The sequence below is a fragment of the Microvirga yunnanensis genome (genome assembly GCF_025460875.1).
Window position 1 is genome coordinate 1 of sequence record NZ_JAMXFI010000016.1, and the last position, 57,671, is coordinate 57,671.

51 protein-coding genes and 4 pseudogenes (1 of these 55 running past the window's edge) are annotated in these 57,671 nt (G+C 60.1%); 30 read left to right on the top strand and 25 right to left on the bottom strand.

All coding sequences use genetic code 11. The features are described from left to right. The 4 genes from NF876_RS10485 to NF876_RS10500 form a co-directional block, all read right to left on the bottom strand. Positions 1-196, bottom strand: a 196-nt coding sequence (locus tag NF876_RS10485) for a hypothetical protein (protein ID WP_262268747.1), incomplete at its 3' end; no start/stop codon positions are given. A 373-nt stretch (positions 197-569) separates the two neighbouring features. After that, positions 570-707: a hypothetical protein gene (locus NF876_RS10490; protein ID WP_262268748.1), complete on the bottom strand. Its 138-nt coding sequence runs from the start codon at positions 705-707 to the stop codon at positions 570-572. Between the two features lie 210 nt (positions 708-917). Further along, positions 918-1,163, bottom strand: coding sequence for a cyclic nucleotide-binding domain-containing protein (locus NF876_RS10495; RefSeq protein WP_262268749.1), 246 nt, complete (start codon positions 1,161-1,163; stop codon positions 918-920). A 119-nt stretch (positions 1,164-1,282) separates the two neighbouring features. Beyond that, positions 1,283-1,597 (bottom strand): sigma factor, encoded by a 315-nt coding sequence (locus NF876_RS10500; protein WP_262268750.1) that lies wholly within the window; start codon positions 1,595-1,597, stop codon positions 1,283-1,285. A gap of 47 nt (positions 1,598-1,644) precedes the next feature. Between NF876_RS10500 and NF876_RS10505 the strand changes: the two are divergent. Then, a pseudogene (locus NF876_RS10505) lies at positions 1,645-2,342 on the top strand (IS6 family transposase). Positions 2,343-2,449: 107 nt separating this feature from the next. Here NF876_RS10505 and NF876_RS10510 read toward each other — a convergent pair. The 7 genes and pseudogenes from NF876_RS10510 to NF876_RS10540 form a co-directional block, all read right to left on the bottom strand. Next, positions 2,450-3,607: a mandelate racemase/muconate lactonizing enzyme family protein gene (locus tag NF876_RS10510; protein ID WP_262268751.1), complete on the bottom strand. Its 1,158-nt coding sequence runs from the start codon at positions 3,605-3,607 to the stop codon at positions 2,450-2,452. Between the two features lie 206 nt (positions 3,608-3,813). Continuing rightward, positions 3,814-4,551, bottom strand: coding sequence for a ribonuclease activity regulator RraA (locus tag NF876_RS10515; protein ID WP_262268752.1), 738 nt, complete (start codon positions 4,549-4,551; stop codon positions 3,814-3,816). Positions 4,552-4,571: 20 nt separating this feature from the next. Next, a pseudogene (locus NF876_RS10520) lies at positions 4,572-5,117 on the bottom strand (enolase C-terminal domain-like protein); the annotation flags it as partial. Positions 5,118-5,254: 137 nt separating this feature from the next. After that, complete coding sequence (locus NF876_RS10525; protein ID WP_262268753.1) at positions 5,255-6,352, bottom strand: ABC transporter ATP-binding protein; 1,098 nt, start codon at positions 6,350-6,352, stop codon at positions 5,255-5,257. A 12-nt stretch (positions 6,353-6,364) separates the two neighbouring features. Beyond that, positions 6,365-7,243, bottom strand: a complete 879-nt coding sequence (locus NF876_RS10530; protein WP_262268754.1) for a carbohydrate ABC transporter permease — start codon at positions 7,241-7,243, stop codon at positions 6,365-6,367. Further along, positions 7,243-8,202 (bottom strand): carbohydrate ABC transporter permease, encoded by a 960-nt coding sequence (locus tag NF876_RS10535; RefSeq protein WP_262268755.1) that lies wholly within the window; start codon positions 8,200-8,202, stop codon positions 7,243-7,245. The genes NF876_RS10530 and NF876_RS10535 overlap by 1 nt, the downstream gene beginning before the upstream one ends. 60 nt (positions 8,203-8,262) lie before the next feature. Continuing rightward, entirely contained in the window at positions 8,263-9,747 is a 1,485-nt protein-coding gene (locus NF876_RS10540) for an ABC transporter substrate-binding protein (RefSeq protein ID WP_262268756.1), read from the bottom strand. 183 nt (positions 9,748-9,930) lie between these two features. Between NF876_RS10540 and NF876_RS10545 the strand changes: the two genes are divergently transcribed. The 4 genes from NF876_RS10545 (at position 9,931) to NF876_RS10560 (ending at position 14,706) form a co-directional block, all read left to right on the top strand. Then, a complete protein-coding gene (locus NF876_RS10545) occupies positions 9,931-10,644 on the top strand; it encodes a GntR family transcriptional regulator (RefSeq protein ID WP_262268757.1) in 714 nt (237 codons plus the stop codon). A 52-nt stretch (positions 10,645-10,696) separates the two neighbouring features. Continuing rightward, positions 10,697-11,857, top strand: a complete 1,161-nt coding sequence (locus tag NF876_RS10550) for a mandelate racemase/muconate lactonizing enzyme family protein (protein ID WP_262268758.1) — start codon at positions 10,697-10,699, stop codon at positions 11,855-11,857. A 169-nt stretch (positions 11,858-12,026) separates the two neighbouring features. After that, positions 12,027-13,385, top strand: coding sequence for a mandelate racemase/muconate lactonizing enzyme family protein (locus NF876_RS10555; RefSeq protein WP_262268759.1), 1,359 nt, complete (start codon positions 12,027-12,029; stop codon positions 13,383-13,385). 118 nt (positions 13,386-13,503) lie between these two features. After that, positions 13,504-14,706 (top strand): mandelate racemase/muconate lactonizing enzyme family protein, encoded by a 1,203-nt coding sequence (locus NF876_RS10560; RefSeq protein ID WP_262268760.1) that lies wholly within the window; start codon positions 13,504-13,506, stop codon positions 14,704-14,706. A gap of 425 nt (positions 14,707-15,131) precedes the next feature. On the opposite strand, the gene NF876_RS10565 is transcribed toward NF876_RS10560, so the two are convergent. After that, a complete protein-coding gene (locus NF876_RS10565) occupies positions 15,132-16,013 on the bottom strand; it encodes a hypothetical protein (RefSeq protein WP_262268761.1) in 882 nt (293 codons plus the stop codon). Positions 16,014-16,327: 314 nt separating this feature from the next. Next, positions 16,328-16,465, bottom strand: coding sequence for a hypothetical protein (locus NF876_RS10570; protein ID WP_262268762.1), 138 nt, complete (start codon positions 16,463-16,465; stop codon positions 16,328-16,330). Positions 16,466-17,787: 1,322 nt separating this feature from the next. On the opposite strand from NF876_RS10570, the gene NF876_RS10575 reads away from it, so the two are divergent. Continuing rightward, positions 17,788-18,060, top strand: coding sequence for a hypothetical protein (locus NF876_RS10575; protein ID WP_262268763.1), 273 nt, complete (start codon positions 17,788-17,790; stop codon positions 18,058-18,060). 193 nt (positions 18,061-18,253) lie between these two features. Here NF876_RS10575 and recA read toward each other — a convergent pair whose 3' ends face one another. After that, the gene (recA, locus tag NF876_RS10580) at positions 18,254-19,297 is read right to left on the bottom strand and encodes a recombinase RecA (protein WP_262268764.1); all 1,044 of its coding nucleotides are present in this window, start codon (positions 19,295-19,297) and stop codon (positions 18,254-18,256) included. A gap of 475 nt (positions 19,298-19,772) precedes the next feature. On the opposite strand from recA, the gene NF876_RS10585 reads away from it, so the two are divergent. Next, the gene (locus NF876_RS10585) at positions 19,773-20,282 is read left to right on the top strand and encodes a 3'-5' exonuclease (protein ID WP_262268765.1); all 510 of its coding nucleotides are present in this window, start codon (positions 19,773-19,775) and stop codon (positions 20,280-20,282) included. Here the strand turns inward: NF876_RS10585 and NF876_RS10590 are convergent. Next, on the bottom strand, positions 20,279-20,647 hold the full coding sequence (locus tag NF876_RS10590) for a hypothetical protein (protein WP_262268766.1): 369 nt from the start codon (positions 20,645-20,647) through the stop codon (positions 20,279-20,281). The two genes, NF876_RS10585 and NF876_RS10590, sit on opposite strands and share 4 nt — an antisense overlap. An 810-nt stretch (positions 20,648-21,457) precedes the next feature. On the opposite strand from NF876_RS10590, the gene NF876_RS10595 reads away from it, so the two are divergent. From NF876_RS10595 to NF876_RS10610, 4 genes are all read left to right on the top strand, one after another. Then, the gene (locus NF876_RS10595) at positions 21,458-22,549 is read left to right on the top strand and encodes an IS5 family transposase (RefSeq protein WP_262268767.1); all 1,092 of its coding nucleotides are present in this window, start codon (positions 21,458-21,460) and stop codon (positions 22,547-22,549) included. Beyond that, the gene (locus tag NF876_RS10600; RefSeq protein WP_262268768.1) at positions 22,549-22,893 is read left to right on the top strand and encodes a hypothetical protein; all 345 of its coding nucleotides are present in this window, start codon (positions 22,549-22,551) and stop codon (positions 22,891-22,893) included. Before NF876_RS10595 ends, NF876_RS10600 begins: the two co-directional genes overlap by 1 nt. A gap of 1,196 nt (positions 22,894-24,089) precedes the next feature. Beyond that, a complete protein-coding gene (locus NF876_RS10605; RefSeq protein WP_262268769.1) occupies positions 24,090-24,359 on the top strand; it encodes a hypothetical protein in 270 nt (89 codons plus the stop codon). A 143-nt stretch (positions 24,360-24,502) separates the two neighbouring features. Then, entirely contained in the window at positions 24,503-24,775 is a 273-nt protein-coding gene (locus NF876_RS10610; RefSeq protein ID WP_262268770.1) for an SWIB/MDM2 domain-containing protein, read from the top strand. Positions 24,776-24,973: 198 nt separating this feature from the next. Here the strand turns inward: NF876_RS10610 and NF876_RS10615 are convergent. Continuing rightward, a pseudogene (locus NF876_RS10615) lies at positions 24,974-25,156 on the bottom strand (IS6 family transposase); the annotation flags it as partial. 517 nt (positions 25,157-25,673) lie between these two features. Beyond that, a complete protein-coding gene (locus NF876_RS10620) occupies positions 25,674-26,000 on the bottom strand; it encodes a hypothetical protein (protein WP_262268771.1) in 327 nt (108 codons plus the stop codon). Here NF876_RS10620 and NF876_RS10625 point away from each other — a divergent pair. From NF876_RS10625 to NF876_RS10635, 3 genes are all read left to right on the top strand, one after another. Then, entirely contained in the window at positions 25,999-26,193 is a 195-nt protein-coding gene (locus NF876_RS10625; protein WP_262268772.1) for a hypothetical protein, read from the top strand. The two genes, NF876_RS10620 and NF876_RS10625, sit on opposite strands and share 2 nt — an antisense overlap. A 2,413-nt stretch (positions 26,194-28,606) precedes the next feature. Continuing rightward, on the top strand, positions 28,607-30,121 hold the full coding sequence (locus NF876_RS10630) for a coiled-coil domain-containing protein (RefSeq protein WP_262268773.1): 1,515 nt from the start codon (positions 28,607-28,609) through the stop codon (positions 30,119-30,121). An 825-nt stretch (positions 30,122-30,946) separates the two neighbouring features. Then, the gene (locus tag NF876_RS10635) at positions 30,947-31,261 is read left to right on the top strand and encodes a hypothetical protein (RefSeq protein WP_262268774.1); all 315 of its coding nucleotides are present in this window, start codon (positions 30,947-30,949) and stop codon (positions 31,259-31,261) included. A gap of 601 nt (positions 31,262-31,862) precedes the next feature. Here the strand turns inward: NF876_RS10635 and NF876_RS10640 are convergent. Further along, positions 31,863-32,501 carry an SGNH/GDSL hydrolase family protein gene (locus NF876_RS10640; protein ID WP_262268775.1) on the bottom strand — a complete coding sequence of 213 codons (639 nt, stop codon included), beginning with the start codon at positions 32,499-32,501 and terminating at the stop codon, positions 31,863-31,865. Between the two features lie 1,793 nt (positions 32,502-34,294). Here NF876_RS10640 and NF876_RS10645 point away from each other — a divergent pair. From NF876_RS10645 to NF876_RS10670, 6 genes and pseudogenes are all read left to right on the top strand, one after another. After that, on the top strand, positions 34,295-35,839 hold the full coding sequence (locus NF876_RS10645; RefSeq protein ID WP_262268776.1) for a sugar ABC transporter ATP-binding protein: 1,545 nt from the start codon (positions 34,295-34,297) through the stop codon (positions 35,837-35,839). A gap of 5 nt (positions 35,840-35,844) precedes the next feature. Continuing rightward, positions 35,845-36,840: an ABC transporter permease gene (locus NF876_RS10650; protein WP_262268829.1), complete on the top strand. Its 996-nt coding sequence runs from the start codon at positions 35,845-35,847 to the stop codon at positions 36,838-36,840. A gap of 104 nt (positions 36,841-36,944) precedes the next feature. After that, positions 36,945-37,886 carry an ABC transporter substrate-binding protein gene (locus NF876_RS10655; protein ID WP_262268777.1) on the top strand — a complete coding sequence of 314 codons (942 nt, stop codon included), beginning with the start codon at positions 36,945-36,947 and terminating at the stop codon, positions 37,884-37,886. A 296-nt stretch (positions 37,887-38,182) separates the two neighbouring features. Then, a pseudogene (locus tag NF876_RS10660) lies at positions 38,183-38,452 on the top strand (transposase family protein); the annotation flags it as partial. A gap of 256 nt (positions 38,453-38,708) precedes the next feature. Further along, on the top strand, positions 38,709-39,014 hold the full coding sequence (locus tag NF876_RS10665; protein ID WP_262268778.1) for a hypothetical protein: 306 nt from the start codon (positions 38,709-38,711) through the stop codon (positions 39,012-39,014). Between the two features lie 148 nt (positions 39,015-39,162). Further along, positions 39,163-39,411 (top strand): cupin domain-containing protein, encoded by a 249-nt coding sequence (locus NF876_RS10670; RefSeq protein WP_262268779.1) that lies wholly within the window; start codon positions 39,163-39,165, stop codon positions 39,409-39,411. Between the two features lie 100 nt (positions 39,412-39,511). On the opposite strand, the gene NF876_RS10675 is transcribed toward NF876_RS10670, so the two are convergent. Continuing rightward, entirely contained in the window at positions 39,512-39,772 is a 261-nt protein-coding gene (locus tag NF876_RS10675) for an SDR family NAD(P)-dependent oxidoreductase (protein WP_262268780.1), read from the bottom strand. Positions 39,773-39,821: 49 nt separating this feature from the next. Here NF876_RS10675 and NF876_RS10680 point away from each other — a divergent pair, with 49 nt between their 5' ends. Further along, entirely contained in the window at positions 39,822-40,412 is a 591-nt protein-coding gene (locus tag NF876_RS10680; protein WP_262268781.1) for a TetR/AcrR family transcriptional regulator, read from the top strand. Positions 40,413-40,435: 23 nt separating this feature from the next. On the opposite strand, the gene NF876_RS10685 is transcribed toward NF876_RS10680, so the two are convergent. After that, positions 40,436-43,642: an efflux RND transporter permease subunit gene (locus NF876_RS10685; protein WP_262268782.1), complete on the bottom strand. Its 3,207-nt coding sequence runs from the start codon at positions 43,640-43,642 to the stop codon at positions 40,436-40,438. Positions 43,643-43,671: 29 nt separating this feature from the next. Beyond that, complete coding sequence (locus NF876_RS10690) at positions 43,672-44,880, bottom strand: efflux RND transporter periplasmic adaptor subunit (RefSeq protein ID WP_262268783.1); 1,209 nt, start codon at positions 44,878-44,880, stop codon at positions 43,672-43,674. A gap of 632 nt (positions 44,881-45,512) precedes the next feature. Here NF876_RS10690 and NF876_RS10695 point away from each other — a divergent pair. The 3 genes from NF876_RS10695 to NF876_RS10705 are packed head-to-tail and all read left to right on the top strand — an operon-like array spanning position 45,513 to position 49,293. Further along, on the top strand, positions 45,513-46,043 hold the full coding sequence (locus tag NF876_RS10695; RefSeq protein ID WP_262268784.1) for a (2Fe-2S)-binding protein: 531 nt from the start codon (positions 45,513-45,515) through the stop codon (positions 46,041-46,043). Beyond that, positions 46,040-47,056, top strand: coding sequence for an FAD binding domain-containing protein (locus NF876_RS10700; RefSeq protein ID WP_262268785.1), 1,017 nt, complete (start codon positions 46,040-46,042; stop codon positions 47,054-47,056). The genes NF876_RS10695 and NF876_RS10700 overlap by 4 nt, the downstream gene beginning before the upstream one ends. 5 nt (positions 47,057-47,061) lie before the next feature. Beyond that, on the top strand, positions 47,062-49,293 hold the full coding sequence (locus NF876_RS10705) for a xanthine dehydrogenase family protein molybdopterin-binding subunit (RefSeq protein WP_262268786.1): 2,232 nt from the start codon (positions 47,062-47,064) through the stop codon (positions 49,291-49,293). A gap of 48 nt (positions 49,294-49,341) precedes the next feature. Here NF876_RS10705 and NF876_RS10710 read toward each other — a convergent pair whose 3' ends face one another. The 4 genes from NF876_RS10710 to NF876_RS10725 are packed head-to-tail and all read right to left on the bottom strand — an operon-like array spanning position 49,342 to position 51,963. Further along, a complete protein-coding gene (locus NF876_RS10710) occupies positions 49,342-49,929 on the bottom strand; it encodes a nucleotidyltransferase family protein (RefSeq protein ID WP_262268787.1) in 588 nt (195 codons plus the stop codon). Further along, positions 49,926-50,945 (bottom strand): molybdopterin-binding protein, encoded by a 1,020-nt coding sequence (locus tag NF876_RS10715; RefSeq protein ID WP_262268788.1) that lies wholly within the window; start codon positions 50,943-50,945, stop codon positions 49,926-49,928. The genes NF876_RS10710 and NF876_RS10715 overlap by 4 nt, the downstream gene beginning before the upstream one ends. Next, a complete protein-coding gene (locus NF876_RS10720) occupies positions 50,942-51,634 on the bottom strand; it encodes an XdhC family protein (RefSeq protein ID WP_262268789.1) in 693 nt (230 codons plus the stop codon). Before NF876_RS10720 ends, NF876_RS10715 begins: the two co-directional genes overlap by 4 nt. Positions 51,635-51,639: 5 nt before the next feature. Beyond that, positions 51,640-51,963: an XdhC family protein gene (locus tag NF876_RS10725; RefSeq protein WP_262268790.1), complete on the bottom strand. Its 324-nt coding sequence runs from the start codon at positions 51,961-51,963 to the stop codon at positions 51,640-51,642. A 540-nt stretch (positions 51,964-52,503) separates the two neighbouring features. On the opposite strand from NF876_RS10725, the gene NF876_RS10730 reads away from it, so the two are divergent. The 6 genes from NF876_RS10730 to NF876_RS10755 all read left to right on the top strand — a co-directional run. Beyond that, positions 52,504-52,974 (top strand): iron-sulfur cluster assembly scaffold protein, encoded by a 471-nt coding sequence (locus tag NF876_RS10730; protein ID WP_262268791.1) that lies wholly within the window; start codon positions 52,504-52,506, stop codon positions 52,972-52,974. A gap of 151 nt (positions 52,975-53,125) precedes the next feature. Next, entirely contained in the window at positions 53,126-53,587 is a 462-nt protein-coding gene (locus NF876_RS10735) for an SRPBCC family protein (RefSeq protein ID WP_262268792.1), read from the top strand. A gap of 176 nt (positions 53,588-53,763) precedes the next feature. Beyond that, positions 53,764-54,258 (top strand): (2Fe-2S)-binding protein, encoded by a 495-nt coding sequence (locus NF876_RS10740; RefSeq protein ID WP_262268793.1) that lies wholly within the window; start codon positions 53,764-53,766, stop codon positions 54,256-54,258. A 139-nt stretch (positions 54,259-54,397) separates the two neighbouring features. Then, complete coding sequence (locus tag NF876_RS10745) at positions 54,398-56,761, top strand: xanthine dehydrogenase family protein molybdopterin-binding subunit (protein WP_262268794.1); 2,364 nt, start codon at positions 54,398-54,400, stop codon at positions 56,759-56,761. A gap of 11 nt (positions 56,762-56,772) precedes the next feature. After that, complete coding sequence (locus NF876_RS10750) at positions 56,773-57,579, top strand: FAD binding domain-containing protein (RefSeq protein WP_262268795.1); 807 nt, start codon at positions 56,773-56,775, stop codon at positions 57,577-57,579. Between the two features lie 23 nt (positions 57,580-57,602). Further along, positions 57,603-57,671 carry the beginning of an AAA family ATPase gene (locus NF876_RS10755; RefSeq protein ID WP_373696643.1) on the top strand. Its footprint extends 900 nt past the window's final position, so only the first 69 of its 969 coding nucleotides appear in the window; its start codon is at positions 57,603-57,605; its stop codon lies beyond the right edge, outside the window.

Consider the following 57,671-nt stretch of genomic DNA (forward strand, 5'->3'; position numbering starts at 1 on the left):
GGCGGGTCAGATGCTCCACCTCGTTGCGGTCGCGGCCATTGACGTCCACCCACAGGAGCGTCCGCTCGTCGAGGCCGACAAGGCATTGCTGGTCGAGTTCGACCTCCTTGTCGTGTCCGTCGGCGTTGTAGAGAAACGCCTGGATCACGGCCAGATCCCGCGAAGGACGAGTCTCGGCAGGAGTATTCGCGGTCAAGCTCGGCTGCTCCAGCACACCATCATCCCGGCCCACAATCCCACGGACGCCTTACGCCGCATCGGGGATACGCCACCGTCATCTGCATGTGTCGGCATCATGCCGAGGCTCCGATCACTTGCCCGATGCTGGCCGGCAAGAGACGTGTTCCAATCGAAGAGCCCAGGGACGCGACGAACGGAATCGAGGCACGCTTGAATGACGGTTTTGCCTCCACGCCTGATGTGCATGAATGAACACCTTGGGAATCCTCTACGCCTTGAAAACGAACCATGAGACGTTCCTGCCTGAGATGCACGCGCTCATGAGGGCTGAACGGAAGTGGCAGGCGGGTTATTCCAGGGGAAGCGATAAAATATCTCGGGACCTGCGCTCAAAGAATGGCCGAGTAGGTGATTATGGCGATGGGCACCGTCACGCAGATAGCAGTCGTCACCAGTCTCTCAATACGGTCTATTTCCGCCTCAGCATCTCTGATTTTTGCATGAATTTCCAGATCTTGCATACTCATCAATCTATCCAAAAACATCATTCAACTATGAGATACTAACGTTTGGCGAGCGTGCTTGATCCAGCAAGCGCGGCCTTGAAGAGGTGCTGAGCGGGCCGGGATGGCAGTCTCAGGCCCTTAGAGCATTTTTCGGCGAAGTGGATCCGGTTCGCTGTTAAAAAATGCGGCACAGCCAAGAAGAGAGGTGATTCCACACCAGTGGAAACAGCTCTAGGCGGCAGCTCCGTCACCTCCCGCACGGATGGAGCGGTCAAGGTTGTGCTCATCATCCGGCCCCATGTGACCGTGAAGCGGGTCGACGTCTCCTGCCGCCCGCAACATCTGATCGCTTGAGATGTGCACCGGCACGTTTGCGGTTTGGATCAGGCCGTCCGCCTGCAGGTCTTGCAGGATCCGGTCGAATTGGACCGTGCTGGTGCCAGCCGCATCGGCCAACTCAACCCGGGCGAGCGCCAAGGTTAATTAATAACTTTGCGTCATAAGGCTAAGGTCAGCCCAGTGCCACTACCGGACCCCTCTCTTTCGACGATTCATCTCGGGGAATCCCGTCGCGATCTGGCGGGTTCTTGATGCGTTCAAACAAGCGGTCCTCGCCGCACTCGGTTGCCTGCGGGATGGCTCCGCGGGCATAAGAAGCTCACGCGACTTGTCCCGGTGCCTGGAGCGCGGTATTTAATCCCACTATCTTCGATGCAGAACATTGCTGCCGCCCTGTTGGGAGCTCGTAGCATATCGATGCAGCGCCGGGTGCAGGCGGTTGTCAGCCAGGATGCCGGGTTCTCGACCGGGCTCCGGTCGGTCCCCTGCCACTTCAGGAAAGGGTCCTGAACGGCATCCTCGGCATCGGCCCAGGAGCCGAGGATGTGATAGGCCAGCCGGCACTGTTGCATCAACCTCGGCCGTATAGCGAGGAGCGGTTCATCAGGGACCCGCTCCCGTGTCTCTGTTCAAGCGCCGTCGCTTGCCGGTTGAGATCATCTTGCTGTGCGTACGCTCGTACTGCAAATACGGGATCAGCTGTCGCGATCCGGCTGAAATGCTGTCTGAGCGCGGTGTCAGCGTCAGTCCAAGCACCATCTTTCGTCGGGTCCGGCGCTATGCCCCGGAGATCGAGAAGCGGGTGCGACCATACCAGGGACATCGTTCAGGCTCATGGCGGGTGGATGAGACCTATATACGAGTGGGCGGACGCTGGCGGTACTTGTTCCGAGCGGTCGACAAGCATGCTCGGCTGATTGCCTCCATGCTGTCCGGCCGGCGTGATAATGGTCCAGCGTATCGCTTCCTGCGCAAAACCATGCGGGCGGTGAGCGACTGTCCTCCCTCATCCATCACGAACGACAAACTGGCATCGTATCCCAAGGCCATCCTGCGCCTGCACAACGAAGGGCTGATGCCGGACGATGTGGGACACCGCGCCACGAAATTCTCGAAAACATCCTTGAAGCGGATCATGGCGCGCTCAAGCGCGTGATCCGTCCGACGCGCGGCTTCCAGAGCATGGAAACCGCCGCCGCAACTGTGATGGGTTTCGAAGGCATGCGCATGATCAGCTGCGGCCACTGCATCCAGCGGGAACGTGGAGCGACAAGCGAAATTCGTCTCGTCAATCAGCTCTTCGGTGTTGCCGCCTGAGCGGCCGGTTAAATCGGGTCCATTATGCCATTGTCAAGTTACGGCAACGGTGTCTCCCATAGGCGACCTCTGGGACTTTGGAGCTGCGGGCGGCGACGCATGAAGCCTTAATCAAAAACGCCATAGCCTGCGACGGCGTTGTTGCGGACGCCTTCGAGGTTCAATTCGACGCCGATACCCGGCGCATCGGGCAAGGCGATGTGCCCGTCATGGACAATCGACTTTCCACCGTGTGGGACATGGACATAGCTGTCCCACACCTCGCGCTCCTCAAGGGCGTGCCACTCGAGAACGAGGAAGTTCGGCACCGAACCGCAGACATGGCAGGTGGCCATAGTGCCAAGCGGAGTGGATACGAGATGCGGAGCGAAAGGAAGGTAGTAGATCTCCGCGAGATGCGCGATTTTCCGGCTCTCCGAGAGCCCTCCACACTTGGGAACGTCCGGCATCACCACGTCGGCGCACTGCCCCTGAAGGAGTTCGCGAAACCCCCAGCGCAGATAGAGGTTCTCACCGACGCAGATCGGTGTCTTGCTGCGCATACGTATCTGCTTCAGCGCTTCGACATTCTCTGCCGGGATCGGTTCTTCCAGCCAAAGCAAACTGAAGCGCTCCATCTCGCTGGCAATGCGGCAGGCGCTCGGCACATCGTACCGTGCGTGAAGGTCGATGCATAAATCGATATCCGGCCCGATTGCGTCGCGAACTGCAGTCACCCGCTCGATCATCGAGCGCAGTTCTGCGCCGTTAATCGTGTGATTGGCCGTGTCGAACTTCGCCTGGTGCTCCAGATTGTCGATATCGAACTTGAGGGCCGTGAAACCCTCCGAAACCATACGCCTCGCCCTCACGGCGCAACCCTCCGGGGATCCTGAAGGGTCGTCTCCGTCTCCGCAATCGGCGTAGAGGCGGATGCGGTCACGGAACTTGCCGCCGAACATGCGGTACAACGGTTGATCCGCCGCCCTGGCTGCGAGATCCCAAAGTGCCATCTCGATGCCGCTGAGCGCGATCAGAAAGATGCCCGATTGTGCTCCGGAGAAAACGTGCTTGCGCCGGATCTTCTCCCAGCACGATTCGACGTTGCGAGGATCCTCTCCGACCAGTTCCGGCGTCAACTCGGAGATCAGACCCACGATCGCCGCAGCGCCGGCATCGGGGTTGGCCTCGCCATATCCCGAAATGCCCATGTCAGTATCGATCCGAATCAGCGTCGCCTGACCGTGATAGGCAACAACTGCCGTCTTGACGTCGGTGATCTTCATCGGTTTCCCCGTTACGCCGGAGGGTGGGCCCGCCGAACTTCCGCCCTGGCCGAGCCCGCTTGACGCCCCCCATTCGAGCGGCGCTGTCGTCGAGGCCCACCCTGTCCTTCCAAGCGGAGCGCCCCGAAGCGGTTGCAGCTTTCCAATCTGTTACTAGCCTGGCCTCTTCTGCAGGCATCACTGATCGCCAGCGAGGTTCGCGTAAGTTACTTGGGATGAGAGGCTCGCCAAGCTTGGTACTCTTCGTCAGCATCCGGGTGCAACGGGTAGTACCGCTGCAACGGCGCCCCCTCCAACAGCTTCATTCGTGAGAATACTTCCCACTCATGATGCTTCTGTGCCTCTTCTATCACCGCCTTTGCCATGGTAACGGGCACCACTACAGCCCCGTCATCATCGGCCACGATAATATCGCCGGGCATCACTGTCACGCCGCCACATGCAATGGGAACATTCACGGCGTTGGGATAGATGCTTGTCTGGACATGGTAGTTGGGTGTCCAACCGCGCAACCAGAGCGGAAGGTCCAGTTGCGCGACATTGGGCCGGTCGCGCATGCACCCATCAATGATAATCCCTGCCCCGCCTCTGCCCTTGAAATAGGTGCTCATCATGTCGCCGAAAACCCCCGAACTCATGTCGGCGCGCGCGTCCACTACGACAACATCACCTTCCTGTACGTGGTACAGCACGTGCCGGTGCAGCTGCGTCTCTGGATCGGCATACTCACCCTCGGAAAAGAGGTCGGGGCGCTGGGGCAAGAACTGAAGAGTCAAAGCCGGACCGACGATCGACTTGCCAGGGTTCTGCGCAACCGGACCCACCATGTGGGGATTGCGAAACCCCATGTGTCCAAGCGTGCCGGCGACGGTCGCGGCACCGATTTCCTTGAGCCCCTCGATCAGTTCTTTGGCAGGCCTTGAGATGTCCGATGTTTGTGTCATTGTCCCCTCGGTCGAATGGGTTACAAGTGAGTGACAGATCCGTCGCGGCGTCTGAGATGCGGCGCTTCCCAAAAACGCAGGCTCTGCGCCCGAACCACAGTTTCGTTGACGTCCACGCCAAATCCGATAAGGGCGCTGACTGGATACTCGGCACCATCAAGGCGCGACTGGACCGGGAAGAAGTCTGAATTGTCAAATCCCAGCTTCGTCTCAGGGGCTCTCGTTTCGAGCCAGGCGAAGTTAGGCACCGCTGCGGCGATATGCACCAAGGCGGCTGTGCAGACAGGACCAAGCGGATTGTGCGGCATCGAAGCGACATTGGGCGCTTCGCTCCAGCCTGCCACCTTCGTCGCCCTGGTGAGCCCACCAACGTTGCAAACGTCGTTCCGGTCAAACTGGTGGATGCCGCGCTCGATATCGGGCAGAAACTGCCACTTCCTGGAAAACGCTTCGCCGATGGAAAAAGGAACGTCCGTAATGGTCCCCAGTGTTTCACAGGCCTCGGGCGTCTCGTCCCGGATCGGCTTCTCCAGGACATCGAGCACGCCTCGGGGGCTTTCACCGCAGCCGAAGACACCCTGATCAGTTTCGACCTTCACGAGCATCTGGTTCCGGATCCCGACCCGGAATGGGTAGGGAATGATTGCCACGATCTTGAGCTTTGAAGTCATCTGTGCCCCAGGTCACATCGGACTGACTTGCCTCAATCGGCCTTCAAGGCCAGTTCGGTCGCGCCATCGAAAAGGTGGATGCGCTCCTGGTCGAACTCGAGCCAGATCTGTTCGTCCGGTGCGATGGCGACGTTGGGTGGCACGCTTATGTTGACGACGGCCCCCGACAGTAACGCCTGCACGAAAGTCACATCCCCGGTTGGTTCCACCGTGTAGGCCTTAGCGGGGATCGCGTTCGGGGACGCGCTCTTGGCCAGCTTGATCGTGGAGTGGCGTGCTCCCAGCACGATCTTCCGGGTGGTCGAGCGCTGCACCTTCCGGGCGTTGAGCGGCGAGAGCGCCATGGTCCAGCCTTCCGCGCCGGTCAACACCGTTTGTCCATCGACCGTCGATGCCTCAAGCGGGATAAGGCTCATCGCCGGGCTGCCGATGAAGCTGGCCACGAACATGTTGACCGGATGGGCGAAGACCTGGGCCGGCGAATCGTACTGCTGCAGGAAACCACCATTCATCACGGCCATCTTATCGGCCATGGTGACGGCTTCGAGTTGATCGTGCGTCACGTAAATGATCGTTGCCTTGAGATCCTGGTGAAAGCGCTTGATCTCGGAGCGCATCTGAACGCGCAGCTTGGCGTCGAGATTGGAGAGCGGCTCATCCATAAGGAAGACCGCCGGATCGCGCACCAGTGCCCGGCCAAGGGCCACCCGCTGCTGTTGTCCACCGGATAGCTCACGCGGCTTCCGCTCAAGCAAGTGCGTCATGTCGAGCACGCGTGCGGCTTCCCTGACCTTCCGATCAATCTCGTCGCGAGGGAGCTTGCGCATTTGCAGCGGAAACGCCAAGTTCTTGTAGACCGATTTTTGCGGATAGAGCGCGTAGTTCTGGAACACCATCGCAATGTTGCGATCTTTCGGGTCCATATCGTTGACCACGTGGTCCCCGATCGCGATCTCGCCAGACGTGACCGGAATCAACCCGGCGACCAAGTTGAGCGTGGTTGTCTTGCCGCATCCTGACGGACCGACCAGCGCAACGAACTCACCGTCTTCGACCTTGAGTGAGACGTTGTTGACGGCCGTGAAGGCGCCATAGGTCTTAACCAGATTCTCCAAGACCACATGGGCCATGAAAGCGTTCCCCTAATGTTTGACGGCACCTTCAGTGAGAGCCCGGACAAAGTAGCGTTGCAGCAGGAGGAAGAGCACGACGACCGGCAGGCTCATGATAAAACTGGCCGCCATGAGGCCTGGGAAGTCTGTCGTGTTCTCGGAGAAGAAGCGTTGAATGCCGACCGGCAGCGTCAACTGCTCGTTCTTGTTGAGGAACGTGTAGGCGAAGATGTACTCGTTCCAAGCGCCAATGAAGGAATAGATGGCCGTGGCGATAATTCCCGGCGCTGAGAGAGGCATGACGATCAGAAAGAACGCTTGGAATCGAGTGGCGCCGTCGATACGCGCAGCCTGCTCAAGCTGATAGGGAATATTGTCGTAGAAGCCTTTAAGCAGCCAGATCGCGAGCGGTAGGCCGAACGTGAGATAGGTTAGAATCAGGGAGCCGTGCGTGTTCACAAGGCCGAGCAGCCGCATCAGGATGAAGAGCGGCACGAGAAAGATCACCGCGGGGAACATGTTGCGCAGCAGCACCGCGAAGAAGAGGAACTTACGCCCTGGGAAGTCGAACCTTGAGAAAGCGTAGGCCGCAGGCACGGCAACGGCGACCGCGAGCATCGTCGTCGTGGTCGAAACAAAAAGACTGTTCCAGAAGAAGCGCAGAAAGTCCTGTCCGACGCTGTTGGTTGGATCGAGCAGCTTCTCGTAGCTGGCGAGCGTGGGTTCGTTGGGAAACCACTGGGGCGGGAGCTGCATGGCCGCGAAACCGGACTTGATCGACGTCAACAACATCCATGCCATCGGCACCGCTGTGTAGAGCAGCATCATCACAAGGAAGATCCGTCCACCCCAGCGCCAGGCGTCGATCCGCTTGCCTGCCCTGGTCTTGACAATGCTGGCCGTCGACATCAAACAACGCGCTCCTTTTTCTCGCTGCCACTCAGAGCGCGCACATAGAAATAGCCCAGTGTCATCAGAATGAGGAACAAGAGCACCGAATAGGCTGACGCGATGCCCCACCGCTGGCGTCCGAAGGCAAGCTCGTAGATATGGGTGATCCAGATATGAGAAGCATTCGACGGGCCACCCCCGGTCATGATCCAGGGAATGATAAAGGAGTTGAAGTTCGACACTGCGAGCAGCAGGATCGTTACGGTGGATACGCCCTGAAGGTGCGGGAACGTGACATGCCAGAAACGCTGCCACGCATTGGCGCCATCAACTTTCGCGGCCCGAAGCAGTTGGTCGGGAACGGTCTGCAGGCCGGCCGTCAGCATGATCATCGCGAACGGAAACTCACGCCATACGTTCACGACGATCAGCGACGGTAGAACGGTGCCCACGCTGTCGATGAGATTAGGCGGTCGTTCGGCAAGCCCAAGGCCGACCAGTACGGCGCCGACCAGGCCGAAATCCGAATGATAAATCCACTTCCAGATATAGGATGCGGCCACCGCGCTGATGACCCATGGGATGATGAGGATAGCGCGCAAGATACCACGGCCGAAAAACTCATGATTCAAAGCGAGCGCGCTTCCCAGCCCCAGAATGAAAGCAAACACAGTCGAGAAGAGAGTCCAGATGAATGTGTTGGCAGTAACGCGCCAGAACACGTCGCTACGCAGGATCAGCGCATAGTTGTCGATGCCGACAAACTCCTTGTCGCGCAGCTGGAGACTCGGTGGTGTGTTGAAAAACGATAGCTCCACGGTGTAGTAGATCGGATAGGCGATCACGATCAGCATCACCACAATCGCGGGCAGAACGTAGAGATAGTCGGAGCGATGGGTCCATGCCTGTCGAAGGAAGCCGAAACGCCTCGCTTTTACCTCCAGTGGAGCGTCAGCTAGGCCCGTCGCCATGGTCATTGGGGCGCCCTTCCCCTGTGAGGAAAAAAGACCGGCGGCGATCGCCGCCGGTCAAGCTGGCTAGAGCTTTCCGCCGTCCATGATGTTCTTGATCTTCTTGGCCGCATCGTCGGCGGCTTGATCGACCGTCAGCGCGCCCGTGAGCGCATTCTGCAGCATATCGGGCACAACGATGTTCATGATTTCGGGCGTCTCGGGAATCGTTGGGAACGGGACCCCGTAAGGCAGCATTGAGGTGGTGACGTCAAGGAACTTGATATTGTCCAGGCGCTCTTTCATCCACTTCGTCTTGAAGCCATTCAGATTGCCGGGATTTGATCCGGCATAGGCCATTTTCAGCGACCATTCCGGGCTCGTCCAGAAACAAGCGAGCGCCTTGGCGGCCGGCAGGTCCACTTTGCCCCCATCGACATATTCCGGCTTCAGAATGTGCATATTCGAGCCACCGAACACGACCGCGCGCTTGCCGTCCGGCCCGGTCGGGATCAGCCCGTAGCGCATGTTGTCGATAACGGTCTGAGCTTTCTGGACATCGGTCCCGGAAGCTTTTTTCTTAAGATCCAGCATCACGTCGTAGTCCGACGGGTGCGAAATCATCATGCCGAGCTGACCCGCCAGGAAAAGCGGCTGGTTGTCGGCTTGCTGGTTTGTCAATGCGGAAACCGGTACTGACTTGTCGCGCACATACATGTCGTACGACGCTTGCAGGGCGTGCTTGCTCGCCGGGGAGTTGATCTGGACCTTCGCGTAGGTCGGGCTCTGCGCAGTCTCGTCGAACACGCCGCCGCCGTAGCCCCAGAGCTGTGGCAAGAAGCGGTAGGGCGTGTTGCCGGCGTTCTTGCGGGCGACGAGTCCGTAGCCCGCGATCCCGAGCTTGTCATGGATCTGCTTGGAATATTTGACGACGTCGTCCCAGGTGGCCGGCGGCCGCTCGGGATCCAGACCGGCCCGCTTGAAGATGTCCGCGTTCCAGATGAAAGCCATCGTCTCGTTGTTGGTCGGGATGCCGTACGTCTTGCCCTTCCACATGTTCGACTTCATGGCCCCGGGCCAGAAATCCTCTGTTGCGTAGCCGACGTCTTCGGGTTTCAGTTCCTGGAGATATCCTTTGGAGGCAAATTCGACGCCGCCCAGGATCTGCAGCCGCACCATCATCGGCCCGGCGTTGCCGAGCAGGGCCGTGCGGAACTTGTCGAGCAAGTCATTGTAGGTGAGCGCCTGGTCCTGCAGGTCTATGTTGGGATAGGTCTTTCGGAAAGCCACAAAGAAGTCTTTGTAGTACTGCCGCAAGAGGTCAGGGTCGCCTTCGAACACACCTTGGTACCAGAAAGTTAGACGACCTTTGTAGTCGAGGGGCGTGACCTTGTTGCAGTCGGCGGCGGTGTCAAATTCCTTTGTGCCTGCAATCGAACGCACATATTCCGGCGACCACTTGCTCAGGTCGACGGGGGGCGCGGCCAACACGGGCGACGACATCAGGAACGATGTGAGGGCAGCCGTAGAAATGCCGCCGCGAATGGCGCGGCCGAAGTTAAAGGTCGACATCAAGTCCCTCCAATTCTTCCAGGCCAGCGCACACTGGCACTGTGGCTTCCATCCCAAGCGGAGCTTTTTCTTATTCGATGCTCCGATTGATCAACGATTACAGAACTGTACTTGTATGTCAATCGGTTCAGATCGTATATTGTCGCGGCCAGCTGACATATGATCTGGACATTGGAGGTAGAATTGAAGGAGGCGAGCGACTATCAGGCGGCGCCACCTCTGGGGATCGATCCGATCGGTGCCTCCACCGCTTCCACGGCGCTGCTCTACAAGGTGATCCGGGAGGACATCGTGTCGGGGCGGCTCAAGGCCAATCAGCGTCTCGTCGTTGCCGACCTCGCCAAGCGTCACGGCAGTTCGACGACGCCGGTTCGGGAGGTGCTGCAACTCCTGCGCGGCGAAGGTTTCGTCATCTTCACGCGAAATCGCGGCGCGCGCGTCCGGCCGATCGACCGGGATTTCATTCGCAACATCTACGAGATCGGCGTGCTTATCGAGCCGTCCCTGACGCGTTGGTTCGTCGGGATGGCCACGGAGGCCGACATCGCGGAACTCGAAGCGGTGCAAAGCCAGATCGAAGCCAATAATTTCGCCGACCAGATCCTGCACAGCGATCTCGACACGAAATTCCATACCCTGATCTACCAGCGGCACTACAATCGACATGCTACCGAACTGTGGTGGAAACACCGAGAGGTGCTCCGAGCGGTCAGCCGCCGGTTCGGCTTCACCCTTGCGCGAAGAGCGCAGATTATCAGCGACCATCGTGAGTTGATCAGTCACATCAAGGCAGGCAACGCCGATCAGGCTGCCGAACTCGTGGCGCGGCACGTCGAAGGGTCAGGACTTCATATCCTCGAGCATATGCGGGCTATGACGGCAGCCCAGGCAGGGTAGGTTTGCGTCCCCGTTCGCAATCTTTTCTCAACCTCACAGGAAAGCGGAGCACATGAAGATCACCAGCGTCACACCGTGGCTTATCAAGTCGGCCGCCTCCTACTGGGGCGAGTTCCTGTTCGTTGAAGTCAGTACGGATGAGGGCATTACCGGCTGGGGCGAGATCACCACGACAACAAAGATTGCAAACCGCGCACTGGCGGCGATACTACGGCAGATCAGCTCGACACTGGCTGGTCAAGATCCCGCGAATATTGAACACCTTTGGCACAAGCTCTTTCGCAGCTTCACCTACATGGGGAGTCGCGGCGCTGCGGTGGAGTGCCTCAGCGCCATCGACATCGCCCTCTGGGACATCCGGGGAAAGGCACTCGGAAAGCCTATATACGAGCTTCTCGGCGGACCTGTGCGCGACGAGATTGCGCTCTACACCCATCCTGATCAGCGCAAGTTCACGAGCAAGGAAGCCGTCGTCGCCGAGATCCAGGCAATTGTGAAGTCGGGACATACCGCGCTCAAGTTCGATCCGTTCCCTCTGCAGGGCCCACATGTGGACGGCATCGCGCGTGAGCAGCGCGACGGCTACCTCGACGGCAGCATGACGCGCCACGACGAGCGCGAGGCCGCCGAGCTGACAGCACTCATTCGCGAAGCGGCCGGACCTCAGATCGAAATTCTGATCGACGCCCACGGCCGCTTCGATGTGCCAACGGCAATCCGCCTCTGCCGATCCCTCGAGGACGCCGGCAACATCGACTGGTTCGAGGAACCCTGCCCGCCGGAAAGCATCAACGCCCTCAAGCAGGTGCGCGAGAAGGTGAATGTGCCAATCTCCTGGGGCGAGCGTGGACATACGAAGTGGGACTTCGTCCCTATTCTCGAGGGTAAGCTGGCCGACTACATCATGCCCGACGTGACTTGGACTGGTGGTATTACCGAGCTGAAGAAAATCTCGGCGCTATGCGAGGCTTATTACATCCCGGTCTCGCCTCACGACGCCGCCGGGCCGATCAATGTCGTGGCCGGCGCTCAGGTGATGATGACAGTGCCGAATTTCTACAAGCTCGAAACGTCGGAATGGAACCTCTCCAAATATGATCCCCTGATCAACGTGCCGCTTGATAATTCCAACGGCAGCCTCAAGCTCAACCCCGCACCGGGTCTCGGCATCGAGATGAACCGCGAGTACCTCGAGGCCAACATCGTCGACTGAGGCATCCTGCGCAAAGAGCGTCGAGCCGGCGCCGGAGTTGTCAAACTCCCGGCGCGCAGGCGACGGAGCGGTCGAGAGTGCGTAACGCCTGCAATCCAGCAACACACGCCGGTGAACCGGCCGCGGGCAACCGCGCGGACCGAAAATCCGGAACAGGGAGAATGCCGTCATGCCAAACCTGGATGGTGCCGACGAGGCGCTGAATCGAGTCAATCCGTTCTCCAAGCCGTCGGAACTTCGTATCACCGATATGCGCGTCGCGGAGATCGTCGGCGCACCCTTCACATCCGTCCTGGTCAAGATATACACCAATCAAGGTCTCATCGGTCTTGGCGAGGTGCGCGACGGCGCCAGCGCGACCTATGCGCTGATGCTGAAGAGCCGACTGCTCGGCGAGAACCCGTGCGACATTGACCGTCTGTTCCGGCGCATCAAGCAGTTTGGTGGACACGGGAGGCAGGGCGGCGGCGTCTCGGCTGTCGAGATCGCCTTGTGGGACCTAGCCGGGAAGGCCTATGGCGTGCCGATCTATCAGATGCTGGGCGGAAAGTTCCGTGATAAGGTACGCATGTATTGCGACACTGATGCGGAGCAACCCAGTGGCACGGCGACCGGCATCCGTCTCAAAGAGCGTATGGATCTCGGCTTCACGTTCCTCAAGATGGATCTTGGATTGATGCAGATTGCCGACTTGCCGGGCGCCGTAGTGGCGCCCGCCGGCACTCTCGAAGGCTTCCGCTCGCATGCGGCCCAAGGCAGGGCGCACACCCCGGAGGAGCGCCGACGGCGTAATGCCGCCTATGATGCGCAGAATGTGCGTCATCCGTTCACCGGTCTCCACTTTACGGACAAAGGCCTCGATTATCTCGAGCAGTACATTTGCGAGGTCCGAGAGGTCATCGGCCCGGATATCCCGCTCGCCATTGATCACGTTGGACATATCTCGCTGCAAAACGGCATCAGGCTCGCCAAACGCATCGAAAAATACGTTCCGGCCTGGCTGGAGGACGTGATTCCATGGCAATACACGGAACAGTATCGGCAGTTGCAGGCGGCGACATCGGTTCCGATTTGCACGGGCGAAGATATCTATCTGAAAGAGAGCTTCGAGCCGCTGCTCAGGGCGGGAATTTCGATTATCCACCCTGACCTGCTCACGTCGGGCGGCATTCTGGAAACCAAGAAGATCGGCGACATGGCGCAGGAGTATGGCGTCGCCATGGCGATCCACATGGCAGAAAGTCCTATCGCCGCGATGGCTGCAGCCCATGTCGCCGTGGCCACCGAAAACTTCATGGCGCTTGAGTATCACTCGGTCGATGTGCCTTGGTGGGATGACATCGTGACGGGTCTCCCCAAGCCGCTGGTGAAGAATGGCTTCATCAATGTCCCCGATAGTCCGGGCCTCGGCATCGATGATGTCGTTGATGAAGTCGTCACCCAGCATCTGCAGCCGGGTGTCGCCGGCATCTGGCAACCGACGGACCACTGGGACCACGAGTATTCCTGGGACCGCACTTGGAGTTGACACTGCCATTCGAGAGGCCAGCGCGCCTGCTGGCATCGCAACGGCGCCTGTCGCCGGTCATCAGGATCGCACCCGGCCGTCGCACTCCGATCATCCGTCCTACGAAGAGGCACCAGCTATGAAGATCACCGATTTGCGCTGCGCCGTTATTGGCAAGCATCCGATCGTTCGCATTACCACCGACGAAGGAATCCACGGACTTGGCGAAGTGGAACACACCAAGGGCTACATCAAGCCGTGGGTGATGCATTTTCGCGAAGCATTGATCGGCGAGGATCCGACCGACGTCGAGCGAGTGATGCTGAAGATTCGCCAGCGTGGCTCTTTCAAGCCCTACGGTGCGGCCGTCAGCGCCATCGAGCATGCACTCTGGGACGTTGCTGGCAAGGCGGCAAACGTCCCGACGTACAAGTTGCTCGGCGGCAAAGTGCGCGACAAGGTTCGTTGCTACAACGGAAATATGCGCAGGAAGCGGACGGGTGATCGCCCGGAGGACTACGCTGCCGATGTGAGGTGGATGGCAGAGCTCCCCGAAAAGTTCTTTATGGTGAAGCAGGGCATCAGCTTCCACTCCAACATGAAGGATACGGTTGACGAGTTCCATTATGGCGTGCGCCAGACGCGCTCGGGCTACCACGGTGCAATGGACCAGGGCGCGATCAGTGAGCATGGTTTCAATCACATGCTCGATTGCGTTATCGCGATGAAGGAGGTGCTGGGCGACAAAGTCAGCTTGGCGCTCGATTGCGGCCCAGGCTGGATGTTGCCCGATGCGATCAAGTTCGCGCGAGCGGTCGAGAAATACAACATCGCCTGGCTCGAAGATATGCTCACGGGCGATTACGTGCCGTGGGTCAATCCGCAAGCCTATCGCGAACTGACCCTGTCAACGTCAACGCCGATCCATACCGGCGAGCAGATCTATCTGCGGCACAACTTCAAGGAACTCATTGAGACACAAGCGGTGCGCATTATCGGGCCCGATCCGGCTGACGTCGGCGGCATCGCAGAACTCAAATGGGTCTCCGAGCACGCCTACATGCACTCGATCCTCATGGCGCCCCATGGCACCGCCAACGGCCTCCTGGGGTTAGGCGCGTTGATCAACGTGTGCGCCACCCTGCCGGCCAACTACATCGCCTTCGAGTATCCTACAGCATCGGACCCGTTGTGGCACGAGATCATCCTGGGGCTCCCGACAGGCCGCATAGTCAATGATTCGATGGTCGATCTGCTACCCGGTCCAGGTCTTGGTCTCGATATCGACGCTAAAGCCGCCAAGCGCTTTCTTGAAGACGAAGATGCCGGCTTCTTTGACTAGTTCTGAGTCATATTCAACGGTGTTGCCGTTGCTCGGCCCTGAACGATCGGGAGGCTAGCGCATCGTGCGGAAAAGTGGACTCGGTTTTCCGGCCGAACGATGCGCCGCTTAAGTAATTGAGCATCGGACGCGGCCCGCCGGGTCCGCACGATGCGCCAGAGCCTCGGACGTGAAAAGTGGACACCACTTTTGGGATTCATCCGAGGCTCCCTCTCTTGACCGGCGCATCGGATGAGGCGGACCCAGCGGGCCGCGCCAGCGAAAACCGGGTCCACTTTTCACTGCCGTGGCCCTTCGGGTCGCTGACGCGGCCCTCTGGGTACGTCCGATGCTCGAGAGCCGTTTCCACCGGCATGGAATCATCTCTCGTCTTGGCTGTGCCGCATTGTTGACGGCGAACCGGATCCACTTCGCCGAAAAACGCTCTAGTGGTGATCAGCGTCGGAGGATTGATCAACGAGCCTCTTGATTTCAAACACCACTGCCGTCACGAAGGCGGACAGCAGGACAAAGCCCAGAACAGTGGTGAAAGTGCCTTCCTGGACTCCAGGATTCAATCCGATCAAGGGAACCGTCAGAAGAGCCGGGATGCCGAGAGTGATGGCAGCAAGGATGTAGATGGGGTTTGCCCGCTCATCAGTCTGATGGTTCATCTGAATCCCACCCGCCATTCTCTCTTGGTTCCAGACCTTCACCCGTCCCGGGGCATTCCTCACTCGATTCGGTGTCGGCTCAGCAGCCATGCGGGATGAGCCTTCATCATCTCCACCACTGTCCGATTCGGGATGAGAGGCAATGAGGTGATGCTGAGTTGATTCCTGCCTCACGTCAGCTGGAATCTCTGCGCCTTCGCTCGTCTGTTGAGGTAGACCACCCGCGATGCCCTGATTGAGGCCTGTTGGACCATCATCATCCGCCAATGCGACCGTCTGTACCGGCTGCTCGTCCTCGACCTCGCTGTGTGGGCTTTGCTGATCCGACACGTTCTGGTCGCCTTCGGCGACAATGCTCCCGTCTCTGGCGAGAGGATCGCCCCGTTTGGATCCTCCGCTTGGGACAGAACTGCCCTCTGGGCCTTGCATCGCGCCTCTGCCCAGTTCTGCGCTCACGGGGTCCGATACCGTGTCTACATTGCGCTTCGGAGCCACGCGCGGCTTGCGGGTGGAGGATTTGGGGGGGTGCGAACCAGCCACATCACCCTGCTGTCTGAGGCTGTCACGTTGGTGCGGGCGCTTTGGAGCTTTGCTCATATCGAAATCAAGGCCAGATACCTTGGCTTTTTGATGACAGTGATCCTGACGTCCCATGGATCCTGACGCCCCGTGGCGAAATGGCATTCGGCGTGAAGCTCGGATGCTCAACTTCAAAGTGCGTCCGCCCCTGCGTTCACCAGCAGTGCCTGTTCCTATAGAACCGGAAAATGACTAACCGGAACCCTGATCGTGCATCTTTGTTGGCCTGACGGACTCATCAACGAGGAGGTCACGTCGATGATTTGCCCGTTCTGCAAGGAAGAGGTCGATGCACCCTGCCGCAACACTGTTGAGGTACAACGGCGAGCCGCCGAACATGTCGAGCGATGCGATCAGGCTCTCCGGAACCTGAAAGGCGTCATACTTGGCTAACCGTGGCGGTTGGCGTATCGCCTCTTCTTGGTGAGATTCTTCATCCCTTCGAGTGTCTTGGCTGGGGCGATCACCTCCTTGTAGCGTTTGGTATGCTTCTTGAACGAAGGTCGCGCGCGAGATTTACCAGCCATGAGTCTGTTCCTTTCTGTCGCAAGCAGGCGCCTGCAAGCGTGATGAGGGAATGGTTTAACATTAAGCTTCGCGCTGCTCAAGGCGCGCGAGCCGCTCCACGAGTTCTGACAAGCGAGGCGGGAGGGAAACGTCGACTGGCCCATAGGCGATCCGCAGCCGTTCTCCCAACCAGTTGAGTTCACCGGAATCGAGAGACTGGTTCAGCACGGCATGAGTTGGGAAAGGAGACGTAGCCGTCGGGGCTTCAATCGGGTGCAGAGCCTGCATCGAAACACTTTCATTAGCGGCACGCAGTGCCGGTCAATGCCCCTATGTTCCCGCCCTTATCGGGTCTCTGTCGTGAAAAACAGCGGTCATTTGTGGCAATTGTGCGGACAGGGCGTCGCGTGACAGCTGTGGCAGAGCCGCCGTCCCCAGGATCAAACCAGGTTGCCGACCGCACGCTGATCCGAAAATGATGAAGCTTGACTGACGTTTGGGGTAGGGCTCGACGGATTGAGCCGGAATAGTCAGAGGACCCCTGTTGAGGCCAGAGCAGGCCACGAGCATGATCCGCAAAGGCAACGCTCGCGTTCTTTGTCGCAGCGGCGGCAGTTGAGGCAGGTCATGAGATCCGCGCTTTCTGAGCAGGGCATGCAGTTCAACTGATGCGTAAGCAGGTTCGGAGCGCCCTGACTGGACTAGAGCATCGGACGTAAAAAGCGGGGACCGGTTTTGCTTGAAACGATTCTTTGAAACAAATGCTTAAAGCATCGGGCGTGAATTCGATGACACGTCCGATGCTTTAGGCGCCGGCGCGCTGAGCGAACACGACCTGAAGGTCATAGCGGGAGGCGGTCGCCCCTTATCGCTCAGGTGGATCCTACGCCGCACGCGGTGTGACAGATGAAGACCTCGAAAGCGTCCCCTGTGAGGAGGGAGCCCCGCCAACTGTGGTTCGGCTTGTGATGGAGGGCGACCGCAACATCGTCGACTGACCAGGTCGGCGACAGGGGCCTGATCGAGAGGCGTCGATGACGTCACTCGTCACCGTTGGCTCGGCTGAGGTGCATGCCCATGGTAGACAACGTAAAGGGCAGCCAGTCCGCCATCCCAGACGGTGTCGAGAACGACCGGAGCGAACAGCCGTAGAACGGGATGAGACGAATGTTGAGCGGTTGCATCTGCTGCTCTGCCCATAGCATTTCCTGTCGCGTCGCCGTCTACTGACGCAAAGGGATCGACGCGCTTCGGCTCTCCAGGGCTGACATCGGGACGAGCATTCGGCATGGAACCCCGTCTCCCAGTCGGGTTTGAAGTCTTTGCGAAGAGGAGCAACTCTATGAAAAGCTATGTTTTGCTTTCCACGCTTGGTTTGGCTGTTCTCGCTCTGCCTGCCGCTGTTCAGGCGCAGGGCATCGTACGCGGCGCTGAGCAAGGAGCCGCCGTGGGCAATCGGGCTGCTGGTTCCGTTGGCGGAGCAGTCGGCGGTGCCGTTGGCGGCGTGACGGGCGGCGTCGTCGGCGGGGTCAAGGGTGTCCTTGGAATTCCGCAGAACACCGGTAGCGTCCAGCGGCATCGCACGTCTCATAAGAAACGGGCGGCTCACCACTGAGGCAGGCTGGCCCTAACCGGATCCACTTTTCCGCTCGAACGATGCGCTCTCCAAAGAAGCAGGAGCATCGGAGCGTCGTAGCTTAGGAGATTGCTGCTGTTCGTCGGGCTCGGCGTCCACGCTCAATGCCGGTGAACACATCGCCAAAACTGGTTGAGCAGAAGGCCGGCTCTTCAACCGGCCTTTCTCTTGACTATGCCACGTCGTCGGCATCGGCCTCGCCGGTATCGTTTGCCTGCAAATCGTGCATCAGGAGACCAGCGTTTTGGCGGATCTTGCTCTCGATGTCGGTCGCAATCTCGGGATTGTCCTTCAGGAAGGTCTTGGCGTTCTCGCGGCCCTGACCCAGGCGCTGGCTGTCATAAGAGAACCAGGCGCCGGACTTTTCCACCACGTTCGCCTTCACGCCGAGATCGATGAGCTCACCCATCTTGGAGATGCCTTCGCCGAACATGATGTCGAACTCGACTTGCTTGAACGGTGGCGCGACCTTGTTCTTGACCACTTTCACGCGCACTTGGTTGCCGATTGGCTCGTCGCGGTCCTTGAGAGTCGAGGTCCGGCGAATATCAAGTCGAACCGAGGCATAGAACTTCAGGGCGTTGCCGCCCGTGGTCGTCTCCGGCGAACCGTACATGACGCCAATCTTCATGCGGATTTGGTTGATGAAGATCACCAGTGTGTTGGTGCGGTGGATCGAGCCAGTGAGCTTGCGCAGGGCCTGGCTCATCAGGCGGGCCTGGAGACCGGGACGGCTCTCGCCCATCTCACCTTCGATCTCCGCCTTCGGTGTGAGCGCAGCGACGGAGTCGATGATCACAACGTCGATCGCGCCAGAGCGGACCATGGTGTCCGCAATCTCAAGCGCCTGTTCGCCATTGTCCGGCTGGGAGACGATGAGATCGTCGAGATCGACCCCCAGCTTGCGGGCATAGCTCGGATCCAGGGCATGCTCGGCATCGATGAAGGCGCACACTCCACCCTTCTTCTGCGCCTCCGCAATCGCATGCAGGGTCAGAGTGGTCTTGCCGGAAGATTCTGGGCCGTAGATCTCGATGATCCGTCCCTTCGGCAGACCGCCCACACCAAGGGCAATATCCAAGCCAAGCGAGCCGGTGGAGATTGTCTCGACCTCAACCACCTGATCGCCGCCGAGACGCATGATCGCGCCCTTACCAAAGGCACGCTCGATCTGGGCGACCGCTGTCTCGATCGCCTTATTCTTGTCCAAGCTCATAATGGCTCCGCACGTCAAAATATCTGGATCGAACTGACCCTATCCCGCACAGGGCGGAAAATCCAGAACAAAACAGGAACTGCGGTAACTTGTCAGCCTCTAAAGCTAAGCAGGAGCCTGTTACAGAGACAGTGGCGGATCCTCAGGCTGCTCGTTAGGGTTGAACGAAGTCGGTTAGTTCTGATCTGACGCCATTGCTGGCAAAAGCGTCTGGAAGCTGGCGCGCGCCAAGGCCGTTAGTCGGGTCTTCTGCCGGATCATGGGTTTGTTTTCCCACACCCGCTGGCGCATCGGACGGACCCGGAGGGCCGCGTCAGCGAAAAGCGGACCCGGTATTCACTGGCGTGGCCCTTCGGATTGCCGGTTATATCAAGATCGGCCTCGCATCCGGATTCGTCGTCTGGTAATTGGGAGGTCTCTCTTCCGGAAAGATCCTCGTGAGCCGATTTCCCTGCCTCTTGCCTTGCAGTCCATCATGACCAGACATGTGGTTATCGACGTCGAAACAGCACAATCTTACGATCATGTCATCGAAATCGCCGCTGTTGAGGTCATCGGCGGGGCGATCTCCCCGCGCTCGTTCGTCCGACGGGTCAAGCCCCGTTCATCCATGAGCCCCTTCTGCTACGCAGTGCATCGCATTTCATTGGCTGACTTGGAGGATGAGCCCTACTTTGAGCATGTGATTCACGACCTGATCGACTTCGTCGGCGCTGATACAATCATCGCCCACAACTATGCCTACGAGTACAACACGCTCAAACGGGAGTTCGAGCGCACGGGACAGCCGATCTATCCACGAGAGCGCTTCTATTGCACCATGGCTCTGGCCAAGCGATCCGGGCTTCCTGGCAAGCTCCGTCAGGCTTGCTCGCAGGCCGGCATCACCATTGCTCACCTGCGTGCCGAGCACGATGCCTTGAACGATGCGCTGTTGGCAGCCCATCTGTTTCTGAAGCTCGGTCTCCCCGAGAACAAGACTTAGCTTCGCCTCAAGAACTCCAAGCCTGGCGGTAGGTCGTGCTCCTGTCGTGCTGGCCTCATGGCTTTGATGGAGGAGCTTGGTCTGGCTGGCACTTCATCAGTGATCCAGGCTGACCTCCCATCAGGCGTCTCCAACGGACACCCGGATTCAATATGGATCATGGCGTCCTGCAGCCATTCGGCTTGCTGTGCGGCAGAGAACTGCGACAGGTAGCGCCGATCCCGCTCGTGGAAAGCAACCTCCAAGTTGCCGTTCTTCCTGTCGCTGACCTGGATCATGATCTGATCCAACAGCCTTTCCTCGAGGAGGTACCCATGCAGCTGGGCGGTTGTGATAGGACCGGTGACCGTGACCAACCGCTTCATGCCATCGCCTCTCTGCAAGGTTCAGGCGAGTGTAGGCAGAACCTGCGATCGAATGATATGAGACTTTGCGAACATCCTTAACTGCCCGGGCGATAAAACGGGATACAGGGCCGACGAAGAGAAATGCCTGCTCGAGGACCTGTCGACCCGACCCACAGAGGTGCTCATGCCCGCCTTCTCACCAGGTCACAGTGGTGCGATGAGCTCGGTGCCATGGTGAGATAGAACACGGCTTTCAGAGGCCTTTACAGGGTGCCGGCACGGACAAGTGCCAACTTGGCAGTCGATTAGCTTCTATGCCTGTAAAGCGTCATCTCCTCGAGCGGATGCGATGGCTTGGTGACCTTCAGCCGTATTCATCCAGGTGAGAGCATCTGCTCGGCAGGTGAATTTCTCGCGACAGATCCTGGGCGTCAGTTTCCCCCGGACAGGGACAACCACGCGCCAAGACCGCTTCAGCTCCATTGCATAAGCGGCAGGATGTTCTTTGCTCATTGGACGCACCCAACGTGACACCCGAACGGATACAACCATCAGACCCGAGGCTTTGACCAAAGGCGAGTTGCACGGGACACTGTCCCTTGATCCCGATTAGGAAAAGGTTAAAACGGGGTGTCGAGACTACTCCGATCACGCTCCTCGAGAGCTGTTTCCACTGGCGTGGAATCACCTCTCTTCTTTGCCGTGCCGCATTCTTGACGGCGAACCGGATCCACTTCGCCGAAAAATGCTCTAACAGGCTGTTGAAAAAGTCCGTGGCGGCGCAGGCTCCGGTATGATTCACTCGGCGCGGGCAGCAGGAGGGAATGAATGCGCGGGCGAGACGAACAGACGGGGCAACTGTTCTCCTATGTCGATCTGGAGGCCCGGGTGCGCGCGGATCATCCATTGCGGGCGATCCGCCAGATCGCCAACATGGCCCTCGCACTGCTGCAGTGTGAGTTCGCAGTTCTGTATGCCCCTCGCATGGGTCGACCCTCCATCGCACCCGAGAAGCTGCTGCGAGCCATGCTGCTGCAGGCCTTCTACTCCATCCGTTCCGAGCGCCAGCTGATGGAGCGCCTCGAGTACGATTTGCTGTTTCGCTGGTTTGTTGGCCTCGGGATCGATGATGCCGTATGGGATCATTCCACCTTCTCCAAAAACCGCGACCGCCTCCTCGACGGCGACATCGCGGCCCAGTTCCTGGCCGCCATACTGGCCCAGCCCAGGGTGAAGAGGCTGCTCTCGACGGAGCACTTCTCGGTCGACGGCACCCTGATCGAGGCCTGGGCTTCCATAAAGAGTTTCAAGCCGAAGGACGGCGCGGGCGATCCGCCGGCCGATGGTGGGCGCAATGCAGAGGCCAACTTCCGGGGTGAGAAACGGTCGAACGACACCCATGCCTCGACCACGGATCCGGACGCGCGGCTCTACCGCAAGGGGGCCGGCAAGGAGGCGAAGCTGTGCTTCCTCGGACATGCACTCATGGAGAACCGCTCCGGCCTGGTGGTCGACGCCTGTCTGACGCGCGCTGATGGCCATGCCGAGCGCGGGGCCGCCCTGGCTTTGATCGAACCCCATGCCGAGCGGTCGCGGGCGATCACACTCGGGGCCGACAAAGCCTATGACACCCAGGACTTCGTCCATGATCTGCGGGCGATGAAGGTCACACCGCATGTGGCGCAGAACACGAACGGGCGGCGCTCGGCCATTGATGGACGCACCACCCGGCATGCGGGCTACGCCGTGAGCCAGCGCATCCGCAAGCGCATTGAGGAGGCGTTCGGCTGGATCAAAACGGTTGCCGGCCAGGCCAAGACCCGCTTCCGCGGTGTGGAGCGGGTGGAGTTGGCCTTCACGTTCGCAGCCGCCGCCTACAATCTGGTGCGCCTGCCCAAGTTGCTGGTGGAGAGCCGCTGATGGCCAAGGTACCAGCCATTGCCAAGGCGTTTGCCGGCCGCTGGCGCATCGTCGAGATGGATGTTTGGGACAGCGACTTTCTCGATCTCGTCGAAGAGGCGCATCTCACCCTGACGGGCGAAGCGGCCGGGGAGATTGCTTTCGGCGCGCTCCAGGGCGCCTTGGACGTCCGCTATGGCTCGCGCGATGGCGCGGCATGTGCCGAGTTCTCGTGGGAAGGTTCCGACGACAACGACCCAGCATGCGGGCGTGGATGGGTCGCGCTCGGCAGTGCAGGCCGTCTCGTTGGCCACTTCTACATCCACAATGGCGATGATTCAGGCTTCGTCTGCGAACGCAGCTGACTTTTTCAACAGCCTGCTAAAGCCGGTGAGGGCGGCAGAGGCACAAGAAAAGTCTCGATTCTCGCAGGAGCTGACACGTTGCCTCGAACAACGTGCGGAGATGCGAAGACGGCTTGGACGAGATGCTGCCTTGAAGCCTCGGTCAAGGCGGTGTTGGTCCAAGGGAGAGAAACAGCACGATGAAGATATGCTTCCCACCGATGACAGCAAGGCGCTCACAAACGACAACGCCCTGACAGAGTTAGCCGTGCGGAGCACACTGTCAGGGCGCTTTTGTGATGCCGGTTGCAACACCACGCCACCACAATGCGCCATGAACGCTGGAAGTGCAACTGAACCCTGTGCACAAGTACGAAGCGCCCCGGCGAGGGGCTGAGCACCAGACCTCTCACCAGAGCGCGTGCGATGTATTCCGGCATCGCATGATCCATATAGATTCGCGCACGACGAGCCGCCGTGTGACGACGCACACCATCGGTTCGGAACACGATGACGCGGCGCCGTCCTGACGAACCTCGAGGGGATGCGCCCCCACGAGACGAAGGCGTCCGATGATCGGCAGGTCGAGGCTGACGATCCGGCAGAGCGCTTCAGGCGTCTGACGCAGGCCGAGTGCCACCTTGAAGCTGCGCTTTCGAGGCGGGCGCCCTTGATCGAGGGGCGACTTGCCGCTTGGTTGCAGGGGCCCCGCATAAAGGCTGCATTTTCCTGCTTTGCTTTCGGGCTGCCACCGGAGACGCACTCAGATGTCGGTTCGGATGGCCAATTGATCATCCTTCGGACTTTCCGGGCGTCCCGAGAGAATGAGCCTGGTAAGAACCTCGTAAACGGACTGCGGGTCACACTCATGCGTCCGAGCCGCGCATTGCTCGAAGAAGCTGACGTACTCGTCACACTGGCGTGACCGTTGTGTCTTTTGGGTCACGGCACACTGTGTGTATGCCTGCCGCACAGTGGGTGGAGGATCGAACGCCTCGAACACCTGCTGGGCCGGTGAGCGGGTGATTGTCTCGTGGGCAACGATCAATGTGGCAGGGCCCAGGAGGACAGCGAGAGCGATGAAGCCGGGATGTATCTTCCGCATCGGCTTACCTCGGACCTTTATGGTTAAGACGAAGTTAACCCATATCGCCCGAGATGGAAGCCCATAACAGCTGATCGTACGTCACGACGCTGATCCTAAGGAAGCTGAAGAGATGGCAAAGCGCCCCGAGCAAGAGGACGAAAAACCCGGAATGAACGAGACAGCCAGTACCCCCCAGTTGGATCGCTTGGAGAAGCTGGCCAACGCGGCGGCCAATGCTGCCCAGGCGAAGCAGTGGCGCGCCCGCAAGAATGGCATCAGTCAACAAGAGGAGCCGTCGGAAGTCCGCAACCTCAGCCATGACGCGGAAGCCAAAGCCCGGGCGGAGGAAGCGATGCGGCAGATGATGGCCAAGCCACATGGCAAACGGCGTGGGTGGTGACGATCGAGCAGGCCATGTGAACCCACCACCCTGAGGTCTGCATTGCCAGAGTGGAATTAAGGAAGTGTTCAGCTCTTGCTGGCCATGGTCCCGCCCCCTTTGCCTCCGCAGATGGCCGTGAGGCGTCCTTGAGGAGTTTCACCATGACCGAAGCCAAAGCAGCCAAGACGCCGAACCCTGCCCTGGCGAAGCCGCTCCAGCCTTCGAGCGAACTGGCGGCCGTTGTCGGAGCGGCACCGCTCCCGCGGACGGAGGTGGTGCGCAAGGTCTGGGAGTACATCAAGGCCAACAATCTGCAGAATCCCGCGAACAAGCGCGAGATCTTGGCCGATGACAAGCTTCGGGCTGTCTTCGGCGGCAAGGACATGGTCAGCATGTTCGAGATGAACAAGCATTTCGCTCGGCATCTCTCCTGATCAGACAGATCGATGCAGGCCAGGGTTCGTGCCCGAGCATGAGTTTTCAAGCTGGGCCGTTCAAGTGACAGATGCCGGTCGCGATGCGTATCAGCCCGAACGATCTCCCCAGGTCGCGTCGCAAATCCGGACCAGGGCAAAAGAGGAGATCGAGTTCTGTGAAGCGACCATACGGTGAGCAGCTCAAACTGCTCCGCAATTGAACTGTTCCAGCAGGAGCGGCGCATAGCGGACTGTCCAGCAGTGGATCGTAGCATGGTCGGCGGTGATGCCGCGCTCGGCCATCATCTCCTCAAGATCGCGCAGGCTCAGACTGCAAGCCAAGTGCCACCGGACACGGAGCAGGATGGCTGAGCGATCACAATGCCTGCCCTTGAACACGCTACACTCCATCCCTGAGCTCAGGGAGGACTAACTGAAACTCTGAAACAAACTCTTGCGACAATTCCCTTCATCGCAAGTGGGGCAGATTGACCCTCGAGAGGCTTATGGCGGCGCGATGATGGGGATGATTGGTCAGCAGCGGCAACGCTGACGGAGTTTTGGTCCGACGTGGCTCCTTTCCCCTTCTTTACTGGGAGCATCCAAAAGGATCATCCTTCCGAATTGCCAATAAAACGTTCCCTGACGCCACAATTCGGCTCCTATACCGGACATATCACGAGTGCAGATGGCTCATTAGCCACCAGAGCGCAACTCTGCTAACCGCGGATCTCTCGGGTGGCTCCCACTGCAACCTCCCGGGGATTATCCTCGAAACCAGGTCTCGGAGCATGGCACCCCACGAGAACAGGCTGGCACAAGACCATGCCACAGAAGCCTGCGCACGCCCGTGTGACCACAGCGGCTTTCTGGAGTAGCCATGCTTCGGGTGTCACTCATTTCCATCATCACCATTTCATTCCTGGCAACGCAGCCCGGCTTCGCCAGGGGTGGAGGCGGAGACGGTAGCAGTGGCGACAGTCCTGGAGCCGGAGGACACGGCAATGATCATGGGGGCGGCGGGAAAGCGGGAGATGGTGGCAAGGGCGACGGTGGCAAGGGCAACGGAGGCAAGGGCGACGGCGGCGGGAGTGGAGGCGGCCGAGGCAACGGAAATAGCGGTGGCGGCAGCCAGGGCAGCGTGAGTAGCGGCGGCAGCACCGGGAGCAGCGGCGGCGGTGGACAAGCCAACGGAAATGGCGGGGGCAAAGGTGGTGGGAACGGCGGAGGCGGCGGGAGCCATGGTTCCGGGAACAGTGGCAGCCCCGGCCAAGGAAGTGGAGGCACCGGAAACGGTCCCTCAGGTGGCGGCAAAGGTGGCGGGAGCATTGGTGGGCCTAACAGTCAAAGTACCGGGAACCGTGACGGTTCCCGCCACGGCGGTGCGGGAGGAGGCAGTGCTGACCCCAGAGGCGGCGCAAGCGGTGGAGGCATAACCAGTCAGACTAGCAGTAACAGTGGGGTTAAAACCGGAAACACGCCGGCTTCAGCATCCCCGCCAGCAGCACCAGCTACGACAAGCACTACGAGTTTACGCGCGACCCAGGCCGCCGCGGGTCTGCACCCGACCGCAAAGGCGACAAGTCTGCCGGCTGCGCCAACGTCGACCGCACTGCAGGTCAAGGGAACTAGCGCCGGACTAGCCCTGCCGCTCTCCCTTCTGCCCCGGCTTGAAGCGTCAGGCTCAGCGACTGCAGACTTCCTAGAGCCACTTGCTCAGCGACCCGGCGTTCCTGGTCAGATTGTACAAGCCTGCCGCGCCTCCATTGTTACGGCAGCGCTTCCTTACGGGGCTGTGCAGGTAGACACAGCCAGCGTTGGGCGGGTGAGCCGCACTTCAGACGGTGGGCTCATGGCTCCGATGGCGGTGAGAGTCGTGTACGCCCGGGCAAATGCACGCCAGGTCCGCCAGTCCGGCATTACGTGCCTGCTCAACGTATCCGGCGCAGTGGTGGCACTCCGCTGATTGCGGGTTTGTCGCAACAATGAGCCAACTCGACAGAACCCGATGCGAAATTCCGCAACAACCTCATTTACCTGTCTGAGCCCCCGCCAAGTGCAAGAGGTTCTCCGACTCTAAGTCGGCTCTATGTCTATATGACTGTGTCCGCCATGAGCGTCTTTCTCGGCCGACTTAGGAGCAGACCCGTTCGCACATGGTCGGCCCCTACCCGCAGTGGGTACTCTACATCGCCTTATGCCCGCCTTGCTCGCGCTCGTTTGGTCAATAGTCTGAAGATCCGAACGTACTTCGTCGTGCCTGCAGGAGCGTGACAGTGACGGGTAGTCTCGCGATCGACCGAACTCAACCGGATTTGGGTGCAAAGTTCTCCCTTATGGCTCTGTTCCTCTTAGTCTTTACGGTTGCGCAGGTCCGGGAGGGGGCTGCGTTCGATGTTGGAGTGAGCGCAGGTGCGGTCGGTCTAGGCGCGGGAGCGAGCGCCAGCGTTGGATCCGACGGGCTCAGTGCGGGAGCAGGGCTCGGCAGCGGCGGCAATCAGGCCTCCGCGAGCGGCGGCCTTGGTCGCAGTGGTATTGGAGGTGACGTTGATACAGCCGCAGGAGGAGCCTCGGCTAGTGTAAGTGCTGGGTCTCATGGGCTCAGTGCGGGTGGAGGTGCTAGTGCTGGACGAAGCGGCGCTTCGGTCGGTGCCGCCGTCGGCTCGAATGGGATGAGTGGCGCACTCGGAGTCGATATTGGCCCGACAGGGGTGGCCGCCAATGCAGGTATCGGGACAAATGGCGTTAGCGCGGGGGGAAGCGCGAGCGGCGCAGTCAACGCAGGTGGGTCAGGCTCCAGTCGCGGAGCGGGACACAGCCCAGCCGGGAACGGAACACTCACTGGCGGCAGTATGAATTCTGCAGGTCTGGCAACCAATGGAAGCGCAATTTCTGCAACAGGCTTCGACGGCACAGGTTCGTCGGCCTCAAGAGGCGGGGCCCATCTCGATCAGCATGCTCCGTCCGCGGCACCGACTCCAGGGCTTCTTGCCAGTATTGCTCCCACCGTTCCCCCAATATCCTCCTTGAGTGGAACCGCCATCCCAAGATCCTTGTTGCCGGTTCAAAACGGCGGAGGGGACGGGGGATGGTTTCGCAGCATATACCTGCTCAAGCCTCTGCGACCTAAGCCCGGGACGCCGCTGAGCGTCGTTCAATCCTGCCGAGACGCTCTTGTCTCAGGCGCCGTTCGCTACGGAGCGATGCATGTTGATGTCGCCAGCGCAGGACGTGCTTCCCACCTTAAAGATGGCAGCCTGTCAGCTCCCGTCGAGGCAAGAATCCTGTTCCAGCGAGGTAGCCTCGTGCAGATCCGGCAAGCCAGGGTCACCTGCCGCATGGATCAAGCAGGCCGCGTCACCGCGATGTTGTAAGCCTTGGCCCATGACAACGTCCCGGCCAATGGAGGAAAGCAATTTTGAGAACGTCCTGCAGACTTCTCCTTTAAGGAGGGCGTGACGAGACGGCTGAGAGCTACATGCAGGGCGGATCGCTGAACGTTACATGGGGAGACTACAGGAGCCCGCTTGTTTCAAGCATGGAACTCCCCACTCGCTTCAGTGCTCTACCTGCATTTCGCCGACCAACAACCGTCCTGGGAGGAAAGTCATGGTTCCACAGATCAGTTGGCTTTCAGGCACCTCAACCCGCATCCGATCCGTACCAATGGAGGAAAGCGGACGGCGTCGCCTTATACTCTCGATCGTTGCCGCAGCTCTATTTGCGTGCTCCTCGCACAGTCTCGCACGGGACGAGCTGGGGGGAGCAGTGCCCCAATTGCCTCAAGGGAGTGAGGTCTCACCACGGGACTCAGCACAATCACCAACGAACCACGCGGAGCGGGACAATGTGGTATCCCCTCGCATTGATGCCTCGCAAAGGGACTGGCCGTCGCTCCTCCACAGCCTCTTAGCAAGCCCTGGCCGAACCGAGCTTGCTGCTGATGTTGGGAAAGCTCTGCAGCAGAATGATTTCGACGGGGCACGACAGCGGCTCAGCCTTGCTGTCAACGCCGGGACACTCGCCATACTCATCGGAGATGATATTCATAACCCGGAACTACAGAGCTTGCTGCTGGCTGTAGCACGTGAGCAACATGACTCTCAGTTGACTGCGCGGATCGAAGCCGGTGAGGTCACGTCAAATGCCATGAATGGCAAAGGTCCGGACGATACGGCTGAAAAGGAGAGGGTGCGTGCCGAGGCAGCGGTGCAAGAGCTGCGCACCGTGCGAGAGCAACTCGAAGCATTGAAAGAAAAGGAGGCCAGAGCGGTCGAGCTAGAGCAATCACTGGAGCAGGAAAGAGGACGGACGGCTTCAGCCGCCCAGGACCTGAACCTCATGCGAGGGCAGCTGACCGCAATGGCTCAAAACGCGATAAGCGCTTCGGACGCGCGCGACGCCTATGCCAGAGAGGCGGAGAGGAATAAAGCTGCGCTGGTCGAACTCGCAGCCAAATTGACGGCTGCGCAAGAACAACTTGCGGCCCTTGAGGGGAGCGCCGCAGAAGCGACCGAGTTGCGGTTGGCTCTTGCGCGGGAAAGAGAGGCAGCAAAGGCGTCAGCAGGCGAAATCGACTCGTTGAGGCGAGAACTGGTCTCGCGGGAGACAGAGAGAGCTGGCTCAGCCGGGGCGGGAAACTCAACGCATATTGGGCGCGAACCAGCAAATGTGACGCCAGAGCACTCGAGAGTCGGACAGGGCGAGCCCGCTGATCTCCGAGCGAGTGAGGCCAAGTTGCAGAATGAGCTCAATCAAGAGAGAGAGCGCAGTGCTTCGGTCGTTCAGCAGCTAAGCGCCTCTCAAAGAGAAAATTTGGCTCTGAAAGCCCAAGTTGCGGGCATCGCTGCGATCAAGGAAGCCCTCCGTCAGGAGAAGGAGAATACCGCTACGGCCCTCCGGGACCGAGAAGCCTTGGAGAGACAAGTGAAGGCTTTCGAGACGTACACAGCTTTCATACCTGGTACATTGATTTTCCAGACCACACCGATCCTACTCGAGCCCGTGATCCAAACATTCCGGAGTGGCGTCCGGTCGAGCAACAGAACCGGCATCGATGGCGCCAGCCCGCAACCCAGGGATCGACAGGTGTCATCACCTCCCAACGTCGAGACGGAGCGCAAACTGCCTGATGACGGAACGATGCGAACCCACCGCGATCCCCCGCAGAAAACGTCACAGAAGCCGGTTGTGCCGCCCACCAGCAAACCGAAGTCGGATGACGTGGCAAGCAGAGACGCTCCCGTTAAGCTCAAGCGCGGCGCTCGCCTGCCAGGTAACCGGAACTCCGCTCCTCCTGGGCCCTTCGCTCCGGATCTTCCAGTGACTCTGCGGCCGGTCGATGGGCTGTGGGCGCTCTATTAGGTAGCCGTTTGCTCTGCAAGCGCGTTGCCCAACGGACGACGGGCGCGCGCTCACGTGAATCTCATGCCGAGGAGAAAGATTCTGGCCGATGCGCCCACTCCAGAAGCCAAGGGAGCGCTTGGCCTCGACAGGGTGCGCGAACAGGCTTTTTCGGAAGCACGCGCGATGAGCTTGCAGCTCACCACCGCTATGGTCACTCCACTGTTTCGTTGACGCTGCCTTGAGTCCGCGATGTTCCAAGCGGGGGAGTCGTCTGCGCTCGACGGTGATGATCCTGATGATGGAGATCTCCCGCTCAATCCAAAGGGCTTGCCGCCGGGCCGCGCCAGCGAAAGCCGGATCCACTTTTCACTGGCGTGGCCCGCTTTCGTCCGCACGATGCGCTAGAGCATCGGACCCGAAAGGGGAAACCACTTTTGGGATCGATTCCGATGCTCCACTCTTGGCTGGCGCATCGTTGACGGCGAAGAACCGGGTCCACGTTTTCGCACGATGCGCTAGATCCCTGCCGGGAGAGTTGTTGAGAGAAGGGAACTTCTGGTCAAGAACTTAAACCATTTGTTAACCCCGCAGGCGCAGCCTCCTTGCGTGCCGAGATGGCACGGTCCTTGTTTCCTCTGAAACTGGCCGTGAAAGGAGGCCTACCTGGAGCGCCAAGCGCAACCGGCGCTCTTACTTTGATGACCGCTCCATTATGAAGACGGTACACTTAAGCTAGGTTGCGCCTGTCCGTCAGCAACAAACGAAGCGGCGGATCTGAAGACGGGCCGGGGTTTGATCCCTCCCATGAACGATGCATTCCAAACAGCAAAATGAGGAATTGCCATGATTGTTCGAACCTTGATTGTCACTAGCTTCCTGCTCGCTGCCACGGGTGTCTTCGCTGCACCTTCAAAGCCGAATTCTTCCGTCGTCGTCACCAATGCTCGCGATGTCTCGGCAACCGATATCGCTATTGGCGCGAATGGACAGACGGTTCGGCTGGCAAAGCCGCTCGCCCCAAAGGCGAAAGCCACTTTGAGGCTTCCAAGGGTCACCGGCTGCATGGTCGCTGTCGCCGCAACCTTTGAGGATGAATCAACGGCCGAACTCCCTGAACTCGATATATGTAAGGATGGAACACTTCGCCTTACTGACTAGACGTGGCTGCATCACAGCGACGTTGACACAACGGCAGAGAATTCATCAACATAAGCCAGCGCAGCTCAAGGCGCGAGCCGACGCGGGTGCGCTGGACGATTGACGAGCAGGAGGCAACTCGTTCCCATGCTGCAGAGGGGTGCCGTATGCCAACTTATGGTGGCGGCGACACGCCTGAAAGGCTGTTTTGGGTGAATGTGAGGAGGACCCGAGCCAATGGTCGGCCAGAACCCATACGAGCGTCGTCCAGCCGATTGAGCGGGTGACCGGAGCCTACCCGGTTGGCATTATCCCTTGAACCGAGTTTGAAGGGTGTCGCCAGGACACAGAGAACTGACCGATACGATCTCGACATCGCGGATGGCCTCCGCCCTCGCTGCGCTCCGTCTCGCGAAGCTCATCTCGCGCCTGGCACCAATGACCTCGGCGCACCTCGCGGCTTGCTTCTCGATTGCGAGATCGCCCGCCGGGCGGGGCGTCGTCCCCCGGGTTCTGGTTGTGGATGAGAATTGCCGTCATTGTCATCAGGACAGCTACTCTCCAGGTGCTACCTTGACCACGGTCGATCCCGCGACGAGGTGTCGACTTCGACACGGCGCTTTCAGAACCGGCCGACCGTCTCCGCTACAGCCTTGCCGAGCTTCCGATGTGCGTCAGGCTCCAAGTGGATACCGTCAACCGGACTTACCTGGATCAGCGCTCCGGCATCGATGAAGCCCACTCCCCGTGCCTCCGCCAGTACGGCATAAAGCGCGGGAAGCTTGAGTGACACTTCGCGCGCGCCGACAAACTCGGAGCGGATCGGCCCCTGCTCGAGAACCGGCGGCGGGCAGATCACCAGGATGCGAAAGCCGCCATGTCGTTGCTGCATCTCAAGACCCATGGCGATGTCGAGGAGACTGGCAATCCCTGCCGTAATCTTTTCGGGTGTGGCGCCAAAGCGGGTCTTGGTATCGTTCGTCCCAAGCATGATCGCCAGAGCGTCGATGGGACCGTGACTCTGAAGGGCGATCTTCAGGCCCTCGCGTCCGTCCATGTGGGCGCCTGCCACCGGATCGGGGAACTGAGCCGTCCGTCCAGGAAGTCCTTCCTCCGTGACCTCCCAGTCCGGGAGTATTGATGCTACCAGACGCGGCCAACGCGTGTCCGCATCAAAGCGGTGGTAGGCCTCTCCCCGTGTAACAATTGGTGGGGATCCGTGGGTGTTGCTGTCGCCGAAGCAGAGAAGGGTGCGGGCCATGGAGACATCTGTCATTGACACTTCACGCTAGGGCCGCGTCCTTGGCCGGTCAACACTCTCACGACGAGTAAAAGCCAACTCTGCCGACGGATGCGACGGATTGCCGAATGCTTTTGCCCTTCGGACAAGCTCAAACGTTTGTAGGTTACAATCGGGTCTGTACGTGAGGGTCTCCCAAAATGCCTTCGGAACGAGGCCGACGTCACCACAAGCACCACGAGCTAGAACGGGTTCCGAAGCAACACTCAAGGTGAAGATCCGACCCTTGCCTCGTCCCGGGCCGACCAGCGAAGAAGATGCTGATCCAACGCTTAGGAGTATTGATACCACATGGCATGTCGCGAGAGTGGAACGAGGGTCAAATCCCCGTTCGCAGATCGCCCTTTGTGCAACGATTTTCAGAAAGTCTTGTTGATTCCGAGCGCAAATTGCCGCGGGATCTCCTCCGCGCAGTTTTTCTTCGCTACCCTGACGACGAGATCAGGAGGGTTGGCGAGGGGATGCATAAGTTTTGGGTATTTACTGCCCTGACGGTGAGTTGGGCCACCGCATCTTGCGCCGAAAGAGTGGTGAATGCGACCGACATACGTCATGTCCGTCCTTTGAAGGCTGCGCCCAAGCCACAGCCGAACAACGTGGGGGAGAGGCGTCGGGCGGGGACGATATCCGAGATCGATAGAAACCGTCCGGGTATCCGTTCCTATCAGGTCACCCGAAGTGCAACCGTGAGGCGAGTTCAATCGCTCCAACATCAGGCTGATTTGCTGCATGGACCGCAATCGCCAACGGAGCTTCCGGTCAACCACGACCCGTCCATAGGCGCCATAACGCCGTCGCTCTCGGAAAGGACCGAACTCGAGGTTCCGGTGACCAAGCTGATGCCGCCACCTCCGGAGCCTGCCGAACCGACCTTCCCTTCCACATCGCTGGTCGAAATGCCACCGCCGGAGCCGCCCACATCCTTCCTGCCAGAGGTGCCATCGGAGGCCGCAATGCCACCGCGGCCATCTCCGGCCGAGACAAGTTTCCCTCTGGCTACCTCGATGCCTGCACTCCCAGAGCCCGTTGAGCCGTCTCTGCCTTCACCCGAGCAGGTCGTTCCTGCAACTCCAACCTCGATTCCATTCCCAGACCTTCCATCATACGTTTCTCTCAGGCCGCGTTTCGATTGGGTCGACAGCGTCGGCGCCATCGAACTCCCTCAACCTCCGCTGCCTCAAGCGTTTGAACCTGATTCAGAAGAGCGTATTCCTATGCTCATCCGAACGCCTTGGCCGGTTCCGCTGGAACAGACCTAAACGGCCCGATGCACATCCGCAGGTTCAAACGATCCGGACACTCCCCTCCTGCTCGCCATCCTATCCGAAGAACAATCCATTCAGGGCGGCCACCGGTCTGCCACCGGTCCGCCAGGATAGTGTTGCAGAGCGTCCCAGTCGCAGGTCGATCAGATCCATATTTTCAGTTGCCTGCCCTTGGCCTTCATGAATATCATCCTCGAAATAGCGTGAGCTTCTGCGTCTTAATCAGATCTGGCTTCGCAAGAGGTCGAACTGAAAAGCCGCCAAGAGCGCGAGATCGCCGCAGGATGGCGATCGGGAGCGATCGATGCGGGTACAGGAAAACCTCCTGCCGGAGACCGCGATGGCTTGGGACCTCAAGTGTCCGAGCGAGATCTGGCGTACGTGTAGCGATCCCCCGGACGTAACGGATGCGGCAGGTGTCGTCGCTCTTGCAGGCTCACTCTGTAGCATCGTGCAGGTGAGGAGCCCCAGCCAGGTGGATCCCGGCTCATGACGCCGCTTGTCATGATCAAAGACCTCGATAAATCTTTTCCGGGCGTCAAGGCGCTCAAGAAGGCACGCTTCGAACTCCTTCCTGGGGAAGTTCATGCCCTGATGGGCGAGAACGGCGCCGGCAAATCCACCCTGATGAAGGTTCTTGCCGGAATCTATCGAAAGGATGCCGGCGAGATCTGCATTGAGGGCGTTGCCCTCGATATTCCTTCGCCGCGGGCCGCGCAGGATCTCGGGATCAGCATCATCCATCAGGAACTGAACCTGATGAACGATCTCACGGCGGCACAGAACATCTTCATCGGCCGCGAACCTAAGCGAGTTGGAGGACTTCTGCTCGATGAAGAGGCTCTCAACCAAGCCGCTGCCGAAATTTTCGAACGCATGCATCTCAAACTTGATCCGCGGGTCGAGGTTGGCCAACTCACCGTGGCCAAGCAGCAGATGATCGAGATTGCCAAGGCCCTGTCCTTCAAATCCAGGGTCTTGATCATGGACGAGCCCACTGCGGCTCTCAACAATGCGGAAATTGGCGAGCTTTTCAGCATTATCCGGAAGCTCAGGGCTCAAGGTGTCGGCATTGTCTATATTTCGCACAAGATGGATGAGTTGAAGGAAATCTCCGATCGCGTCACTGTCATGCGCGATGGCGAGTATGTTGGAACTGTTCCGACCGCTGCTGCGAGCGTTGATACAATTATTTCAATGATGGTTGGCCGAAGTCTTACCGAAGAGAAGACGGAGGTCCCGGATCTGTCGAGCCACGACGTCGTGCTGGAGGTCCGCAATCTTCGACGCAGCAATGTCATTCAGGATGTAAGCTTCAAACTGCGGAAGGGCGAGATCCTGGGATTCGCTGGTTTGATGGGAGCTGGGCGGACAGAGGTCGCGCGCGCCATTTTTGGCGCTGACCCCCTTGATGGTGGCGAGATTCTCATCCGGGGCAGACCCGTGACGATCCGGTCACCGCAGGATGCCGTGCGGCTCGGCATTGGCTATTTATCCGAAGATCGGAAGCGCTTTGGTCTAGCGACAGGCATGGACGTGGCGGCCAACATCGTCATGCCATGCCTTGGACGCTTCCTTTCCATGAACATGTTCCTCAAAAAGCGCGCCATCCGTGAAATGGCACGCTCCTGTATCCGGCAGCTACGGATCAAGACGCCTTCTGATGCCCAGGAGGTGCGGTTTCTGTCAGGCGGCAACCAGCAGAAGATCGTGATTGCAAAATGGCTTGCCCGCGACTGCGAGATCCTGTTCTTCGACGAACCGACCCGTGGCATTGATGTGGGAGCAAAAAGCGAGATCTACAAGCTCCTCAATACACTCGCGGCCGAAGGCAGAGCGATCGTGATGATTTCCTCCGAGCTGCCTGAGATCCTGCGCATGAGCCACCGGATCGCCGTGATGTGCGAGGGTCGGCTGACCGGCGAACTCCTTGCTGAGAGAGCCACGCAGGAGGACATCATGCGCCTCGCAACGCAGCGGCATAGTCTCACAACCACTACATCAAACGCGGCGACCGAGGGATCAACTACGTGACGACCATCGCAGAAAAGGAAGCCCAGACCGTCATCAAGTCTGCCGCGTTCAGCCAAGGAGCATGGCAGAAGATCCTGGCCTTCGCCAGCCTGATCGCCCTGATGGCTGTCTTCAGCGTTGCCTCCGAGAACTTCCTTCAGCCTGACAATCTCATCGGCATTCTGCAGGCAACAGCCGTGAACGGTGTTCTCGCCGTGGCGGCGACATTCGTCATCATTACCGGCGGAATCGATCTGTCGGTTGGAACGTTGATGACGTTCTGCGCAGTCATTGCCGGCGTATTCCTCACATACTGGGGCCTGCCGATGCCTGTCGGCATCGTGGCGGCTATTGCCGCAGGCGCTCTCTGCGGCTCAGTCTCCGGCACCCTCATTGCCAAGATGAAGATCCCGCCGTTCATCGCAACTCTGGGCATGATGATGTTGCTGAAGGGACTCGCGCTTGTGATCTCGGGAACCCGTCCGATCTACTTCAACGATACACCGAGTTTTCCGCTGATCTCGCAAGAATCCTTGATCGGGGCGATCCTCCCGTTTCTCCCGATCCCTAATGGCGTCCTGATCCTCTTCATGGTTGCGATTGCCTCCAGTTTCGTTCTTACGCGCACCGCCTTCGGCCGATACACATTTGCCCTGGGATCCAATGAGGAGGCGGTGCGACTCTCCGGGGTGAATACCGACTTCTGGAAGATCATAGTCTACACAGTTTCAGGTGGGATCTGCGGCATTGCCGGCCTCATCATCGCCTCGCGACTCAATTCTGCCCAACCGGCGCTCGGTCAAGGCTACGAGCTCGACGCCATCGCGGCCGTCGTCATCGGAGGCACTTCCTTGAGCGGTGGACGCGGCACCATTCTCGGGACAATCATCGGAGCTCTGATCATCAGCGTGCTCACCAACGGCCTCCGTATTCTCTCGGTGGCTCAGGAATGGCAGACGGTCGTGACCGGAGTGATTATCATTCTCGCCGTGTATGCCGACATCCTGCGCCGCAAGGCCTGAGGATCTCCCTTTACTTCTCACGAGCCCAAAGGAGCACGCGACCCGGTCATCTGTCCTAACTCATTCACCAATAGGCCAAAGTATACAACGATCAGGAGGAAACGATGTGGAACAGACGCACTTTGATTGGTGCCATCAGCATTGGTGCATTAGTCGGTTTTGCCGGACCTGCAGCGGCCCAGGAGACCTACATCCCACTTATTTCGAAAGGATTCCAGCATCAATTTTGGCAGGCTGTCAAAACCGGAGCCGAGCAGGCAGCCAAGGACTATAACGTGCGCATCACGTTCGAAGGTCCAGACAGCGAAACCATGGTTGACAAGCAGATCGACATGCTATCGGCAGCGCTTGCCAAGAACCCGAAGGCCATCGGATTCGCAGCCCTCGATAGTCAGGCCGCAATCCCTCTGTTGCGCAAGGCGCAGGCCGCCAAGATTCCCGTCATCGCGTTCGACTCCGGCGTCGACAGCGACATTCCGCTGACCACAGCAGCGACCAACAATCTGGCGGCTGCGGCTCTGGCTGCTGACAAGATGGCGGAGCTCATCGGAGGCGAGGGCGACATTGCTCTCGTGGTGCATGACCAGACCAGTCGCACGGGTATCGATCGGCGAGATGGATTTGCGAACCGGATCAAGGAAAAATATCCGAAGATCAATATCGTAAGCATCCAATACGGCTCAGGCGATCACCTGAAATCGACCGAGATCACCAAGTCGATCCTCCAGGCCAATCCCAAACTCAAGGGCATCTTTGGCGCGAACGAGGGCTCGGCAATCGGAGTCGTCAATGGTGCCAGGGAAATGAACCGTAAGATCGTCATCATTGGCTACGATTCCGGTAAGCAGCAGAAGCAAGCTATCCAGGAAGGCCTCATGGCGGGAGCCATCACGCAGAACCCTGTTGGTATCGGATACAAGACGGTTGAGGCTGCCGTCAAAGCACTCAAGGGCGAGAAGCTCGAGAAGATCATCGACACTGGCTTCTTCTACTACGACAAGTCCAATATAAGCGATCCGAAGATCGCAGCCGTACTGTATGACTAGGCGGCAATAGTCGTGACAGGGACAAGCCTCTAGCTCTGCGGCAATCGGCTCATGACAACTCGCGAGCAGGTGACGTGGACTGAAGGCGGGCTTCACAGGTCCTTTGTGGATCATGTGAACGATGTGACCCCACGGAATGGCCCAGGCGGATACCATTGTGGGTATTCGCTTGGGTTGTGTTGCAAGCACCAAGCAAGGCGCTATCGCAACGTCTTGTCTCGGAGTTTCAGCGACTGAGATGGAGGTCTCAGGGGGCGGAGGAATAGGTATTCAAGGGCAGGCATTTTGATCGATCGGTGATCCTGCTCTGCATCCGGTGGTATCTGGCTTACAATCTCAGACTGCCCACCCTCGAGAAGATGATGGCTGAGCGCGGCATCTCGGTCGGCCACGCGACCATTCACAGATGGGTCGTTCCATACTCGCCCGAACTGCTGAAGCACTTCAGCTCACGCAAGAAACTTGTCACCAGCAAGTGGCACATCGACGAGACCTCTATCAAGCTGGGAGATCGCTGGATGTACCATTCCCGGGTGATCGACAGCAACGGCGACACGGTTGAATTCTGTTCGTGAGGACCAAAGGAAAGCCTTTCCTTTGAACCGCTCACCGCAGAAATGACCGTGATCGCTCTCTCACGAGCCATGTGTGGCCCGGGTCACAGAAGGACAGTCTGTTTCGGTCGATCCTGGTGACATCGCAGGAGGTCACCATGACACGATCCTCAAAACGCCAAGCCAGACGCTGGATCATCCAAGAGCTGACACGCTCCATGGAGCAGCGCAGTCAGCCCCTCCCCTCCAAGCCGGTTGCGGAGTGATCATGCTGTACGCGCGGACCCAGGAAATATCCGACCTCATGGACAGCCAGATCAGGGTCAGGGCGAAGGCCCTCTGCGTCGACGATGGCTTTGATCCGGATCTGACCGTGACTCATGCCTATGGCGACGACTTCACGCCCCAAGAGTGGGATTCCTGGTGGACGTCCAATCCGGAAGTTCCTTTCCAAGAGGTGGTCAGCCCGATGTGGAGGTTGTACCGCGCCCACGCATTCATCGAGCTGTCGCAGCTCCGGAAGGTGGTCGAGATCAGCGACAATGTCGTCTTCTTCGGGCGCAGCAAAGCTTAGCGTGGGGCATCACCCGATGTTGTGCTGACCATCGGGAAGGGGTCAATCTGAGCGCTTAAGCTTGGCCGTATGATGGTCCGCGGCCCCTGCGGCTGCTGACCTTCGGGCGGCTTCGGCTCTGCGCGCGATCCTATGCCTTAGGTGGCCCATGGCGTTTGCGACCCGCCGGCTCAGCGCGCTTCCGGATGCGATCGCTCCAGATGGGTCCGAAGGGCGGATCCTGTGCGGCACCGGCCGGGGCAGCCTGGCGCATTTCACCCTGCCGCCGCATGCGGTCTCAAAAGCCATGGCACGCCGGAGCGTCGAGGAGGTCTGGTACTTCGTCTCCGGCCCGCGGCTCCGCGTGCGCCCTTCCTTCCGCCCGATAGCCGCCCAGCCGGGGCCCTGCAGCGGCTGAACCTGCCCATCCTGGAAGCCGGCCTCTTCCATCCAGCGTCGGCAGACCGCACCGGTGTGGTCGAAGCCGGCCGCGGTCTCGATCAGCATGTTCAGGCTCATCAGCAGGCCGTGACCTGAGATGAACGAGGCGTCGTCCGAGGCCAGGAAGAGGCCAGGAAGGCGACGACCTTGGCGATCCCCTCTGAGCTGCGGGCGCGACCCGGAACCATGGTGGCCGCGAAGGCGTACTTCGCCTCCGCGCTCGGCGAGATGCGATCCTGGAATGGCGTGTCGATGATCCCGGAGTTGAATTGCTCTCCGTCATGTAAGATCTTGAAAATCTGTTTAAAACCGTTATCATACCGGTCGGTATAGTTCACCGGAACGCTTGGCAACGGTGGAACATCACAGTGAGGAGACGGGACAATTATGGGCCGCCACCGGGAATTTGACCCTGACGAGGCACTGCATATTGCACTTCAGGTCTTCCGGCGCCAGGGTTATGAGGGCACATCTATATCAGACCTGACGGATGCCATGGGTATCACGCGACCAAGCCTCTATGCCGCGTTCGGCAACAAGGAGGACCTCTTCCGCCAGACCCTCGACCTCTACGAGCGCCAGCACCTGTGCTTCGCGCACACGGCCCTCCATGCACCGACGGGACGGGAGGCGGTCGAACTGCTCCTGCGTGGCTATGTCGATGTGCTGACCGATCCCATGAACCCACCCGGCTGTCTTGGCGTGAACGGAGCCGTGGCCTGCAGCGAGGCGAGTGAAGCCATTCGCGAGGAACTCATCGCGCGTCGCATGGTCAACGAGAACAATCTGCGCGACCGTCTCGAGCAGGCGCGTTCCAATGGTGATTTCCCCAAGGACGAGGATCCGGCCGACTGGGCGCGCTATGTCGTGTCGGTCGGCCTTGGGATGGCCGTTAAAGCGGCATCAGGGGCCTCACGCGAGGAACTTCATCGTGTAGTGGACTTCACTATGCGGGGCTGGCCAACGACAGCGGGCTGAAGGTTCGAGTTCTGCTGCACCCTCTAGCTCACCGGCGCCTTTACGGGATGCGTATTCGGGCTCGAGCCCAGTGTGGCCAGTTCAGGCTGGTGCTGAAGACGGCGGTTCCCTGTCAACCGGCGAACCAGGGCGTAGAAGACGGGCGTGAAGAACAGGCCGAATGCCGTCACGCCGATCATGCCTGAGAACACGGCCACACCCATGGCAGCTCGCATCTCGGCGCCTGCGCCCGTCGACAGCACCAGCGGCACCACGCCCATGATGAAGGCGAGTGAGGTCATCAGGATCGGCCGTAAGCGCAGGCGGCTGGCTTCGATCGCGGCTTCAATGGGGGTACGCCCCTCAAACTCAAGCTCGCGAGCGAACTCAACAATCAGGATTGCGTTCTTGGCCGACAACCCCACGAGGACGATGAGGCCGATCTGCGTGAACACGTTGTTATCGCCAGCTGTCATCCACACGCCGGCCAAGGCCGCAAACAGCGCAAGCGGCACGATCAGGATAATCGACACTGGGAGTGTCAGACTCTCGTACTGGGCCGCCAGCACCAGGAAGACGAGGAGGATTGCAATCGGAAACACCACGATCCCTGAGTTGCCGGCCAGAATCTCCTGGTAGGTTAGCTCGGTCCACTCGGCCCTGAATCCTTTGGGCAACGTTTCGGCTGCAATCCGCTCGACAGCCGCCTGTGCCTGGCCTGAGGAGTATCCGGGGGCCGCCTGTCCGTTAACGTCGGCCGACAGGAACCCGTTATAGCGCATGGCGCGCTCCGGACCGACGCTCGATTGTATGTTCAGCAGAGCCGTGAGCGGAACCATCTCGCCCGCGACGGAGCGGACCTTGAGGTAGCCGACGTCCTCGGCACGCGCCCGGAAGGGAGCATCCGCCTGCACCCGTACGGAGTAGGTCCGGCCAAACTTGTTGAAGTCGTTCACGTAGACTGAGCCGAGATAGATCTGGAGCGTGCTGAACACCTCCGAGATCGGAACCCCGAGCTGACGCGCCTTTGAACGATCAACATCCGCATAAAGCTGGGGAACGTTGATTGAATAGCTCGAGAACAAGCCTGCGAGCTCGGGTGCCGCCGCGGCCTTGGCCAAGAAATCCTTCGTGGCTTGATCGAGTGCCTTGTAGCCGAGGCCTGCCTGATCCTCGATCTGCAGCTTGAAGCCGCCAATCGTGCCCAGACCCTGCACCGGCGGGGGCGGGAACATCGCGATCACGGCCTCCGAAATGGCCGCGAACTGCTGATTTAACTGACCCGCTATTGCTCCAGCCGCAAGGCTCGGATCCTGACGTTGTTCAAACGGCTTGAGAGTGAGGAACACGATGCCCGCATTCGAGCTGTTGGTAAATCCATTGATCGACAGACCCGGGAACGCCACAGCGCTCTCGACCCCGGGATGCTTGAGTCCGATGTCTGTCATCCGTCGAATGACGTCCTCGGTCCGATCAAGCGTCGAGGCGTCCGGCAACTGGGCGAACCCGACAAGATACTGCTTGTCCTGCCCCGGAACGAAGCCGCCCGGCACTGTCTTGAACAAGAAGCCGGTTGCGCCCAAGAGGGCAACATAGACGCCCAGCATCAGGGCTTTCGTCGAGATCGCCCGCCTCACGCCAGTGGCATAGGCACCGGAACCCCGATGGAATAGCGCGTTGAAGCCGCGGAACAGCCAACCGAACAATGCATCAATGATGCGGGTTAGGCGGTCCTTGGGTGCCTGATGATCCCGAAGCAGAAGAGCCGCCAAGGCCGGTGACAGGGTCAGTGAATTGATCGCGGAGATCACCGTCGAGATCGCGATCGTGACGGCGAACTGCTTATAGAATTGTCCTGTCAGCCCGCTGATGAAGGCAAGCGGGACAAACACGGCCACCAGCACCAGCGCGATCGCAATGATTGGACCGGCGACTTCCTGCATGGCCCGATAGGTCGCCTGGCGCGGGCTCAAGCCTTTCTCGATATTGCGCTCCACGTTCTCAACCACCACGATAGCGTCATCGACCACGATGCCGATGGCCAGCACGAGGCCGAAAAGGCTCAGGGCGTTGATGGAGAATCCCAAGGCATGCAGAACTGCGAACGTACCGACAATGGAAACTGGCACGGCAACGAGCGGTATGATGGAGGCTCGCCAGGTCTGCAGGAACAAGACGACCACGAGTACGACCAGCAGCACTGCTTCCAGCAGCGTATGGACCACCGCATCGATCGAAGCGCGTACGAACTGCGTCGTGTCGTAGACGATCTGGAAATCAACGCCTTCCGGCATGTTGGCCTTGATGGCGGCCATCTCCGCACGAACCTTGTCCGCGATCGCGATGGCGTTCGATCCTGGTGCCTGCAGGACGGGAATGGCCACGGCCGGCTTGTTGTTCAAGAGGGCCCGCAGAGCGTAGTCGGCGGCACCCAGCTCAATGCGGGCGATGTCGCGCAGGCGGGTGATCTCCCTATGCGCGCCGGTCTTGACGATGATGTCGCCGAACTGCTCCTCGTCCTGGAGACGTCCCTGCGCGTTGATCGACAATTGATGATCAATCCCCGGCAGGCCGGGAGAGGCGCCGACGACGCCGGCGGCGGCCTGTACGTTCTGGGCGCGGATCTCATTGACGATGTCGTTCGCTGAGAGGCCATGCTCGGCGAGCTTCTGAGGATCCAGCCAGACGCGCATCGAGTAATCGCCAGATCCGAACAGCTGGACCTGACCCACGCCTTGGATCCGGGCGAGCCGGTCCTTGACATTGAGCGCCGCATAATTGCGCAGGTAGGTGACATCATAGCGGCTGTCGGGCGACAACAAGTGGACGACCATCATGAGGTCGGGCGAACTCTTCACAGTCGTAACGCCCAGGCGCCGCACCTCCTCTGGGAGTCGGGGCTCTGCTTGCGAGACCCGGTTCTGAACGAGTTGCTGTGCCTTATCCGGATCGGTGCCGAGTGCGAAGGTTACGGTGAGTGTCAGCACTCCGTCCGTGGTTGCCTGACTGCCCATATAGAGCATGTTCTCAACCCCGTTTATGGCCTCCTCGAGCGGAGCGGCCACGGTCTCGGAGATGACCTTGGGGTTCGCGCCCGGATATTGTGCCCGGACGACCACTTGGGGCGGCACAACCTCAGGATATTCCGAGATCGGCAGGACCCTCAGAGCGAGCAGTCCGACCACGAAGATGAGTACTGACAGAACCCCGGCAAAGACGGGCCGGTCGATGAAGAAGCGGGAGATGTTCATAACGGATGACTCAGGACTGTCGCGTGTGATCAGTTTGCCGCAGACGCGGTTGAGTTGCGTGTCTGCAGCTTGGCCGACATATCGGGCTGCGGCGCGATCAAGGCTCCTGGGCGGACCTTCTGGAGCCCGTCGACAACAATCCGTTCCCCTGCGTTGAGGCCGCTGGTGACGATGCGCCCCCCATCCACGGCAGCCCCGAGTTTGATCTCACGGTATGCCGCTTTGTGATTAGGATCGACGACGAGCACAAACTTCTTGTCCTGATCGACACCGACAGCTCTCTCAGGCACGACCAACGCAGGCGTCGTCCTGGCCTGGCCCAGGCGAATGCGGGCAAATTGACCCGGCATCAGGCGATCGGCGGCGTTGTCGAATACCGCCCGCACCTGGACTGTGCCGCTGGTGCCGTTGACGGTATGATTGATGAGTTGCAGCTTGCCGCGTATAACCTCGGCCTCAGGCCCAGAACGCACCTCGACCGGGATAAGGGCCAGATGGTCACGCCGGTCACCGCCTGCAGGCAGCGTCTCGAGAGCCTGCTGCACCGTACGCTCATCCGCATCGAAGCTCACATAGATCGGATCGGTTGAGACGATCGTCGTCAGAACGGGCGCACCGGATCCGCCATTGACGAGATTGCCTGCAGTCACTTCAATCTTGCCGACGCGTCCAGAAATCGGCGCGCGCACTTCAGTATAGGAAAGGTTGAGACGGGCAGTCCTTACCGCAGCCTGCGCAGCACGCAAACTAGCCTCCGCCTCGCGCAAGCTGTTCTCCCGCGTATCAAGGTCACGTCGTGTGATCGTCTGGTTGGCCGTCAGCTTCATCCCACGATCCAGTTCATTGCGGGCAAAGGCAATCCTTGCTTCGGCCGCGCTGACCTGCGCCTCCGCCCGGTCGACTTCGGCACGATAGGGTTCGGGTTCTATGGTGAAAAGCAGGTCACCCTGCTTCACGAGTGATCCTTCACGGAAATGAACGGCCTGGATGGCGCCAGGGACGCGGGGCCGCAAATCGACGCGCTCGATCGCCTCGAGGCGGCCTGAGAACTCCTGCCACAGTGTCAAATTTTGGTTATCGACGGCAAGCACGGTCGCCGGCATGGCAGTGGGCGCCGGTCCGCTATCGCCCCCTTGGGTCGTCGTATTGCCGACCGCAATCGAGAGGGTTGTGCCGGCGAGGAGCAGAGCGATCGTTCGTGCGAAGGCACGTGGAGCAGGTTTGGAGAAGACTGTCATCAGTGAGGCATCCATTGGGCAGGCCATCGACCAGGCCGCGCGGCCTTATTAACGTACTGAATGGTATAATACCGATTGGTAGCTTTCGAAAGGGGCGTGTTAGGAATTTTTAGATTGATCAGTGCAAAAAAAGCCGACAAGGCTGAACTCTGCGCTACCCTTGTGCGCTAGCGCACCTGTCAGAACCGGGGTTCTGCGAACAGCGGCGCAACTATGTTCGATAGCCTCAATGGGGCGTCGGATGGGCCGACGTGCGAGGAAGCAGAGCTTCTTGGGGTCGGTCTCGCATGCTCGAGAGCGGTCCACGTTCGACGGCTTTGTCGCAATTTCAGACGACGAACAAAAATCTGGGAGCGGTCCGTTTCCCCTAATGGAACGAAGCGCCTGAACCGCTCAGCGACGGATCGTTTCGAATTGAAGGTATACTTCGCCCGATCTGATGGAATGGACGCCCCGCCTCAGTTCTCCTCCTCGCTGGCAACGATCTCCGAGGGGGAGGCGCCACCTTCTGACGTTTAACGTCCTGTGAGCGCCGTCTTATGAAGTTCCGGCGAGAGCAACAGCCCGCCACAAATTCTGCCAATTCAATTGGGACTGTAGTCCGCCCTGCAAATTCGAATCAGGGGAGACAGATGAGTCCATCGTCCTTCCCAGGCGGCTTGGAACGCAAGTCGACCTCCAAGCCGGCAGAGATCCCTGTCAGGATCACTGTCAACGGGCAAGAACACAGGTTGGCGATCGCACCCTGGACGACTTTGCTCGATGTCCTACGGGATCATCTCGATTTGACCGGTACAAAGAAGGGCTGCGATCACGGTCAATGCGGGGCCTGCACCGTCTTGGTCGACGGTCGCCGGATCGTCTCGTGCCTGACGCTTGCGGTCATTAAGGATGGTGCCGAGGTCACCACAGTGGAAGGCCTTGCCACTGACGGTGTCCTCCATCCCGTGCAGCAGGCATTCATCGATCACGACGCATTCCAGTGCGGCTATTGTACGCCGGGTCAGATCTGTTCGTCGGTCGCTCTTATAGCCGAAGGCAAGGCAACGACGGCGGATGAGATCCGCGAGTTGATGAGCGGCAATATCTGCCGCTGTGGTGCCTATACCAACATTGTAGCGGCGATCCAGCAGGCAATGGCATCAATGGATGGCAAGCCATGATCGATTTTGACTATGCGCGGGCCTCCGACATTCCCGACGCTATCCGGCAGATCGCGGCGGATCCGAACGCGAAGCTTATCGCCGGCGGTACGAACCTTGTCGATCTGATGAAGTACGAGGTCGTAAACCCAACTCGATTGATCGATATCACGCACCTGCCGCTCAACACGATTGAGGAAACCGCGAGCGGCGGCTTGCGCATCGGCGCGCTCATGCCCAACAGCGATCTCGCCTACCACCCCCTGATCGAGAAACGCTACCCGCTAGTGTCGAGCGCAATTCTGGCCGGAGCATCGCAGCAGCTGCGCAACATGGCCTCGACCGGCGGCAATCTGATGCAACGTACGCGATGCTTCTACTTCTATGACATTGCAACGCCCTGCAACAAGCGAGTACCAGGCAGCGGCTGCTCGGCGATCAATGGCATCAATCGGATCAATGCCATCCTCGGCACGAGCGAATCCTGCATCGCTACGCATCCCTCGGACCTCTGCATCGCGCTCGCGGCTCTGGACGCGACCGTTCATGTGGCAGGGCCCGCGGGAGAACGCGTGATCGCGTTCACCGATTTCCATCGATTGCCGGGCGATACACCGCAGATTGACACCAATCTCGCACCTGATGAAATCATTGTCGCCATAGAACTGCCCCCAAGGGGATTTCCGGAAAACTACAGTTATCTCAAAATTCGCGACCGGCTGTCCTATGCGTTTGCGCTCGTTTCCGTTGCGGCTGCCATGGAGATTGAGCGAGGCCGCATCAGGGACGTTCGGATTGCGCTTGGCGGTGTGGCCCACAAGCCCTGGCGGAAGGTTGAAGCCGAAGCGGCATTGCGCGGCGAAGCTCCTGAGCGGAAGGCATTCACGCGGGCGGCCGGTATCCTGCTTCAGGATGCGAAGGGGTACACCCATAATGTTTTCAAGATCGAGCTAGCGCGTCGCGCGATCGAACGCACGTTGACGCAGGCAGCAAACGGCACGCCCCAGATGCAGGCCATCAAGAAAATCCGGTGACTGTCATGACGTATATCGGTGCCGCCACGTCCCGCGTCGACGGACTTGCAAAGGTCACGGGCGCTGCGAAATACGCTGCGGAGATCCGCCCTGCCGGCCTCGCCCATGGTGCCGTCATCACGTCCACGATCGCAAGGGGACAACTCAAGCGCATCGACGTGAGCGAGGCCTTGAAGGTCAAGGGTGTGCTCGACGTGCTCACCCACCTGAATCGGCCGGAGATGTCGGCTGACGACCAGTCCTACAAGGATGATGTGGCACCGGACGGCTCCCCGTTCCGGCCGCTTTATGACGATCGAATCCTGTTCGACGGTCAGCCAATTGCCCTGGTTGTTGCTGAGACCTTGGAAGTCGCCCAGTATGCCGCCTCGCTGGTACAGGTCGAGTATGACCGAGGCCCACATATCACCGACGTGCACCGCAGGATGAAAGAAGCGCCTGCCCTGGAGCCTACAGACGCGACAGGCGCTGACGCATATGCTCCGCCGAACCCGCGCGGTGCAGCGGAGAAAGCTTTCGCTGCTGCAGACGTGCGCCATCAGGGTGAGTATCATGTTCCGATTGAACATCACAACCCGATCGAGCTTTTTGCCTCGACGGCCATCTTCGAGGGTAACGGAAAGCTCACGATCTACGACAAAACCCAAGGTGTGCAGAACGTTCAGCGTTATGTCTCTCGTGTCCTGAAGATGAAGCCCGAGGACGTGCGCATCATGTCGCCCTTCATGGGTGGAGGCTTCGGATCGGGTCTGCGCCCGCAGTATCAGGTGATTCTTGCGGGTCTGGCGGCGCTTGCATTGAAGCGCTCGGTCCGGGTGGTTCTAACCCGTCAGCAGATGTACGGGCTGGGCTATCGGCCGGCAATGGTCCAGCGGATCGAACTCGGTGCCAAAGCCGACGGAACACTCGAAGCAGTCATGCACGATGCTGTCACGGTTACGTCGCAATACGAGAGATTTTACCGACAGGAGACCGGCTGGTCGGGGCTGCTCTACAGGTGTGACAATGCAAAATATGCACACAGGATCGCGCCGCTCGATCTTGTGACCTCATGCGACATGCGCGCCCCGAGCGCGGCAACAGGCGTCTATGCCCTCGAATGCGCGATGGACGAGCTTGCAGTCGCGCTCGGGATCGACCCGCTTGAGCTGCGCCTCAAATGTTACTCAGACCGTGACCAGCACAATGGCAAGCCCTATAGCAGCAAGAACCTCCGTGAATGCTACCACCAGGGTGCAGAAGCGTTCGGCTGGGGCAAGCGCAACCCCGAGCCACGCTCGATGCGCGACGGCAGCGATCTCGTGGGTTGGGGGATGGCGACAGGCGTGTGGGAGGCGTTGCAGGTGCCAATCGCAGTGCGCATTGTGCTCACCTCCAACGGCCATGCGGAGGTCTCATGTGCGACCTCTGACATCGGCACGGGCACCTACACGATCATGGCCCAGGTCACAGCCGATATGCTCGGTTTACCGCTCGAGAACATAACCGTGAAGCTCGGGGATTCGACATTGCCGCAGTCACCAGTGGAAGGTGGCTCGTGGATTGCAGCCTCAGTGGCGAACGGGATTGCAACGACTGCCGATGCGGTTCGCCGTGAACTGCTGGGCCTCGCCAGCAAGATGCCGGATTCGCCGCTCGCGGGCGTCGTGCTCGAGGAGGTCAAACTGGCCGACGGCAAGATCGTAAGTCAGCATGACCCTGCTCGCGGCATATCGATCGCTGATGCCATGCGCCACGGCGGCGTCGATCGCATCGAGCAGGAGAAAGCCACGCGCTTCGCCAAGGATGAAACGCAGGCGCACAACGTTCATTCGGCGGTGTTCGCGGAGGTCAAGATTGACGAGGAGTTGGGAATCATCCGCGTCACCAGGGTCGTCAGTGCCGTTGCAGCCGGACGTATCCTGAATCCGAAGACAGCCAGCAGCCAGATCCTGGGCGGCGTGGTCTGGGGCATCGGCATGGCGCTGCATGAGGAAACCCTCATCGATCACGGTTTCGGGCGGGTCATGAATGCCAACATCGCGGAATACCACGTTCCCGTGAACGCCGACATACACGACATCAAGGTGATCTTCGTCGACGAACCGGACCAGAGCATCAACCGCCTCGGGATCAAGGGACTAGGAGAGATCGGCATCGTTGGAGTTGCGGCCGCTATCGCCAATGCCGTCTATCATGCCACGGGAACCCGGGTGCGTGACCTGCCTATCACATTGGACAAGCTCGATCGACCATAGGTGCCGGATCGGTGGCGTCCCTGTATTCGCATCGGTAACGGCAGACAGCTACAATCGATGTTTGGCGAGTTCGTCTCTCGTATCGATGTCCTGTGCAACAGCAGGGTCCGCAGTGGGCCATTCGATGACATCAAGCCTCCTACGAAGGAGTGGTCCCGCGCCAACGTCGCCGCACAGGTCATTGATGTCGGATTGGAGGACGCGAGACAGCACGACGGGGTTGCCGCGTCTGCCATTGACCGTAGGAACCAGGGCCGGCGGCTCTCCTCTTTTCACCCACTCGTCCGCGAGAGCGTCGATGAGCGCGGCTTTCACGAAGGGCATGTCGCCCAAGAGAACAACCACTGCCCGCGTCGTGGCAGGGACGGAGGAGAACCCGGCTTTCAGCGAAGTTGAAAGACCTTGCGCGTACAACATATTCCGGACGGTCTGAACGGGGAGCGTTCGCAGATCCGCTTCAATCTCCTCGGACCGGTAGCCTGTCACCACGATAACCGGATCGACCGTGGAGGCAACGGCGGCCTCCGCCACATGGCGAACCAAGGTCTTGCCATTGATCTGGGCCAGCAGCTTCGGCTCGTCCCCAAACCTAGTCCCGCGTCCCGCTGCCAGAACGATGGCGGCTACAGCGCTCATTCTTCAGCCTCACTCTTGCCACCCCCACGCGGCTGTGGCCGGGAGACGATCTCCATGAGAAGCCCTCCGACGCCAAGGGCCACGATGTCGGCTCGGGTCACGGGCACGTCTGCCAGAACGCGATGCAGGATCCAGTCGAAACCGTTCTCTCTCGGAGACCGGGCGCAGCCAGGCGCGCCAATGACGGGTTTCCCACCGATGGAGCCCGCAAGAAGCAGATTTCCCGGATCGACCGGCATACCGAAATGCTCCACCCGTCCGCCCGCCAACTCAATGGCAGAGGGAATGATGTCGCGCCGGTCGGCAATAGCCGAGGCGCCAAAGACAACGATGAGTTCCATGGGGCCATTCGCCTGCAGGGCCAATTCTTCTGCCAGAACGATGGCCTCGTGTGGCACGCGCCGTTCCTGAACGATCCGCGCCTGCGCCGGCTCCAGTCGTCTGCCGAGGGCAGCAAGGGTCTTGTCGATGACGCTCGGCTTGAGGCCTGGGAGAATCGTGGAGACAACCCCGACGATGCGACGTGTGTAGGGTGCGACGCGCAAGGCCCCCTGGCCTGCTTTCTCGATCCCCTTCTGCAGCAGAACCTCCGGAACCGCATAAGGGATGATCTTGACGGTTCCGACCATCTCTCCTGCGATAACCGGTCGATAAGCCGGCAGGGTTGCGGCCGTCATGGCCTCGTCGACGGCGTTAAGGCGGTGGATCGCGTCGACATCGATGACGAGAACGCCCGAGGTCTCGGCGTAGAGGTTGGAGCGACCGGTGAAGGGCGCTTCGACAGCGACGTTGCTGCCTGCGAGCGCACGAGCAAGCCGGAAGGCCGCCTCGTCTTCGGCTATGTCATCAGGCTCGAGCCGGGCTGCGATGAGGGTCTCGACGCCAGCCTGCTTCAGGCACACGGCCATGTCCGACGTCACGCGGGTTCCCTTCCTGACGACCATCTCGCCAGCCCGGACGCTGTGAGCCGCCAGGGCTCCAATGGCTTCCTCGATGGGAACCTCTCCGAACCTCACGCCGAGCGCCTCCGCTCGTTGCGCAGGCTCGCGATGATTTCAGCCAGGATGGAGAGTGCGATCTCGGCAGGCGAGACGGCCCCGATATCGAGGCCGATCGGCGCGTGGACCCGGGCGAGATCCGCTTCGGTGAACCCGGATGCCATCAGGCGCTGAACGCGACGTTCATGGGTTTTGCGGGAGCCGAGCGCGCCAATATAGAAGCACTTCGATCGTAGGGCGGCCATGAGCGCAGGGTCGTCGATCTTGGGATCGTGGGTAAGTGCGACGACGGCCGTATATGGGTCGATCCCAACGTCGGGGAGAGCGGTATCGGGCCATTCGGCCAGCACCGGCACATCCGGGAACCGCTCAGGGGTCGCAAAGGCCGTGCGCGGGTCGATGATCGTGACATCGAGGTCGATGCCTTTGGCCATGGGCGCGAGCGCCTGGCTGATATGGACCGCCCCGATGACCACCACCCGCACGGGAGGCGTCTGTACGGTCAGGAAGAACTGCAAGCCATCCTGTTCGGCGAGCCTGCTCTTACCCTGGCGCAGACTGTCTTCCAGGTCCTTAGCCAGCGGGTCGCTACCGACCTGCCCCTCCCGGACGAGACGCTGCTCGCCCGACCCCACCTCGGTCACGAGGACGGCGGCGCGCCGGGCGGCGCGCTCTTCGTTGAGATCGGACAGGAGGCTCAGGCGCATGCCGTCTAATCCACTCGCTCCACGTAGATCTTGATCCGTCCCCCGCAGGACAGTCCGACCTGCCAGGCGGTCTCGTCGGCCACCCCGAACTCGATCATGCGCGGCTTTCCGTCGGCGATCACATCAAGAGCCTCCGTGATCACCGCACCCTCGACGCATCCTCCGGAGACGGAGCCGAGAAAATTCGTATCCTCATCGATCACCAGATGGCTGCCCACGGGTCGAGGCGCCGATCCCCAGGTCTCGACGACGGTCGCAATTGCGACGCCCCTGCCCTCGCGCCTCCAGGCTTCTGCTGCCTTCAGAATATCTGTATCAGTCGAGCGCATAGGGCCTCCCGGCCGAAGGAGCGGGTGTAGAGACCGCTCGATGATCGATACTGCCACCACCAGGCCTCGAATCGCAACCGGGATGCAGGCCTCGTTAGAGCATCGGACGTGAAAAGTGGACCCACTTTTGGGATTGATCCGATGCTCAAGCCCTTGAGCGGCGCACCGTTCGGGACCCTGTCTTGATCGCTCGGCCGATCCACCACCCCGTCATCACCGGCCTTGTGCCGGTGATCCCGATACGGTGAAGCGCCGCGCTTTTCCGCATCGGGATGGCCGGCACAAGGCCGGCCATGACGTGGGGAGGGTCGTGGGAAGGGACGCGCCACTGCAATGGTCACCCGCCCCGTCATCACCGGGCTCGTCCCGGTGATCCCGATTGTCCGATGCTCCACCCTTGGCCGGCGCACCGTGCGAAAAACCGGGTCCACTTTTTCGCACGGTGCGCTGGGCTTCACATTCTGGAGCATTGACAGGCATGGCGCTGCGGCGTTTGATCCGTCTCGAACAAGCACCTCCGTCGGATGGATCGCGGGCAGGATGCTGAACGATGTCTACAGCCGCCGCATCTTGGAGCTTGCGGCCGATATTCCCCTTCAAGGAACGCTGCCGGATGCGCATGGAAGCGCGAGGGCCCATTCGAAACTGTGCGGGTCGACGGTGACGGTCCATCTGAAGCTCGACGGCGACGTCGTCAGTGCCTTTGCCCAGGAGGTGAAGGCCTGTGCCCTGGGTCAGGCCTCCTCGTCGGTCATGGGGCGGCATGTGATCGGCTCGACGACCGGGGAGCTCCGGGCGCTCCAAGAGACGATGCACCGCATGCTGAAGGCAGGCGGCGGCCCTCCTTCCGGCAAATGGGCCGACTTGGCGCTTCTGGAACCGGCGCGGGACCTGAAAGCCCGTCACGCCTCCATCCTCCTCACCTTCAATGCCGTCGCTGATGCCCTTGCCGAAGCTGAGGCCCGCAAGGAACAGGTCAGCACGGTTTCGACATCTGAGGATCACTTCTGATGCTTGATCCGCCAAGCAGCGCATGGGTCGGCACTCCTTCTAAAGACCGCACAATGGGCTTTTGTGCACTGCAGCAATGCCTGGCAGGTGACGGGCCGCCCGATTTGCACTTACTCTGCCGTTCGGGCTGTTGACAGGAGGAGATCTCAGCATGGCGATGACAATGCAGGGTGAAGTCGCGCTTCCAGCCGACCGGGCAACGGTGTGGGCGGCCCTCAACAATCCTGATGTCCTGAAAGCGGCGATTCCCGGATGCCAGGACCTGGAGAAGATTAGCGATACGGAATTCCAGGCGACCGCCAAGGTCTCGGTTGGACCCGTAAAAGCAACCTTCAAAGGTGGCGTTACCTTGGCCGATCTCGACCCGCCCAACGGCTACAAGATCAGCGGCGAGGGTCAGGGCGGCGTTGCCGGCTGGGCCAAGGGCGGAGCGAGAGTGTGGCTCGAGGACATTGAGGGTGGCACCAAGATGATCTACGACGTCGAGGCCAATGTGGGTGGCAAGATTGCTCAACTCGGCGGGCGTCTCATCAACGGCGTTGCCAAGAAGTATGCCGACGAGTTCTTCGCGAATTTTGCCAAGATCCTCTCGCCAGCCGAAACAGCCGCCTGAGCACGTCCTCACCGACTGTCCTTTGAGTCATTCCGATGCTTGACCACTCCAGCGGAGCGGTTCACACTCGATTCTGGCGGATCGAGCGTTTCGGCCGTCCAATAAGAATGCCTTGTCGGTGCCTGAGACCACCTGAAGGTTGGCCTGGTTGCCGGCAACACAGGAGGAAACCACGCATGACCACCGTCTCCCTGACGGTGAACGGTCAACCCGTCACCGCAGACGTCGATCCCCGTACCCTGCTCGTTCAGTTTCTCCGCGAAAACCTAAGACTAACCGGAACCCATGTGGGCTGCGACACCAGCCAGTGCGGCGCCTGCGTCGTTCACTTGAACGGACAAGCCGTGAAGTCCTGCACGGTCTTGGCTGTTCAGGCCCATGCCAGCGTGGTCACCACCATCGAGGGCATCGCTGGAGGAGGCGAGTTGCACCCGATGCAGGCGGCCTTCCGTGAGCATCACGGCCTACAGTGCGGCTACTGCACGCCGGGCATGATCATGTCCGCCATCGACATCGTCAATCGCAAGGGGAACGCGCTCGACGAACAGACCATTCGAGCCGAGCTCGAAGGTAATCTGTGCCGATGCACGGGCTATCACAACATCGTCAAGGCCGTTGCCGCCGGTGCCCAGGCTATGGCCCAGGCGCCCCTGCAGCAGGCGGCGGAATAGCTCGTCCGAGACACGGCCCCTCCCGAGCTGGTGCAAGCTGCAGGGGAGCCTCGAAGCAGGCGGCCTATCTCCAGAGCCTCCTTCGTGGTTCAGCTTCGCTTTCACCCGGGGAGGGACAACGAGGACAACGGAGGAATTCATGACCGCATCAGGGATCGGCGCGCCCGTCCGCCGGAAAGAGGATCAGCGTTTCGTCACCGGCCAGGGGCGCTACGTCGACGACTTCAACCGACCTGGCCAAGCCTATGCATATTTCCTTCGGTCGCCGCACGCCCATGCCGCGATCCGGTCCATCGATACGGGTCCTGCCATGATCATGCCAGGCGTGGTCGCCGTTTTCACAGGGGACGATCTCGCGGCCGACAAGATCGGCGGCCTCATCTGTGGATGGATGATTCATTCCAAGGACGGCTCTCCGATGAAGGCCGGGCCTCATCCAGCTCTCGCTCAGGGCAAGGTGCGCTACGTGGGCGACCACGTGGCGGTGGTGATCGCCGAAACGCTTGCCCAGGCGAAAGATGCAGCCGAAGCCATCCTGGTCGACTACGATGTCCTCCCGGCCGTCGTCGATACGGCTCAAGCCACGAAAGCACCGGTCCAGGTGCATGACGTCTCGCCCGATAACACCGTGTTCAACTGGCATCTCGGCAATAAGGAGGAGACGCAAGCCGCCTTCGCGCGGGCGAAGCACGTCACCAAGATCGACCTCATCAACAATCGCCTCGTGCCGAACCCCATTGAGCCTCGCGCGGCGGTGGGCGAGTACGATTTCGGGACGGACAACTACACGCTCTATACGACGAGCCAGAACCCTCATGTGGCCCGGCTCGTTCTCTCGGCTTTCATCGGTGTGGCGCCGGAGCACAAGCTGCGCGTCATCGCACCGGACGTCGGCGGTGGGTTCGGATCCAAAATCTTCATCTATGCGGAAGAGACAGTCTGCGTTTGGGCGGCAAAGAAGGTCAGGCGGCCGGTGAAGTGGACCTCGGATCGCTCGGAAGCGTTCCTGTCCGACGCGCACGGCCGTGACCACGTCACCCATGCGGAGATGGCGACCGACGAGAATGGCAGGATCCTGGGCCTGCGGGTTCACACCACGGCCAATCTCGGCGCCTATCTCTCGACCTTCTCCTCTTCGGTGCCAACTTACCTCTACGCCCCGCTCCTGTCGGGCCAGTACGACATTCCGGCGATCTACTGCGAGGTCGATGGGGTCTATACGAACACGGCGCCCGTCGACGCCTACCGCGGCGCCGGACGGCCTGAAGCCACGTTCGTGGTCGAGCGGCTCGTCGAGAAGGCCGCGCGCGAACTTGGAAAGGACCCAGCCGAGTTCCGACGGGCGAACTACATCACGCAGTTCCCGCATACGACCCCGGTCATCATGACCTACGACACGGGCGATTATGCCGCCTCGCTCGACAAGGCATTGGAGGTTGCCGACTACCGGAACTTCCAGCAGCGCAAGCAGGAAAGCGCCCGCAACGGCAAGCTGCGGGGCATCGGCTTCTCGAGCTATATCGAGGCCTGCGGCATCGCTCCCTCCCAGGCAGTGGGCTCCCTGGGCGCCGGCGTGGGGCTGTGGGAATCGGCCGAGGTGCGCGTCAACCCGACAGGATCTGTCGAGGTGCTCACGGGCTCGCACAGCCATGGGCAGGGTCATGAGACCACCTTCGCCCAACTCGTCTCCGACCGTCTCGGCATTTCGATCGACCAGGTCAGCATCGTCCATGGCGATACCGACAAGGTGCAGTTCGGGATGGGCACCTACGGCTCGCGCTCCGGCGCCGTCGGTATGTCGGCCATCGCCAAGGCGATCGACAAGGTGATCGCGAAGGGCAAGAAGGTGGCGGCCCATGTGCTCGAAGCATCCGAGGGCGACATTGAGTTCAAGGACGGCAGGTTCGGCGTAGCCGGCACCGACCGCTCGCTGGCCTTCGGCGAGGTGGCCCTTCAGGCATACATCGCCCACAAGTTCTCGGGTCAGGATCTGGAGCCGGGTTTGAAGGAAGGGGCATTCTACGATCCCACCAACTTCACGTTCCCGGCCGGCGTCCATATCTGCGAGGTGGAAATCGACCCAGATACCGGCGTGACCAAGATCGAACGATGGACGGCGGTGGATGATTTCGGGGTGATCATCAATCCGATGATCGTCGAAGGGCAGGTTCACGGCGGCATCGCGCAGGGTGTCGGGCAAGCGCTCCTCGAAGGCACCGTCTACGATCAGAGTGGTCAGCTCATCACGGCCAGCTTCAACGATTACTGCATGCCTCGCGCCATTGACCTGCCATCCTTCCAGGTCGGCATGACGGTAACCCCCTGCCCTTCGAACCCGCTTGGGATCAAGGGCTGCGGAGAAGCCGGAGCCATCGCGGCTCCGCCGGCGGTCATCAACGCGATCACCGATGCCCTCGGACATGAGGACATTGCCATGCCGGCGACCCCTCAGGCGGTCTGGCGTGCCGCCCAGAAGGCCCGCACGCTCTTGGCGGCAGAATAAGGGAGGACGGAATGTACGCTTTCGAATACCACCGCCCGACGAGCGTCAAGGAGGCCGTGAGCCTTGCAGGTCAGGCCGAGGACACCAAGTTCCTCGCAGGTGGGCATACGTTGCTGCCGACCATGAAGCTCCGGCTCGCCGGCCCGGCCAATCTGATCGATCTCGGACAGATCGCCGAACTGCGCGGTATTGAGCGCTCCGGCGACACGATCACGATTGGCGCGATGATGAAGCATGCGGAGGTCGCGAACTCCGCCGATGTGAAGGAGGCGATACCGGCTCTTGCAGAGATGGCCGAGCTCATCGGCGATCCGCACGTGCGCAATCGCGGCACCATCGGCGGTTCCGTCGCCAACAATGATCCCTCTGCCGATTATCCGGCCGCGTGCCTTGCCCTGAACGCGACGATTGTCACCAACCAGCGGAAAATCGCAGCAGACGATTTCTTCCAGGGCATTTTCACGACGGCTCTGGAGGAAGGAGAGATCATCACCCAGATCTCGTTCCCGATCCCATCCCGGGCCGCCTATGCCAAATTCCGCAATCCAGCCTCGCGCTACGCCCTTGTCGGCGTATTCGTGGCGAAGCATGCGGATGTCGTGCGCGTGACCGTGACGGGAGCCGGATCGAACGGGGTGTTCCGGGTGCCAGAGATGGAGCAGGCCCTGAGCGGCAACTTCGCGGCCGAAGCTCTTGACGGCATTGCCGTGGGGGAGGACGGGATGAACAGCGACATCCATGCGGATGCCGCCTATCGGGCTCACCTCGTCGGCGTCATGGCACGACGCGCTGTGCAGGCCGCTGCCGCCCGGGGCTGAGCCGGTCCACCTGAACGACAGCGATGAAATGCCCAGGCTCGGTCTGGGCATCTTACCCTCATGGAGCAGCACAGCTCGTGGCCGACCAACCC

Bases quoted from the DNA above. Each gene is read 5' to 3' on its own strand.
- NF876_RS10490 (WP_262268748.1), bottom strand. From the start codon at position 707: ATGAGTATGCAAGATCTGGAAATTCATGCAAAAATCAGAGATGCTGAG.
- NF876_RS10500 (WP_262268750.1), bottom strand. From the start codon at position 1,597: ATGCAACAGTGCCGGCTGGCCTATCACATCCTCGGCTCCTGGGCCGAT.
- NF876_RS10510 (WP_262268751.1), bottom strand. From the start codon at position 3,607: ATGAAGATCACCGACGTCAAGACGGCAGTTGTTGCCTATCACGGTCAG.
- NF876_RS10515 (WP_262268752.1), bottom strand. From the start codon at position 4,551: ATGACACAAACATCGGACATCTCAAGGCCTGCCAAAGAACTGATCGAG.
- NF876_RS10525 (WP_262268753.1), bottom strand. From the start codon at position 6,352: ATGGCCCATGTGGTCTTGGAGAATCTGGTTAAGACCTATGGCGCCTTC.
- NF876_RS10530 (WP_262268754.1), bottom strand. From the start codon at position 7,243: ATGTCGACGGCCAGCATTGTCAAGACCAGGGCAGGCAAGCGGATCGAC.
- NF876_RS10535 (WP_262268755.1), bottom strand. From the start codon at position 8,202: ATGACCATGGCGACGGGCCTAGCTGACGCTCCACTGGAGGTAAAAGCG.
- NF876_RS10540 (WP_262268756.1), bottom strand. From the start codon at position 9,747: ATGTCGACCTTTAACTTCGGCCGCGCCATTCGCGGCGGCATTTCTACG.
- NF876_RS10550 (WP_262268758.1), top strand. From the start codon at position 10,697: ATGAAGATCACCAGCGTCACACCGTGGCTTATCAAGTCGGCCGCCTCC.
- NF876_RS10555 (WP_262268759.1), top strand. From the start codon at position 12,027: ATGCCAAACCTGGATGGTGCCGACGAGGCGCTGAATCGAGTCAATCCG.
- NF876_RS10560 (WP_262268760.1), top strand. From the start codon at position 13,504: ATGAAGATCACCGATTTGCGCTGCGCCGTTATTGGCAAGCATCCGATC.
- NF876_RS10565 (WP_262268761.1), bottom strand. From the start codon at position 16,013: ATGGGACGTCAGGATCACTGTCATCAAAAAGCCAAGGTATCTGGCCTT.
- NF876_RS10570 (WP_262268762.1), bottom strand. From the start codon at position 16,465: ATGGCTGGTAAATCTCGCGCGCGACCTTCGTTCAAGAAGCATACCAAA.
- NF876_RS10575 (WP_262268763.1), top strand. From the start codon at position 17,788: ATGAAAAGCTATGTTTTGCTTTCCACGCTTGGTTTGGCTGTTCTCGCT.
- recA (WP_262268764.1), bottom strand. From the start codon at position 19,297: ATGAGCTTGGACAAGAATAAGGCGATCGAGACAGCGGTCGCCCAGATC.
- NF876_RS10585 (WP_262268765.1), top strand. From the start codon at position 19,773: ATGACCAGACATGTGGTTATCGACGTCGAAACAGCACAATCTTACGAT.
- NF876_RS10590 (WP_262268766.1), bottom strand. From the start codon at position 20,647: ATGAAGCGGTTGGTCACGGTCACCGGTCCTATCACAACCGCCCAGCTG.
- NF876_RS10595 (WP_262268767.1), top strand. From the start codon at position 21,458: ATGCGCGGGCGAGACGAACAGACGGGGCAACTGTTCTCCTATGTCGAT.
- NF876_RS10600 (WP_262268768.1), top strand. From the start codon at position 22,549: ATGGCCAAGGTACCAGCCATTGCCAAGGCGTTTGCCGGCCGCTGGCGC.
- NF876_RS10605 (WP_262268769.1), top strand. From the start codon at position 24,090: ATGGCAAAGCGCCCCGAGCAAGAGGACGAAAAACCCGGAATGAACGAG.
- NF876_RS10610 (WP_262268770.1), top strand. From the start codon at position 24,503: ATGACCGAAGCCAAAGCAGCCAAGACGCCGAACCCTGCCCTGGCGAAG.
- NF876_RS10625 (WP_262268772.1), top strand. From the start codon at position 25,999: ATGGTTCCGGGAACAGTGGCAGCCCCGGCCAAGGAAGTGGAGGCACCG.
- NF876_RS10620 (WP_262268771.1), bottom strand. From the start codon at position 26,000: ATGGCTCCCGCCGCCTCCGCCGTTCCCACCACCTTTGCCCCCGCCATT.
- NF876_RS10635 (WP_262268774.1), top strand. From the start codon at position 30,947: ATGATTGTTCGAACCTTGATTGTCACTAGCTTCCTGCTCGCTGCCACG.
- NF876_RS10640 (WP_262268775.1), bottom strand. From the start codon at position 32,501: ATGGCCCGCACCCTTCTCTGCTTCGGCGACAGCAACACCCACGGATCC.
- NF876_RS10645 (WP_262268776.1), top strand. From the start codon at position 34,295: ATGACGCCGCTTGTCATGATCAAAGACCTCGATAAATCTTTTCCGGGC.
- NF876_RS10655 (WP_262268777.1), top strand. From the start codon at position 36,945: ATGTGGAACAGACGCACTTTGATTGGTGCCATCAGCATTGGTGCATTA.
- NF876_RS10665 (WP_262268778.1), top strand. From the start codon at position 38,709: ATGCTGTACGCGCGGACCCAGGAAATATCCGACCTCATGGACAGCCAG.
- NF876_RS10670 (WP_262268779.1), top strand. From the start codon at position 39,163: ATGGCGTTTGCGACCCGCCGGCTCAGCGCGCTTCCGGATGCGATCGCT.
- NF876_RS10680 (WP_262268781.1), top strand. From the start codon at position 39,822: ATGGGCCGCCACCGGGAATTTGACCCTGACGAGGCACTGCATATTGCA.
- NF876_RS10685 (WP_262268782.1), bottom strand. From the start codon at position 43,642: ATGAACATCTCCCGCTTCTTCATCGACCGGCCCGTCTTTGCCGGGGTT.
- NF876_RS10690 (WP_262268783.1), bottom strand. From the start codon at position 44,880: ATGACAGTCTTCTCCAAACCTGCTCCACGTGCCTTCGCACGAACGATC.
- NF876_RS10695 (WP_262268784.1), top strand. From the start codon at position 45,513: ATGAGTCCATCGTCCTTCCCAGGCGGCTTGGAACGCAAGTCGACCTCC.
- NF876_RS10700 (WP_262268785.1), top strand. From the start codon at position 46,040: ATGATCGATTTTGACTATGCGCGGGCCTCCGACATTCCCGACGCTATC.
- NF876_RS10705 (WP_262268786.1), top strand. From the start codon at position 47,062: ATGACGTATATCGGTGCCGCCACGTCCCGCGTCGACGGACTTGCAAAG.
- NF876_RS10710 (WP_262268787.1), bottom strand. From the start codon at position 49,929: ATGAGCGCTGTAGCCGCCATCGTTCTGGCAGCGGGACGCGGGACTAGG.
- NF876_RS10720 (WP_262268789.1), bottom strand. From the start codon at position 51,634: ATGCGCCTGAGCCTCCTGTCCGATCTCAACGAAGAGCGCGCCGCCCGG.
- NF876_RS10725 (WP_262268790.1), bottom strand. From the start codon at position 51,963: ATGCGCTCGACTGATACAGATATTCTGAAGGCAGCAGAAGCCTGGAGG.
- NF876_RS10730 (WP_262268791.1), top strand. From the start codon at position 52,504: ATGCTGAACGATGTCTACAGCCGCCGCATCTTGGAGCTTGCGGCCGAT.
- NF876_RS10735 (WP_262268792.1), top strand. From the start codon at position 53,126: ATGGCGATGACAATGCAGGGTGAAGTCGCGCTTCCAGCCGACCGGGCA.
- NF876_RS10740 (WP_262268793.1), top strand. From the start codon at position 53,764: ATGACCACCGTCTCCCTGACGGTGAACGGTCAACCCGTCACCGCAGAC.
- NF876_RS10745 (WP_262268794.1), top strand. From the start codon at position 54,398: ATGACCGCATCAGGGATCGGCGCGCCCGTCCGCCGGAAAGAGGATCAG.
- NF876_RS10750 (WP_262268795.1), top strand. From the start codon at position 56,773: ATGTACGCTTTCGAATACCACCGCCCGACGAGCGTCAAGGAGGCCGTG.